We start from the raw sequence: 55,970 nt of genomic DNA, 5'->3' as shown, positions 1-55,970 counted from the left end.
CGGATCATCCGTCAGCCGGATGTCCGGCGCATGGTCCGGGTTCACCGAAAAAACAAAGCTCTGGAACGGCTCACCGGCGCTCAAGAGAGTGACGGCCCCGGTTGTCTCAAGCGTCAGGCGCCGTTCTTCAGGAAGCAGTTTCGCCAGCTCCGGATCGGTGTCTTCGGCGGGTGTTTCCGGCGCAATCACCTTCGGTTCTTCGTCCTCAGCCCCCTTGAAGGTCACGCTGAGGTCCTTGGCCCCCTGGGCCCTGACCACGAAAAGAGAGCCTTCCGGAACGGTGACCGGGGCACCGGGGTCACGCAATTGGGCACTTTCTCCGGTCAGATAGATTGGCGGCTCACCGGTATAGATCGGCGGCGTCACCCAGGCATCCAGCCGGCTTGGCGGTTCAACCGTGTTGAACGGGTTCTGAAAAGCGGATGCCAGCCGCCCCAAATGGTCGCCACTGGACGCTGCAAACCCGATCACGAGCACACAGGCCGCCGCCACCCGCAAGGCAAAGGGGTCTCGGCGAAACGCTTGGGGATTGGGACCCTTGGAGCGGATCGCAGCCACGGTGGCTGCCATCCGGCGCTGGTGCAGCGCCCAGATGGCCCGGGTCGATGGATCGTCAGACCCGGCGGATAGCTCATCTTCCAGCGCTGTTAGCGGCCGGTGGTCAAATCCGGAGGCCTCTTCCACCCGGTGCAGGGCGTCCTCCCGGCTGGGCCACGTGAGATGGAAGAGGTCCCGCGCCGACCAGATGGCGGCCCCGGCGAAGGCAAGCACGCCGAGAGGTCCCGCCCAGGCAGGCAGCACCAGCCAGAGCCCGAGCCAGGACAGGCCGACAAACAGACCGATGACAACAAGCACAGGCAACAGCGCCCGCCAGAGCCGCTCCACAAAGAGCGCCAGCCGGCTGTGCCGCACCAACCGGTCCAGACGGGTCCGGATGAAGCGCTGCCAGCCGGACAGGGTCGGGTCTGTCAGCCGTTCGGGGTCCTGCTTGCTGTCATGCTGGCTCAAAGGCACCTCCGGGTCCTGATCCGGCCGCAGCTTTAAAAAACCACACGGTCAGGATCGTCTCACCATTCTTTAAGGTGAGGCATTGGAGGCCATCGGGCAACAGGGTCGAGCGACTAATTCCGGGTTGATTTCGTCACGAAGCGTTGAACCAGTCCGGCAGGACATCCAGTTCAAGCAGATCCTCATAGGATGGACGGGGCCGGACCACGGCAAATTGGTCAGCATTTACGAGGACTTCGGGGATCAGCAAACGCGAATTATAAGTGCTGGACTGAACTGCTCCATAGGCTCCGGCCGAATAGACCGCCAGAAGGTCGCCACTCACCACTCTCGCCATATCCCGGTTCTGGGCCAGAAAATCGCCGGTTTCACAGACCGGACCGACAATATCAGCCTTGATTCGCTCTGCGCCACTGTCTTCTTCGCGCACCGGCCGCACTTCGTGATGGGCCTCGTAAAGCGTTGGCCGGATCAGGTCATTCATGGCCCCATCCACGATCACGAAGGTCTTGTCCGCACCGTCTTTTACGTAAATCACTTTCGTGACCAGAATGCCCGCATTGCCAGCAATCAGCCGGCCCGGCTCGAACATGACCTTGCAGTCCAGCTCACGCACATGCTTTTTCACCACCTGCGCATAGGCGTCCGGGTGGGGCGGCGGATCATTGTCCGTGACATAAGGAATGCCCAGCCCCCCGCCGAGATCCACATGATCGATGGTGTGGCCCTGGCCGCGCAGGTCCGAAATCAGCTCCCCAAGACGGGCAAAAGCATCATCAAACGGCTTAAGCTCGGTGATCTGGGATCCGATATGCATGTCAATCCCGGTGACTTCGATCCCGGGCAGGCTGGCGGCTTCCGCATAGACCTCGCGGGCCCGCTGCCAGGGAATGCCGAACTTGTTTTCCGCCTTGCCGGTGGCAATTTTCGCGTGGGTCCTGGCATCTACATCCGGATTGATGCGCATGGACACCCGCGCCGTCCGCCCCATGCTGTGCGCCACGCGGGAGAGCTGAAGCAGCTCAGGCTCAGATTCCACATTGAAACACAGGATGTCTTCTTCCAGCGCAAAAGCCTGTTCGGCTTCGGTCTTGCCGACACCGGAAAAGACAATCTTGGAGGCCGGAACGCCAGCTGCCCGTGCGCGCCGCAATTCGCCTTCCGAGACCACATCCATACCGGCCCCCAGCCGGGCCAGCGTGGCCAGAACCGCCTGGTTGGAATTTGCCTTCATGGCATAGCAGACCAGCGAGGGAATATCGTCAAACGCGGACGAGAACACTTCGTAGTGCCGGGTCAGCGTCGCGGTCGAATAGCAGTAAAATGGCGTGCCAACGTCGCGGGCGATTTCTTCAACAGCCACGTCTTCAGCGTGAAGGACGCCATTCTTGTAGTGAAAGTGATGCAAGTCATGCCTCGCAGAACAGGGCCGCGTCAACAGGGACCTTGTCCCGGTTCAGACCTGCGGCCGTCAGTTGATCAGAAAATCGAGAAAAAAGGGCTCGTCTTCGCTCTCGGGCGCCGCCGTGGCTTGCGCATCGGCCGGGTCCGCAGCAGCACCTTGCGGCGCCGCAGACACATCCGGGCCTTCCAGCGCGCCCTTTCGCCCGCACCCTGCCAAAGTCAGTGTCAGGCACAGGCTGATCAGTGCAAGGGTTCTGAACCGGATCGTCATTCGTTAAAGGCCCTTTTCAGTCATCGCGTTTCCGGCCCTTGTCCTCGCATGACAGGGCGCGTTCGGCAAGGCCGCTCGGCACCCTGACACACAATTGCCTAACCTTTGGCCAGATCCTTCAGCCAGCGCCGCGCCTGTTTGCGCACATTGACCGGCGACGTGCCACCATAGCTGGTCCGGCTGCGCACGGATTTGTCGACGGAGAGCACCGAAAAGACGTCCTGGGTGATCTTGGCATCAACCGCCTGCATGTCCTCAAGAGGCACCTTGTGCAGCTCAATCCCCTTTTCAACCGCCAGACCGACAATCCGGCCAGTCACATGGTGGGCATCGCGGAAGGGCATGCCCAGCGCCCGCACCAGCCAGTCCGCCAGATCGGTTGCCGTGGAATAGCCAGACCCGGCAGCCTTTTTCATGGCCTTGGTGACAGGCTCCAGATCGCGCACCATGCCGGTCATGGCTGCAAGGGCCAGAGAGGTGCTGGCCAGCCCGTCAAAAGCCTGTTCCTTGTCTTCCTGCATGTCCTTGGAATAGGCGAGCGGCAAGCCCTTCATCATCACCAGAAGCGCCTGAAGCGAGCCGTAGATCCGTCCGGACTTTGCGCGCACCAGTTCGGCCGCGTCCGGATTTTTCTTCTGTGGCATGATGGACGAACCGGTAGAAAACTTGTCCGACAGTTTGACAAAGCCGAACTGGGCCGAGCACCAGATGACAATCTCTTCCGCCAGACGGGAGAGATGCATGGCGGTGATCGACGCGGCGGCCATAGCTTCAAGAACAAAATCCCGGTCGGACACGGCATCGAGCGAGTTTGCCGAAGGCCGGTCAAAGCCCAGGGCCTCGGCGGTCATCTTCCGGTCGATCGGGAAGGAGGTTCCGGCCAGGGCAGCAGCGCCGAGCGGGCATTCATTCATCCGCTTGCGGGCATCACGGACCCGGCTGCGGTCGCGGGCAAACATTTCCACATAGGCCAGAAGATGGTGCCCGAACGTGACCGGCTGGGCCGATTGCAGGTGGGTAAAGCCCGGCATGACGTCGCCTGCATGGGTTTCCGCCTTTTCCGCAAGCACTTGCATCAATTCGCTCAGCTGGTCATCCAGCGTGTCCAGCGTGTCGCGCACCCACAGGCGGAAATCCAACGCCACCTGATCGTTCCGGGACCGGGCTGTATGAAGACGGCCAGCCGCCGGACCGATCAGATCCGACAGGCGCGCTTCCACATTCATGTGAATGTCTTCCAGCGCACGCGAGAAGGTGAATGTGCCGTTTTCGATTTCTGACAGAATTGTGTCTAGACCCTGGACAATCTTGTCGGCATCGTCCTGCGTAACGATGTCTTTTTCTGCGAGCATGCGCACATGGGCTTTCGAGCCGTCAATGTCTTGCTTATATAGCTTCCGGTCATAGTCGATGGAGGCGTTGATTTCTTCCATGATGGCGTCCGGTCCTTCGGCGAACCGGCCCCCCCACATGCGATTGCTCATGTCCTGTCCTTCAAAAAGGCGCCCCTTGCGAGGTGTGAACGAATGAATAAGCCAACCGACCCGGCGAAAAGCTCCAGACGCGGCATCCTTGCCGCAGGGCTTGCAGGCGTGGTGGCCGCCGTAGCGGCTCTATACGTGATCGCTGACCCAAATGGCAATATCGCCGGTGGCCAAAGCTGCCAGGTGGCCCTATCGGCTGCCGCTTCCGCCAAACCTTTTGCCAAGGGAGAGGTCGCCGCCTTTCTGCCCGCCAGCCATCCCCTTGACCTGACCGGGTTGACCTTCAAAGGCCCTGACGGCGGCCCCGTCACCCTTGAAGACTTCAAGGGCCGCACCATCCTCTTGAACCTTTGGGCAACCTGGTGCGCCCCGTGCCGGAAGGAAATGCCCGCATTGGATCAGCTCCAGGCCGATCTCGGCGATGACACATTCGAAGTGGTCGCAGTGAACCTGGATCGGGGCGGGCCGGACAAGCCCAAGACATTTCTGGATGAGATCGGGGTGTCAAACCTGACCTATTATCAGGACAGCTCAAACGGATTGTTGAAAGACTTGCGCAAGGTCAGCCGCGCCACCGGCCTGCCGACCACGATCCTGGTGGGCCCGGAGGGCTGTGAGATCGGAACCATGTACGGCCCTGCCGAATGGGCCTCCGGCGAAGCAAAAGCGCTTATTGCAGGCGCCCGCACGGGCACCCGCTCGTAAGTCTGGACAGTGACATCTTTGACTTTTGGTCCTGCCCCGCCTTCAGGGCACATCGTGTTTCACCGGATTTGCCTGTCGCTGAAAGGCATCAGACATGCCAGCGCAACCGACAAACCGGGTGATGGCCGGGTGAGCACGTTCCGCTCTAAACCGTGATGTCAACCGCTTCACCGAGGCCGGGAACCTTACGGGACTCGCGGCGGTCTTCTTCCTGGGTTGCTGTTTCCTGGGCTTCTTCCAGGCGCACAGCCACCTGCTGCTCCTGTTCCGCCTGGTTACGCACCGCATTGACAGCAAATTCATTGCGGATACGCGCAACATCATAAGATGCTGAACTGCTGTCTGAGACACTCGCCATTCTCGCACTCCTTTGTGGACAGCTGCTCCTGGATCAGACCGTGATGTCCACGAGACGTCCAAGGCCTTCTTGCGGGCTGCGCGAGGCCGCCCGTTCTGCAAGTCTTTCCGCCTGATCACTCAGGTAGTCGGCCCGGTTCGAACTCTGATCTGCCTGAAGCGACACGGTTTCGGCAGCCGCCTCCGTGCGGCGGGCCTGCACAGTCTCCGCCTGCTCGGCCACCTGCTCCGTGCGCGGTGTCCTGAGGGAGGGCTGAAAAACCTGTGATGCTGTGCCTGCGATCGCGTCTGACATGTGGGTCCAAACTCGGGATAATCTTTCCCTATCAGTTTGCCCGAACATCTGACTTCAAACGTAAATATTCAAATCTTCTCTCAGAATAAGAAAATAGAAATTAAATAGTTTCTGTCTACTTTTCTTAAAAATTTAAATATTTGACTTGAAGCATCTGATTTCAAAGGATCAAGACCGTCACATACGCATGAGCGCGACCCGCCACACCTTCCCACAAACACGGCTTTACCGGATGCAAACACCAGCAATGCCGACGTTATTCAGCAGCGGATCTTAATCTTTGAACGGAGAAAAAGCCTGGATCAGGCGGTCACGTCCACCTGGCCGCCGAGGCCTGAAGGGGGAGCGGCCTGAACAGACTCCAGATTGGCTGCGCCTTCCTGAAGCAGGGCAACCAAGCCAGCATCCTGCTGCGCCATCATCTTCAGCATTTCTGTCTGAAGCGACTGGCTTGTCTGCGCCTGCATGGTCGCGGCGTAGCTGGTGGCAATTCCGGCGCTGTCCATAACAAATCCCCAGGTTGCAGATCAGCCTACCTCCCCTCCCCTTAATCAAGGGTTAACAAAGACTTACTTCTGCATGAGAAAAGTCTGAAGCGGGGGTTATCCGGACTTTAAGGCAGCGCGGCGCACTTTGCCGGAGCCCGTGCGGGGCAGCTGTTCAAGCAGGCGATAGGCTTTCGGGCACTTGTATTCGGCCAAATGACGGGCCGCATGGGCGGCAAGCTCGTCTTGCCGGAAGGTGTCCGGGGACCGGGGCACAACAAAGGCCGTGATCAGGCTGATCCCGGAGGCGGCCGGAACCTCGGTCACGGCCACTTCCTGCACCGCTTCGTGCGCTGCCAGAACGCGCTCCACCTCTTCCGGGGCCACCCGGTAACCGAAGGCATTCATCAGGTCATCCGCCCGGCCCTCATACCAGTAATAGCCGTCCTCATCGGCGCGCATACGGTCACCGGTCAGGAACCAGTCTCCCCGGAAAGCCGCTTCTGTGTCCTGCGGACGGTTCCAGTAACCAAGCATCAGGCCCGGTTCGTCCCGGTGAACGGCCAGCAACCCGGTTTCCCCCGGCGCGACTGGCTGCGGCGTGTCCAGCTCCGCCGCCAGCAAGGCAACCGTCCGGCCCGGTTGCGGCCGGCCAGTCGCCCCCGGCCGGACCGCAAAGCCGGGGCCGCTGGAGAGAAAGGTGGACACCTCACTCATTCCGAAGGCTTCATAGAGTTCCCGGCCGGTCCTGTCCCGCCAATCCCGGTAAATCCCTTCCGCCAGGGCTTCCCCAGCCGAGAGGCCGTGGCGGAGCAGCGGGAACGCTTTTTTGGAAACCTCACCATATTTCAGGATGCGGCGGTAAAGGCTTGGAACGGCGGCAAAGACTGTCGCCCCGGAGGCCGACAGCAGCTGCGGCCAGAGGTCAGGCTCGCGCGGCCCCTGATAGACCACGCTTGTCGCCCCGCAGATCCAGGGATCCATCAGCCCAACCGTAAGCGTATAGCTCCAGTTAAAAGCACCCGCATGCAAAAGCCTGTCATCCGCTTCAAGACCCTGCCAACCGGCATGGGCACAGGCCCGGGCCTCGACAGCCCGGTGCGCATGCAGGACACCCTTTGGGGTTCCGCTTGTACCGGACGTATAAATCAGAAAGGCCGGATCATTGCGATCCGCCTCAAAAAACGATCCCGGTGCACAGGCCTTGAGCTGCGCAAGCGCATCGGGGTCCAGAACCGGAACCTCCAGGCCCTCTGGCAGTGGGCTGCAGCCGTCATGAAGAACCAGCTTTGCCCCGCTATCCGTCAAAAAACCCGCAGTCTCCGGGCCCTTGAGCTGATCGGATGTGGGGACAGGAACAAATCCGCCGGCAATGGCGCCGAAATACATCAGCGGAAAATCACTGCTATGGCCAATGCGCAGAAGAATACGGTCCCCCGGCACCAGCCCGGCCTGCGACAGGCCTGCAGCCACAGACAGAATGGCAGCTTTCAGCGCACCATAGGACCAGCTTTCCTGAATGGCGCCCCCTGGCCCGGCCACTTCCAGCGCGGTCTTGTCCGGATCGGCTCCGGCAGCTGTCAGGCAGTGGCGGGCAAGGTTCATCAGCCCGTCACCGTGTCGGGACGGGGATCTCTCCGCGGTAATCATAGAAGCCGCGCTGGGTCTTGCGGCCAAGCCAGCCGGCCTCGACATATTTTACCAGAAGCGGGCAGGGGCGGTATTTGGTATCCGCCAAGCCCTCATAAAGCACCTGCATGATCGACAGGCAGGTGTCCAGGCCGATGAAATCGGCAAGCTGCAACGGCCCCATTGGGTGGTTCGCCCCCAGCCGCATGGCCTTGTCGATGGATTCAACCGAGCCGACGCCTTCATAGAGCGTATAGATCGCCTCGTTGATCATCGGCAGCAGGATGCGGTTGACCATGAAGGCCGGAAAATCTTCAGCCACGGCAATTTGCTTGCCGAGCTTGTCGCAGAAGACCTTGGACGCTTCGAAGGTTTCGTCTTCCGTTGCAATGCCGCGCACCAGCTCCACCAGTTCCATACGCGGTACCGGGTTCATGAAATGAATGCCGATGAACCGTTCCGGCCTGTCCGTGGTCGCGGCCAGACGGGTGATGGAAATGGACGAGGTGTTGGTGGCCAGAATAGCTTCAGGCTTCAGGATCGGGCACAGCTGGGAAAAGATCTTGCGCTTGATCTGCTCGTTTTCGACAGCGGATTCAATCACAAGATCCGCTTCCGCCAGAAGATCGAGATCCTCGGCGGGCTTGACCCTGTCCAGGGCCGCCTTGCGCTCGTCCTCCGTGATCAGGGACTTGGAGACCTGGCGGGCCATGTTGCCATTGATCGAGGCCAGACCGGATTCGATCCGTTCCATGGAAATATCGCTCAAGCCGACGTCGAAGCCTGCAAGCGCACACACATGTGCGATCCCGCTGCCCATCTGACCTGCGCCAATCACGCCGATTTTTTTGATTTCGACTGCCATCCTGAACTTCCGTCTGTAAGAAACACCGCGCTAAACCGGTCCGCGGTTATTTGTGGCAAGTCTTTTGCCGAACGGCAAGAACCACAGTGCGAAAACGCGCTCCCGCGCTGGAGGTCATGTCCGATTTGCCGCAGATCCTAGTGTGGTGGACTTGAAATACGCCTGATTTGTGCAGCGCGCGCCGAAGCGTATTTCAAATCCGACAACCACATTAGAAACATAAGCCTTCTAGTCACCCTCATGACTCTGAAGTTCGTTCTGAACGCGCTGGAAAAGGAGACGAACTTCAGATGAGGTTGACTAGCTGACCGCCGCCTTCAATTCAGGCAGAACTTCAAACAGATCTGCCACAAGACCGTAATCGGCAACCTGGAAGATCGGAGCCTCTTCGTCCTTGTTGATGGCAACGATCACCTTGGAATCCTTCATGCCGGCCAGGTGCTGGATGGCACCGGAAATGCCGCAGGCAATATAAAGGTCCGGGGCGACCACCTTGCCGGTCTGGCCAACCTGCCAGTCATTGGGGGCATAGCCCGCATCAACGGCCGCGCGGGACGCACCGACAGCCGCGCCAAGGGCATCAGCCACCGGCATGATGACTTCCTGGAACTTCTCTTCAGAGCCCAGCGCCCGGCCACCGGAAATGATGATCTTGGCAGAGGTCAGTTCCGGACGGTCGGACTTGGACAGTTCTTCACCGACGAATTGCGACAGCCCGGCACCTTCGGAGCCGGCAACGATTTCAATCTCCGCAGATCCGCCCGCTTCCGCTGCCGGGAAGGTGGAGGTCCGCACGGTGATCACCTTTTTCGCATCCCCGGACTTCACGGTCTGGATAGCATTGCCCGCATAAATCGGACGTTCGAAAGTGTCCGGATCTACGACAGCTGTGATGTCGGAAATCTGCATCACATCCAGCAGAGCCGCCACACGGGGCAGGGTGTTCTTGCCGTTCGCGGTCGCAGGCGCCAGGATGGCGTCATAGCCAGCGGCGAGACCTGTGATCAGATCGGCCGTCGGCTCGGCCAACTGGTGCTCCAGTGCATCGCTTTCGGCAACCAGCACCTTGGCTGCGCCCGTTAGCTTGGCTGCCTCTTCTGCAACCGCCTGAACCCCTTTGCCTGCCACGAGCACGTGAACGTCGGCGCCAAGCGCAACAGCCGCGCTCAGGGCCTTTGCGGTGGTATCATTCAGGGCGCCAGCGGCATGTTCAGCTACAAGAAGTGTTGTCATGGTCTATCCTCCTGCAACGGCCCTTAAAGGACGCCGGCCTCGTTTTTCAGCTTGTCGACAAGTTCCGTCACAGAACCCACCTTGATGCCCGCTTCGCGTGCCGCCGGTTCGGCGGTTTTCAAAACGGTCAGCCGCGGCGTAATATCGACGCCGAAATCAGCCGGTGTCTTTTCATCAATCGGCTTTTTCTTAGCCTTCATGATATTGGGCAGCGACGCATAGCGCGGCTCATTCAGGCGCAGATCCGTGGTCACGATGGCCGGAAGCTTCAGCTTGACCGTCTGCAGGCCACCATCGACTTCGCGGGTCACATCCACCGTTTCCGCATCCAGATCGACCTTCGAGGCAAACGTGCCCTGGCTCCAGCCGAGCAGCGCGGCAAGCATCTGGCCGGTCTGGTTGCAGTCGTCATCAATTGCCTGTTTGCCGAGGATCACCAGGCCCGGTTCTTCGGCTTCGGCAATCCCTTTCAGGATCTTGGCAACCGCCAGCGGTTCCGTGGTTTCGTCGGTCTTGACCAGAATGCCACGGTCGGCCCCCATGGCAAGGCCCGTGCGCAGGGTCTCGGTAGCCTGCTGCGGTCCGACAGAGACAACAACAACTTCGCTTGCCTTGCCGGCTTCCTTGAGCCGGAGCGCTTCTTCAACGGAGATTTCGTCAAACGGGTTCATGGACATCTTGACGTTGGCAAGATCGACGCCGGAACCATCCGGTTTGACTCGGACTTTCACATTGTAATCGATGACCCGCTTCACGGGCACGAGGATTTTCATTTGGTCTCAACCTCTTCATGGGCGGAATGCACCGCACCGCATACCCCGGCCGACCTACCGGGATGACGCAAGGTCATAAACGGCAGATTCAAGCCAACTGTGGCGCATGGCGGGGGACGGTACTGACCAGCACAGCGGCTGTCAATTGCTGTAAGAGGGGTAAAAGAGCGATTTGCCGGACATTGAAAAACCGGCGTCGCAATGAAGATGCAGCGCAGTGCAGCAAGGAAACGCTGCAATGCAGCAGGCCAGGGCTGGAAATGTTAGGGATCACAAGTCTGTCCGGCTGGCCACAAACGCGCCGCTCAAAAAACCTCGCCCCAGCTTGCAGCCATAGCTTTCCGGGCCAAACGGCCCGGCCGGGCGACGGGAGACAAATCGCCGTCAGATACCGGCTTCGCCTGCGTCAGGGGCAAATTTGTCCGAGACGGGTTCTGCAAACACAGTCGTCCAGGTGCCATTTTCATCCCGGCAGGCGGTGCCTCGAATGGTCAGGGCCCGTTTGCTGAAGGTGGTCTGACGTGTGTATTCGCGGCACCAGTGGCCGCTTTTGCTCTTGTAGGTCCTGACCGGGGTTAGCACATCACTCCAGGCGCCGTCCTGACCGATATAAACCGGCTCCCCGCTGACTTTTGTCTCAAGGGTTTCCTGGATCGTTTTGGCCAACAGCATGCGTTCCGTTTCCATATGGGCCGCCAGTGCAACCATTGCGGTGTCCATTCTGGACTGCATCCAGAATGAGGTCGTCATGAAAGTGCCGGCCATCAGAACCAGCGCAGCGGCAATCTGCACCATCGGACTGGACCAGAAGGGCTGGGCCCGACGCAGATGCTGCGGGCTGCGTTTGTCGAATTCCCGGTCAATGACCTCCAGATACCGGTCCATGCTGCGGCCGGGCACGTCAGCGGGCATCGCGCTGTGCAGCACCGCATCATCATGCGCCAGCGCTCGCATGAGGCGCCCGGACGCCTCCGAATGCTTGACCTCGTTCAAAAGCGCAAGCAACTCGCTGTCATTTCCCTCGCGGTCGAGAAGCCTGCCAGCCTTTTCTGCCGACGTGATCTGCTCGCGTTTCTTGTCAAACGTCATGACACCCCTCCTGGCAGGCTGCGCAGCGCCGCTTCCGGCGCTGCTTCCTTTGCGTCCAGAAATTCCCTTAGTTTCAGTCGGGCGCGGGCCAGACGGCTTGTCACCGTTCCAATCGGCACGCCCAGCTCTGCAGCAACATCCTTGTAACTTTGCCCTTCAACGGCAATTTTCAGAAGAACCTCACGGTTGTCTTCCTCAAGCTGCCCAATAAAGGACTGCACCTTTTGCAGTTCCAGACTGCTGGCGGCGGCTTTTGCACCGTCGTAACTCTCTTCAAAGTCGATCATGGCCAGATCAAACAAGCGCGCCCGGTTGGCCCCGTCCCGGACAGAATTAAAGTAAAAATTCTGCAGAATGCGGAACATCCAGCTGTCAAGCCGGGTCGCAGGGTCAAATTGATCCAGAGAACGGATGGCCCGCTCGCACGTGGTTTGAACCAGGTCATCCGCCTGATCAGGATTCCGGCACAGTCTCAGCGCAAAACTCCTCAGTTTCGGGAGCAAACGGATCATCTCCGCTTTCAGTGTTTCATCAGACAAGGAGTTCTCCGCCAAACCACCCCTAAGGTCACAACCCGCAAAGTGATCATTTAATCCCAGCTTTTTTTGAATTATGATTCGGAAGAAGTCAGACCTTCAAGTGTTATGAATGCGAGGAGCCGTACAGTTCCCGACCGTGACCACAGAATGAGCCAGATGCCGAAAACCCATCACCGAAAGACATGCAAAAGTCAAACGCCGCTGCGAGGCCGGGTTTCAGCTGCTCCGCGCTGTGTAAGCTTTGCCGTAACGGCCGCTCTGACTGTTGCCTTTCTCTGCTTTAACCCCCTGATCGATCTCACGTTTTCAGGGACAGCCCAAGCCCAGTCCGGGGATGGGGGCAGCAGCAGCTCGGGTGGTGGAAAAGGCGGTGGCGGCTCCAACGGTGGGGGCTCGGGCGGCAGCGGCAGTTCAAGCAATGGTGGCAGCGGCTCCGGCGGTGGCGGGTCGTCGGGCGCTGATTCGTCCCGGGACCGGAGCAAGATGACCGACGAGCAAAGGAAAGCTGCCGCAAAATCAGCTCAAAAATCGAGCCAATCTGCCTCACAAAAGTCTACATCTAACGATCTTCTGAACCGCGTCGTCGGTGGCCGCCGTTTTAACGGCGACAGCGAGCCTTCCGGTGGGTCCTTGTCCAGAAGCGAGGAAAGGGAGGCGATCGACAGCGGCTGGAAGTAGATCCAAGAGGCGGGATCGCGTTGGGACTTTTTGAAAATCTGCTCTCTGCAAGAGGTGTGTTTGCAGCTATTTGCGTCACTTTGGCGTCGGCTTGCTCGGTCGTGCCAACACAGGAGACAAGCGAGATACTGGAACCGGCCAAGCCCGAAAAACTTGCCCGGTCCGACAAGACCCTCGCGGATCAAAAACTTCAAACGGCCCTGGAAAAGACGCTCTCCGGCCAATCCACCCGATGGCAAAACCCGCAAAGCGGTGCCAGTGGCAGCGTGACCCCCCTGAAAACCTGGAAGACGTCGAACGGCACCTATTGCCGCTCTTTCAGTGAAAAGATTATTCTGGCCTCCGGCAAAGCCATGAGCCGCCGCGGCGTTGCCTGCCGGTCCGCAAATGCGGTCTGGCAATCCGCCTGAGCCTTGCCCCCAACACTTAATTTCAGACCGCGGCAGGCTGTGGCGTGTCGCGATCATTCGGATTTGTCTTTTGCGTTGAAGTCTCTGATTTCAGGCAGAAGACAAAACAGATTGAAACCATTTTATCGCGAAACGCGGTTTGCTCTTATCTGAAAAGAGGCTGTCAGCTGCCTCAGGCGAGCTCCCTGTCGAACAGGGCAACCCCCGGACGGCGCATGACCACAACAAGCAGGGCCCCGGCAATCAGGCCGCCCACATGGGCACTCCAGGCGACCTGGCTTTCCGTGGAAAAAACCGCATTGACCAGCTGATAGAGAACCCAGGCCCCAAGCAGCCACCGGGCCGTCAGACGCAGCGGAATACGCCCGAAGGCCAACACCCAGACCTTTACCCTTGGATGCAGCATCAAATAAGCGGCCACGACACCGGATACGGCACCCGATGCACCGATCAAGGGCACGGCAGACTGCGTGTCGAGACCAGCATAGCACAGGCCCCCGGCCGCCGCGCACAGAAGATAGAAAACCAGATAGCGGACATGTCCGAGCGCATCTTCCACGTTGTCGCCAAACACCCACAGGAAGAGCATGTTTCCAATCAGATGCATGAAGTTGCCGTGGAGAAACGCATAGGTGACCACCGACATCCAATCCGGCAGCACCTGGACCTGAGGCGCCAGGTCACGGATATCAAACAGGACCACCGGGATCAGGCCATGAGAAACCGAAGAGGCATTGACCGTCTTCACATCTCCAGCCCCCTGCAAAACCAGAAAGATCAGCACATTCGCGGCAATGATTGCCAGGTTCACATAAGGGCGCGGCACATGTTTGAGCCGGTTTTGATCATGCAGCGGAATGAACACAAACAGCGCTCCGGGGAAACGGCGTTAAGACAAGACCGGTCTGGAGGCAGGACGGCAAAACAGACCAGGGAAGGATCAGACCTTAGCGGTTCTGCCCCGGAACCCAAAGAACATCCTGCGCGCCTTTGGCATTGAGATATCTGGAGGCCACAAAGAAATAATCCGAAAGTCGGTTCATGTAGCGCACTGCGGCCGGGTTGACGGTCTCCCGTGCCGCCAGTTCCACCATCAGCCGTTCGGCCCGGCGGGAGACGGTGCGGGCATGGTGCAGATGGGCAGAAGCAGAACTGCCGCCCGGAAGCACGAAGGAGCGCAGCGGCGACAAGTCCGCATTGAGCACATCAATGGCCTCTTCAATGGCGCTCACCTGGCCATCTGTCATCCGCAGAGGCTCATAGCCAAGATCCTCTCCAGTATCCGGAGTGGCCAGATCCGCGCCCAGATCAAACAGATCGTTCTGGATCCGGCCCAGGACCGCGTCGACCTCCTCCACCCGGCTCCCCGTGTGCAGACGCACAAGTCCGACCACCGCATTGGTTTCATCCACCGTGCCATAGGCTTCGATCCTCAGATCGTTTTTCGGCCGCCGCTCGCCCGAGCCTAGGGCCGTTGTGCCGTCATCCCCGGTCTTTGTGTAGATCTTGTTCAGAACAACCATGTCGTCGCATTTCCCCGTGCTGCGCCCAAAAGCGTCTGGCTGTACGTACGGCCCTGCTTACTGGACCAAATCTCCCCCGGATCAGCGTCCGGACCCAAAGTAGTAGAGCCCACCCATCACCAGGACAATGACCAGAAACTGCAATCCCACCCGCCAGCGCATCAGCATTTGAGAGCGGTTTGCAGGTCCGTTGCGGAACATGTTCAAAAGCCCGAGCACCAGCACCAGGGCCACGGCCGCCATGCCGACGGGAATGAGAAAATCGATCACTTGCGCCATAATCTGTCCTTATCGGGTCTTAGCGCGTGTACGGCGCCCCGGATTATTCTTCTGAATCTGCGGCCCTGATACAGGCCGCATCCAGAAGGCCTGTGGGCAGAACCCGTTTTGCCACGGCCATGATCCTGGTTGGAACCGTGACATGGTAACGCGCTTTCGGGCGCTGCGCCTCCAGGGCATGCACCAACCGCTTGACCACCGCCCCTGGCGGCAGCTTGAAGGGCCCCGGCTCGCCCGCTTCCATACGCTTGCGGCGTTTTTCATAGCTCGCCCGGAAGACAGATGCCTTGAGGCCATCCTCGCCAATCCAGCGGTCGAACCCGGCCAAAGCATTTTCGGTAAATCTGGTGTCGATGGGCCCCGGCTCGATCAACGACACATGAATGCCGCTGCCCTTCAGTTCCTGGCGAAGGGTATCGCTATAGGCTTCCACGGCAAATTTGGAGGCTGTGTAGGCGCCGCGATATTTCATCGCAACAAGACCCAGAACTGACGAGCATTGCACAATCCGACCCTGCCTGTTGGCCCGCATGGCCGGGATCAGGCGCCGGGTCAGATCATGCCAGCCGATAAAATTGGCTTCAAACAGGGCCCGCATGGCGTCCACCGGAATGTCTTCCAGGGCCCCCGGCACCGCATAGGCGCCATTGTTGAAGACCGCCGTCAACCGGCCTCCGGTTAGGTCCAGCACATGCCGGGCGGCCGCCTCAATGCTAGCCGGGTCTTCATAGTCAAGCTGGCAGGCTTCGAAGCCCTGCGCGGTCAGCCGCTCCACATCGGCCTTTTTGCGGGCTGCCGGAAACACCCGCCAGTTCCGGCCGCGCAGGATATGGGCCGCTTCCGCGCCAATTCCTGAAGAACACCCCGTAATCAGGATGGAGCAAGGCGCAGACACCCCCTCTGGCAGGTCATTCATTGCGGGCCGATCCAATACAAAAGATCCATAGACAACAGGCACGACGCACCTGGCGCCCGAGTCCTATCAGATCGGGTCGCCGGAAAGCAATTTCGGCACCGGTCCGGCAAACCCTGCAGCCTCCTTGATGAACTGTCCTTTCAGGGACGGCATCCGGTCCACCAGCCCCAGTCCAAAGTCCCGGACGGCCCGCAACACATCATTGTCGTTGGAAAACAGCCGGTTCAGCACGTCAGTGACCACCCCCATCTGGAATGTGTCGAAGCGGCGCCAGCGCTGATAGCGCTCAAGAACATCAAAGCCGCCAATATCCTGGCCAAGACGGCGGGCCTCCACAATAACTTCTGCGAGTGCGGCCACATCCTTGAAGCCGAGATTGAGCCCCTGGCCCGCGATCGGATGAATGCCGTGGGCCGCATCCCCAATGAGGGCAAAGCGCGGTTTCACAAAGTCCCTGGCCAGTTTCAGGCCGAGCGGATAGGCGCGGCGTGGGCCATCCAGCTCCAGCGTCCCCAGATGGTGGCCAAACCGGCGTTCCAGTTCCAGTTCGAAGGTAAAATCATCCGCGCGCACAAGCCGGTCTGCATCTGCCGTCTTTTCGGTCCACACAAGCGATGACCGGTTGCCGGGAAGCGGCAGGATGGCGAAGGGACCGGCGGGCAGAAAATGTTCCTCCGCCCGGCCGCCATGGGGCCGCTCGTGCCGGATGGTTGTGACGATGCCCGACTGGCCATAGTCCCAGTTGACAGTCCGGATGCCGGCCAGGTCCCGCAATTTGGAGCGCACCCCATCGGCAGCCACCAGAAGGCGGCCTTTGAGAACCGTACCATCGTCCAGGATCAACTCGGTGTGATCCGCCTGAGTGCGGAACGTATCGGCCGTCGCCGGGGCATGGAAGGCTACACCCAGCGCCTTGGCCGCCTTGTAAAGCGCCGGCATCATCACCCCGTTCGGCATCATATGGGCAAAGGCTTCCCCGGCCGTTGCCTCGCCGTCAAAGGTCAGGAACACCGGACGCACCGTATCGCGCAGCTTGCTGTCCGTCACGATCATTTCGGTGATCGGCTGGGCCTTGCCCTGAATGGTCTGCCAGATGCCCAGTTGGGTCAGCATGCGTGAGGCTGCAGCGGCAATGGCCGAAGCGCGCGGATCCTTGTGCAGCTGATCCATCGGCTTGGGATCCACCACCGCGCAGGACAAGTCCGGGTCCCCCTGTTTGAGGGCAACGGCCAGCGACAGGCCCACATAGCCGCCACCGGCAATCACCACATCATACATTCCGGCGCTCTTTTTGCTCTTCGCCACTGCTTTTCTCCCGGCCCTCAGCTTCCCAAAGGGCATCTTGACTTCAAGGTGAGGTCCCGCCCAAGAGTGCAGATCAGGGCCGCCCGGTCCGGACACCTCTTGTGCCGCTCTATGTAACAGGGATATCGCCGTTGACCACCGCCATCGACAATCTTCTTCAGATTCTGGATCTGGAACCGCTGGAACACAACCTGTTCCGGGGTCGCAGCCCCCAGGTTGGCTGGCAGCGCGTATTTGGCGGCCAGGTGATTGGCCAGGCGCTTGTGGCGGCGTCCCGTACGGTGGTTGAAGACCGCCATGTCCATTCGCTTCACGGCTATTTCCTGCGTCCGGGCGATCCCCAGGTTCCGATCATCTATGACGTTGACCGTATCCGCGATGGCGGCAGTTTTACCACGCGGCGTGTTGTCGCCATCCAGCATGGGGAAGCCATCTTCTCCATGTCCGCCTCTTTCCAGGTTCAGGAAGACGGCCTGAGCCATCAGGCGGAAATGCCGGATGTGCCCAAACCCGATGACTTGCCGAGCGATCAGGATCTGAAGGACAAGTTCCTGTCCGTTGCCCCTGAAAATGTCCGCCGCTATTGGGAGCGGGAACGGCCGATTGAAATGCGGCCTGTGGAACTGACCCACTATTTCAGCAAGGAACCCCTGCCACCGGCGCAATATGTCTGGGTGCGCGCAACCGGGACCTTGCCGGAGGACAAACGCATTCACCAATGCGTTCTGGCCTATGCCTCGGACCTCACGCTTCTGGACACGTCGCTGTTTCCCCATGGCACCTCGGTTTTCAGCCCGAAGATCCAGGCAGCCAGCCTGGACCATGCCATGTGGTTCCACCGGCCGTTCCGGGCAGACGAATGGCTGCTTTACGCAACCGACAGCACCTCCTCCTCCGGATCACGCGGCATGAACCGGGGCGCCCTTTATGCAATGGACGGTACGCTTGTCGCCTCCACCGCCCAGGAAGGTCTGATCCGGCTGCGCAAGAAGGACTAAATTCTCTTCAAAGCCCCTGGTCTTCTGCAGACCAGCCAGGATCTGCCAGCCTGTCTGCCGGTCCCGGAGACGGTCAGGGGCTGGTGAAGCCCGAAATTGCCAGCGGGTTGTCGGTCATGGCCTTGGGATCGGGCGTATCCGGCAGAAGCGCGCCTGAAAACGCCTCGAACATCTTGCGCACAAAACCTTCCGGCAGATCCTTGGTGATGAACACCATGCGCGTGCGCCGGTCCTTATCCGGCCAGGCCGCGAGCGTCGCGGGGGGATGAAACACGTGCTGAACCCCGTGAATAACGACCGGCCGGTCAGGATCTTCCGCCAGTTGCACAATGCCCTTCACCCGCAACAGTTTCGGCCCATGGGCAGAACGCAACAGGTCCAGGAACATTTCAAGCGCTGAGGCTGAAACAGGCCGGCTGGTGGCCAATGTAAAGGCCCGGATGGTCTCGCTGTGGCGGTTGACGTCATGCGCATGGTCATGCCCGTGAGCATGGGCTCCATGAGCGTGAGAGGGGCTGTGGCTGTGGCCATGGCTGTGAGCGTGTCCGCCATGGTGATGATCATGATGCGCATGGCCGTGATCCGCCGCATAGGCCTCTTCATTCAGCCAGGCCGCCACATCAGCAATCTTGCTGTCCGGATCATAAAGACCGGCATTGAAAAGGGTGACCGGCACAGCCTCGCCCGACTGCACGTCCAGCCGTTTGGCTCCCGGATTAAGCTGGGCCAGGCGCTTGTGCAGGCTGTCAAAATCTGCCTGAGCAGCACCCGGCGTTACAAGATCCGTCTTGGTGAACACAATCCGGTCAGCAACGGCCGCCTGTTTACGCGCCTCCTCATGGGCCGCAAGCGTCGACAGGCCATTGACTGCATCGACAAGCGTGACCACGCTGTCGAGCCGGTAGCGCATGACCAGATAGGGATGCAGCATGATCGTGTGCAGGATCGGAGCCGGGTCCGCAAGACCGGTCGTCTCGATGATCACCCGGCTCAAGCGCTCCGTGCGGCCATTGTCGAGATGACGCAGAAGATTTTCCAGGGTGGTGACCAGATCCCCGCGGATCGTGCAGCACAGGCAGCCGGAGGACAATTCGATAATGCCGTCTCCTGCCTGATCCACAAACAGGTGGTCAAGCCCGATTTCCCCGAATTCGTTGATGATGACGGCCGTGTCCGCCATCTCCGGATCTTTCAGAATGCGGTTGAGCAGCGTGGTTTTGCCCGCACCGAGAAACCCGGTTATGACCGAAAGGGGAATGGGCGGTTTAGGCCCACCGGCCGGCTTGTCTGCATTTTCAGAGGCACCCATGCGCCTGTCTCCCGTCGTATCGCCGCTGAAGATTTTGAAGACGCACGGCTAACACCCTTTCCCCCCAAGCGTCAAAGGGCAGAAAAAAGGCAGACAGATTGGTCTAAGAGGAGAAGGTGACGAGGAAGTGGTTTATCCGGCGTTCAGAACCGGTTCGTCCTCGACCACCTCTTCGGGAGTGCCGCCGGATGCATCGGCTGTTGTCTCTTCTTCCGCCAGATCCATCGGGGTCAGATCCTGAACCAGGCCGGTTTCCCCTGCAGCGCCGTCCTCGTCCATCGAGTCCGTATCCACAACAAGACGAACAGCCTCGGCGGCCTTTCGAAGGGTCGCGACGACCTGATCAACCGAAACGCCATCTTCCAGCTGATCGGCAGACAATTCGGCAAGGCTTGCAAGAGCCCGGATGGTAGCAGTGGATCTCGGTTCAATCATCATGCGATCTCTCGATCTGACGGGTCCCGGCAAGCGCTCTGCAAAAGATGACTTAACGGGCGTCACTGCAAACTGCGCCCAAAGCCTGCCATTTTCGAATAAATGCTTACTCCAGTGTTAAGCATCACTGTAAATAAACAGTTAACCAGCCATCCGGATCAAGCGCTACGGCGCGCGCCAGCCCGTTTGTCACCGGTTATTTGCGCGGACTTGGAGTTGGGACCGGCACGGTGAAATCAAGGCCTTTGCGGAAGATGGACCCGGGCGCTGCCTGGACGGCATCCGTGCCCGCCAAAGAGGCGGCTGCGGCCGTTTGGGGAATAGCCCCGGCACTGCCAATGTCTTCAGAGGCCAGCAGTTTTGAACGGATTTTGGTCTCCGCAAGCCGCACCGGATTGGCAGTGGGCACCGGAACCGCACCTTCCGCCGCAGAACCTGCAGCAGCAGCAGCCTCAACGGACGGTGCTCCCTCCGGATTGCCGAGCCCGACCTGAAGTGGCCGGTAGGCGATGCGGCGCGGGCCAATGGTCCGGTCCAGGATCTTTGCCCAGTCTGCCTTGCCATTGGCCAGCATGAAGCCGCTGTCGTCGATTTTTTTCAGCTGCTTGTCGTCGGCTTTCTTGAAAAACAAAAACCCGCCGCCGGATTTGTTCTGCATGTCGAACCGGGCCATGTAACTTTTGGCCCCCGGGCTTTTGTTGCGCCGGCAATAGCCATCGGCTGGTGGATTGGCGGATGGTCCGGACAAGGCAGTGACCGTTTTGCCGCCTTTGCGCTTCTTGAATCCCTTGTCAAAGAGCTGACGGGCAAACGCCGTACGCTCCAGCCCCGAACTGGCCCCCAGGATCACGGCAATCAAAGTGCGTCCCCGACGGGTGACAGACGCAGCAACATTGTAGCCCGAATTGCAGATATAGCCGGTCTTCATGCCGTTGGCGCCGGGCACCCGCAGCAGAAATTCACGGTTGGCAGACCGCAGAGTCTTCTTGCCGAAACGGATGCCCGGATGATTGTAATACTCCCGCGCCTGCGGAAAATCTTTCCGAAGCGCCATGGCCAGGATGGCCATGTCCCGCGCTGTGGTGACCTGACGGTTGTCGGGCAGCCCGTGCGGATTGGTGAAACGGGTGCTGGTCATGCCGAGACGCTTGGCCTCCGCATTCATCTGGTCAATGAACGCTGCTTCCGATCCGCCCACGGTCTCGCCCAGCGCCACGGCAACATCATTGGCCGACTTGATCAGAATGATCTTCAGCGCCGTATCAACGGTGAACCGGGTCCCCACCTTGAAGCCCATCTTGCTTGGCGGCTCGGAAATGGAATTCTTGGACTGGACGACGGCGGAGTTCAAAGTGATGCGGCCTTCGCGGACCGCCTTGAACGTGACATAGGCTGTCATCATCTTGGTCAGGGACGCCGGATACCATTTCCGTGTGGCGCTCTTTTCTTCAAGAACCGCACCGGACGTAGCGTCAACAAGGATAAAAGCGCCAATATCCGCGCGCGCAGGCCCCATCATCCCGCCGGTCACCGACAGGAGAAGCACATATACAAAGACGGTCAGGCGGCCAATTGAGCTCGCAAACACGTGTATCCCTCTCTGGTCACACTGCTCATGAGAAACGCACACAGGTTAAGGACTGTTTGCCTTTTTGCTGTGTCCCTAAAAAACCGGATTGCACGGGTAAGGGCAACCCCTTGTGAAAAGTCCCAGCGTGGTGTTTTTTTAAGCACAAGACTATTTACCAGGCAGTTTACAAGCCGGGTGTGCGGGGCCATTTGAAAACGCAGCTGCTTTTTGAACTGTTGCATAGGCTCATCGCCGCACAGGAATCTGGCCCGGCTCTTGCTTCATCAGACAGGTTGACGTGCCCCTCCCTGCCATGCCCCTCTCACACAGCATGGCGGGACCCCATTCAAAGTGCAGTGGCGTAACGGGCCTGAAAGGCGGAACAGGATGTATGATGCTGCGGCAGCATCACAATTGAAACCGGAGACGCCGGATCTGCAGCGGGTCAAGGGCGCCGCGCGCGTCCGGTTTGCATGCAGCAACGGCACCACCCGGCTGGCAGACCTTTATCAGAAGGGCTCGGCCAAAGTGCGCCTGCCAAAGGTCTATGACAGCCCGGCGACGGCGGTCCTGATCAACACAGCCGGAGGCCTGACCGGCGGGGATGAACTGTCTTACAAGATCGAGGCTGCGGAAAACACACACGCAATTGTGACCAGCCAGACCGCAGAACGCGCCTATCGCAGCGTGTCCGGCTCCGCAAAAGTAACAGGGTCGCTAACGGTCGGCCCCGGCGCCACCCTGGAATGGCTGCCCCAGGAAACCATCCTGTTCGACCGCTCGTGCCTGTCCCGGACCCTGACAGCAGAGCTTGCCGAAGACGCCAGGCTGATGATGCTGGAAACGGTGATTGTCGGCCGTACAGCCATGAACGAGACGATCGCCACGCTTGCTTTCAAGGACCGCTGGCGCATCCGGCGCGGCGGCAAACTGATCTTTGCCGACGATGTCCGGCTGACCGGCCGGCCAGACAACGTTCTGGCCGGACCGGCAACCACCGCGGGCGGGCATGTGTTTGCCACCTTTGCCGATGTCCACCCGGACGCCGAAGACCGGCTTGCGGGTGCCCGGACCTGCCTTGAAAACGCCCGCATAGCGGCAGCAAGCAACCAGGTCGCAGCGGCGGTCAGCGCCTGGAACGGCTTGCTGACTGCCCGCTTTGTGTCCAATGATAGCCGTGCCCTGCGCAAGGCCCTGATTTCTTTTTTGACCGGTTACCGCGCGGCAGAGCTGCCGCGCGTCTGGTCCTGCTAGTTCGGAGGATTATCGAGTGAACCTGACCCCTCGCGAGAAGGACAAACTGATCGTTTCCATGGCCGCCATGGTGGCCCGCCGCCGGCTGGAACGCGGCGTGAAACTCAATCACCCGGAGGCGGTCGCCCTGATCACCGACTTTGTCGTGGAAGGCGCCCGCGACGGGCGCAGTGTGGCCGATCTGATGGCCGCCGGTGCCAAGGTGCTCACCCGGGACCAGGTCATGGAAGGGGTTGCGGAAATGATCCACGATGTCCAGGTGGAAGCAACGTTTCCGGACGGGACGAAACTGGTGACCGTGCACGAGCCAATCCGCTAAAGCACTATAAAGGGCTCAGACGCCTGCTTGAAGCCTCCAACAGCGGGCCGATCATTTTTTAAATTTACCGCTGAACAACAAGGCAGCATGAAAAGCTGGCTGAACTGAAACTCAAAAGGAAAACGCCATGATCCCTGGAGAAATATTCCCCGCCGATGGCGAGATCGAACTGAACAGCGGGCTGGAAACGGTCGAACTGGACGTCTCCAACACCGGCGACCGGCCGGTTCAGGTCGGCAGCCACTATCACTTTGCCGAAACCAATCCGGGCCTTGCCTTTGACCGGGACAAGGCCAAGGGCATGCGCCTTGATATTCCCGCCGGAACCGCCGTGCGCTTCGAGCCGGGCCAGACCCGCACCGTTACGCTGGTGCCTTACCGGGGCAACCGGACGGTTTACGGCTTCAATCAGAACGTCATGGGCCCGCTTTGATCTTTTGGAGAGTGTTTTGAAGATCCCCCTGATACCCATCTTTCTGGCAATGGTGATGAGCGCTCCGGTTCCTGGCGCCGCCCAGCAAGCCTTGCCGGAGGGGTGCAGTGATGCCCAGACCCAGACGGAACTGAATTTCTGTTCCTTCAAGGCCTACGAAAAAGCCGACAAGGACGTTAAGGCAGCTCTGCAAAAGGCCCTTGCCACGGTAAAAGACTGGTCGCCAGAGTCAGCCAAAAAGCTGCAGGACGCCCAGAAAAGCTGGATCGCCTACCGGGAGCGCGCCTGCGATATCTATGAATATCCAGGCAATGGAACAATCGCACCGCTTTTGATGAACGAATGTCTTTTGAAGATTACCCAGGACCGGACCGCCGATCTTGAAACCCTGGCGGCGGGGCTGGGCAATTGAGATCCTGTGCCCTCGGCCTTGCTGTGCTCACGGCCGCTGTCCTGTCTGCGTCTCAAAGCTTTGCCCAGGAGCGCCCGGCAGAGGCGGCCCTTGATTGCGGCTATCCGCTGAATGACGAGGAGCGCAGTTTTTGCGCGGACAAGGCCTTGAAAGACGCCGAAGACAGCCTGAAGGGCGCCTATGACCAGCTCCATGCCAAGCTGGTGGAGATGGACAGGGCCCGGAGCGGAGCCCAAAAGGGCGGCCCGGCCGCCCTGGAAGATGCGCAGGCCGCCTGGACCACTTTCCGGAACAAGGATTGCAAGGCCTACAGCCTGCCGTTTCGCGGCAGCGCGCGGGGCAACGACCTATTCACAAGCTGCATGATCGTTCTGACCATGCAGCGAACCGATGACCTGAGCGCAACGCTCAACGACTACGACAACTGATCGCCGACAGGAGCAACCATGGCCTACAAGATGCCCCGTGCCGCCTATGCGGACATGTTCGGACCCACCACCGGCGACAGGGTGCGCCTCGCCGATACGGATCTCATCATTGAGGTGGAAAAGGACTACACCACCTATGGCGAGGAAGTGAAATTCGGCGGCGGCAAGGTGATCCGCGACGGCATGGGCCAATCCCAGGCCCCGCGCAGCGCCGGAGCGGTCGACACCGTGATCACGAACGCGTTGATCGTGGACCACTGGGGCATCGTCAAGGCGGATGTCGGTCTGAAGGACGGCCGCATTGTCGGCATAGGCAAGGCGGGCAACCCGGATGTACAGCCCGGTGTCGACATTGTTGTCGGGCCCGGAACGGAAGCGATTGCCGGCGAGGGCAGGATCCTGACCGCCGGAGCCCTGGATGTGCATATTCACTTTATCTGCCCGCAGCAGATCGATGATGCGCTCATGTCCGGCGTCACCACCATGCTGGGCGGCGGCACCGGACCGGCCACGGGCACAAATGCGACGACCTGCACGCCCGGGCCCTGGCACATCACCAGGATGCTGCAGTCGGCAGACAGTTTCCCCATGAACCTGGCCTTTGCCGGCAAGGGCAATGCCTCGCTGCCTGCCGCCCTGGAAGAGCAGATCCTGGCGGGCGCCTCGGCATTGAAGCTGCATGAGGACTGGGGCACGACCCCGGCAGCCATCGACACCTGCCTGTCTGTGGCCGATGAATATGATGTCCAGGTGATGATCCACACGGACACGCTGAACGAATCCGGCTTTGTTGAAAACACCACCGCCGCTTTCAAGGACCGCACCATCCATGCCTTCCACACGGAAGGGGCCGGGGGCGGCCATGCCCCGGACATCATCAAGGTCTGCGGCGAAACCAATGTTCTGCCGTCCTCGACCAACCCGACCCGGCCCTATACGGTCAACACGCTGGAAGAGCATCTGGACATGCTGATGGTCTGTCACCATCTGGACAGCTCCATTCCCGAAGATGTTGCCTTTGCCGAAAGCCGCATCCGCAAGGAAACGATCGCAGCCGAAGACATTCTCCATGACATGGGCGCCTTTTCGATCATCGCCTCCGACAGCCAGGCCATGGGCCGGGTCGGTGAGGTGATCATCCGCACCCTGCAGACCGCCCACAAGATGAAAGTCCAGCGCGGGCGCTTGAGCGAAGAAGCGGGCGAAAACGACAATCTGCGGGTCAAACGCTACATGGCCAAGATCACCATCAACCCGGCCATTGCCCACGGGCTCGACCAGCATGTCGGCTCCGTGGAAATCGGCAAACTGGCGGATCTGGTGCTCTGGGACCCGAAATTCTTCGGCGTGAAGCCGGACATGGTGCTGAAGCTCGGCACGATTGCAGCCGCGCCCATGGGCGATCCGAATGCCTCCATTCCAACCCCGCAGCCGGTCCATTACCGGCCGATGTTCGGCGCATTTGGCAAGGCCATGACCCAGAGCCGCGTCACGTTCGTCTCCCAGGCGGCCTATGATGCGGATGTGAAGGCAACCGCCGGTCTCGACAGCCTGGTCCTGCCGGTCAAGAACGTGCGCGGCGGCATTTCCAAGAAATCCATGGTGCTGAACGACGCCACGCCGCAAATCGAGGTGCACCCGGAGACCTATGAAGTGCGCGCCGATGGCGAGCTGCTGACCTGCGAACCGGCCGAGGTGCTGCCGATGGCGCAGCGCTACTTCCTGTTTTAAGGTGCAGACAGCACGGTCAGGGAGGCAAAAATGTATACAGTTGTGGGATTTCCCCGCACCCGCGCAATGCGCGTCATCTGGCTTCTGGAGGAGCTGGGACTGGCCTATGAGCTCATTCCGGCGCTGCCGCAATCGGACGAAGCCCGGGCTGCCAATCAGGGCGGCAAAGTGCCGGTCCTGCTTGAGGACGGCACTGCGATCACCGAGTCCGTTGCGATCTGCACCTATCTGGCCGACAAGCATGACGGTTGTACCTTTCCCGCAGGCACGCTGGACCGCGCCCGGCAGGACAGCATCACCCAGTTTGCAGTCGACGTGCTGGAGGGCGCCCTTTGGACCGCCGCCAAAAACACGTTCATCCTGCCGGAAGACCTGCGTCTTCCTGCGATCAAGGACGTGTGCCGGTACGAATTCGCCAAGGGGCTGGACACGCTTGCGCGCTGGCTGGGCGAGGGGCCCTATGTGATGGGCGAGACCTTCACCATTGCCGACATCATCCTGGGCCATTGTTCCGGATGGGCCGTGGTTGCCAAATTCGACCTGCCCAAGGACGGCCCGGTCCATGCCTATTTCAAACGCCTGCGGGACCGGCCGGCCTATCAGGCCACCAAAGCAAGGATCGACGCCGCACAATGATCCGGGTACAGAAAATTTACCGTGCTGCAGAGTGGCAAGGCACCCCGGCCGACCGGGTCACCCTCGATCTGGACGAGCGCTACCGGCGCCGGGCGGTGCTAACCGGAGCAGGGGGACTGACCTTCCTACTGGACGAACCCCTGGCCGTACATCTGCACCATGGCGACGCGCTGGAGCTGGAAGATGGCCGTGTCGTGGAAGTTCTGGCCGAACCGGAAGACCTGGTGGAAATCGAAGCCGACAATACGGCCCATCTGGTGCGGATTGCCTGGCACCTGGGCAACCGGCACCTGCCCACCCAGCTGATGGGGACAACCCTGCGCATCCGGCGGGACCACGTGATTGAGGACATGGTGCACCAGCTTGGCGGACGGATAACGGTCCTGTCCGCCCCCTTCGATCCGGAAGGCGGCGCCTATGGCCATGGCCGCACCCACGGACATGGGCTTGGACATGACCATTCCCATGACCACACGCATGATCACAGCCACACGCATGGTCACAGCCATGGCTGATCCGGTCCCATCCTCCGCGCTCTACCGGCTGATGACGTTCCTGTCGCCAGCCTTTCCCGTGGGCGCCTTCACCTATAGTCACGGCCTGGAACAGGCGGTCGAGGACGGCACAGTGACGTGCCGCACGGACCTGGAAGCCTGGCTTGGCGATATCCTGCACTTTGGCGCCGGGCGCAACGATGCGATCCTGCTGACCCAGGCCTTGCGGGCCGCCCGGGCAGGAGACAGCCAGGCCGTTCAGGACCTGCGCGCGCTTGGCCTTGCGCTTCAGCCCAGCAGTGAGCGGTATCTGGAAACCAGCGCCCAGGGAACGGCCCTGTTTGACGCGATTGCGAAAAGCTGGCTGCCGGACGCAGGAACACCGGCGGCTGATCTTCTGCGTGGTCTTGCGGTCCAAACGGACCGGGCCTCCTGGCCCTATCCGGCCGCGCTCGGTCTCGTCTGCGCGGCCCACGGCATTCCGGAAGACACCGCGGTGACCAGTTTCCTGAACGCCTTTGCCGCCAATCTGGTCTCCGCCGCCATCCGCACTGTGCCCCTTGGCCAGACCGATGGCCAGACGGTGATTGCCCTTCTGGAGCCCACCGTCTTTGCCGTTGCCAGTGAGGCGGCCAGCGCCGGGCTGGATGACCTGGGCAGCGCCGCCTTTCTCGCAGATATCGCCTCCATGGCACATGAAACCCAGTATTCGAGGCTGTTCCGATCATGACATCCCCAAACGGTCCGTTGCGTGTTGGCATTGGCGGCCCGGTGGGCGCCGGCAAGACCACCCTGACCGACCGCCTGTGCAAGGCCATGCGCGCGCGCTATTCGCTCGCCGTGATCACCAATGACATCTACACAAGCGAAGACGCTGACGCGCTGGTCCGTTCCCAGGCGCTCACCAGCGACCGGATTCGCGGTGTGGAGACCGGCGGCTGCCCCCATACGGCCATCCGCGAAGACGCCTCCATCAATCTGGCGGCGGTGGAAGATCTGACCCGCACCATTCCGGATCTCGACCTGATCCTGATCGAATCGGGCGGCGACAATCTGGCAGCCACCTTTTCTCCGGATCTGGCGGATCTGACGCTCTATGTCATTGATGTTGCCGCAGGCGAGGAAATTCCCCGCAAGGGCGGGCCGGGCATTACCCGCTCTGACCTTCTGATCATCAACAAGACCGACCTTGCTCCATATGTGGGCGCAGATCTTGAGGTGATGGACCGGGATGCAAAACATATGCGCAAGGCCCGGCCGTTTGTCTTTGCCAACACAAAGGCCGGAAAAGGGCTGGAGCCCATCGTCGATTTCATCATTCAAAAGGGCGGTCTCGCCGCTTGATCTTTGCCCCGTTTCCTTTCACCTTTCCGGCCAGAGCTATGGAGTTCACACGGTGTGCTCCAGACAGGGAGTATGGTGAGATGATGTTTGACGGGATCAATCTGGTGGCGGTCGCCGCCGCCGCGATAGCCTCCTTCCTATTCGGCTCGATCTGGTATGGCGTTCTTGGCAAAGCCTGGATGCGGGCCGCCAGTTTGAGCGAGGACCAAACCAAGCCCAGCCTGCTGACCCTGGCTCTCGCCTTTGTCTGCCAGTGCGTTATGGCGTTCATCTTTGCCGGGATCATCTACCACACCGGTGACACCACCCCCCGCACGGGCCTGATCTCCGCCTTTATGGTCTGGACGGGCATTGTCATGACAACACAGATCGTCAATCACCGGTTTTAGGGCCAGCCCTGGAGCCTGACCCTGATTGACGGTGGCCATTGGCTTGGGGTTCTTGTGCTTCAGGGCTGTGTGATTGGCTGGCTGAGTTGAATTTGCCTTTGTCCCTACGTATTTGAACTCATGTACCAACGACTCGCCGACTAAAGGACTATCCTTTGGTTCTGGACGCTTCCGGGGGCCATAAGCATAATGGCGCCCGGAAAAAAAGCCGGTGCCAGGGACATAACGTCCAACACCGGCCATTATCGGTTCCGGGAGGTTTTCAAATGTCTGACTCTGTTTTTCCCGTTCCAGCGGAGGTTGCCGCGCGGGCGCATGTCGACAATGCCAAATATCTTGAAATGTACCAGCGCTCGGTGGAGGACCCGGACGGTTTTTGGGGAGAACATGGCAAGCGCGTTGACTGGATCAAGCCCTACACCAAGGTGAAAAACACCTCCTACGACTACCACAATGTTTCCATCAAGTGGTTCGAGGACGGCACCTTGAACGTCGCGGCCAATTGCGTGGACCGGCATCTTGAAACGCGCGGCGATCAGCCGGCCATCATCTGGGAAGGAGATGACCCCGGCGAACACAAGGTCATCACCTACAAGGAACTCTCCCGGGAGGTGAACAAATTCGCCAATGTCCTGCATGGCCAGGGCGTGAAGAAGGGCGACCGGGTGACCATCTATCTGCCGATGATCCCGGAAGCCGCCTATGCCATGCTGGCCTGCGCCCGCATCGGCGCGATCCATTCCATTGTCTTTGGCGGCTTTTCCCCGGACAGCCTTGCGCAGCGCATCGAGGACTGCCAATCGGAATGTGTCATCACCGCCGATGAGGGTCTGCGTGGCGGCCGCAAGGTTCCACTGAAAGCCAATGTGGACAAGGCAGCAGAAAAAGCGCCGGTCAGAAGCGTGATCGTGGTCAAGCGCACCGGTGGCGACATCCGCATGCAGACCGGGCGCGACGTCTGGTATCATGACGAAGCCTCGCGGGTGTCCGACCAGTGCGAACCGGCCGAAATGAACGCCGAAGACCCGCTATTCATTCTCTATACGTCGGGCTCAACCGGCAAGCCGAAGGGCGTGATGCACACGACCGGCGGCTATCTGGTCTATGCCTCCATGACCCATGAATATGTCTTCGACTACCATGAAGGCGATGTCTATTGGTGCACGGCAGATGTGGGCTGGGTGACCGGCCACAGCTATATTGTCTATGGGCCGCTGGCCAATGGCGCGACCACGCTGATGTTTGAAGGCGTGCCGACCTATCCGGGCCCGGGCCGTTTCTGGGAAGTGTGTGACAAGCACAATGTCAACATCTTCTACACGGCCCCGACTGCGATCCGCGCGCTGATGGGCGCTGGTGATGAGCACGTCACCGCAACTTCACGCAAGTCCTTGCGCCTGCTGGGCTCCGTCGGCGAACCGATCAACCCGGAAGCCTGGAGCTGGTATCACAACGTGGTTGGCGAAGGGCGTTGTCCGATTGTCGACACCTGGTGGCAGACGGAAACCGGCGGCATTCTGATCACCCCGCTGCCGGGCGCCACCGCCTTGAAACCCGGATCGGCCACCCGGCCATTCTTCGGCGTCCAGCCCGCGGTAGTCGACGCCGAAGGCAAGTTCCTGGACGGGGCAACGGAAGGCAATCTAGTCATCAAGGACAGCTGGCCCGGCCAGATGCGTACGGTCTATGGCGACCATGAGCGCTTCGTCCAGACCTATTTCGCCACCTATAAGGGCCTATATTTCACCGGAGACGGCTGCCGCAGGGACGAAGACGGCTATTACTGGATCACCGGCCGCGTGGATGACGTCATCAACGTGTCCGGCCACCGGATGGGCACCGCGGAAGTGGAAAGCGCGCTGGTTGCCCATACCAAAGTGTCGGAGGCTGCCGTTGTCGGCTATCCCCACGACATCAAGGGGCAGGGCATTTATGCCTATGTCACCTTGATGGAAGGGGAAGAACCAACGGATGACCTCAAGAAAGAACTGGTCAAGCATGTCCGGGCTGAAATCGGCCCGATTGCCTCTCCGGACCTGATCCAGTTTGCTTCCGGTCTGCCCAAGACCCGCTCCGGCAAGATCATGCGCCGTATCCTGCGCAAGATCGCTGAAGACAGTTTCGACAGCCTGGGGGACACCTCGACCCTGGCCGATCCGGCCGTGGTCGATGATCTGATCGACAACCGTCAAAACCGGGCCTGAAGAAGCCGCTGCGCTTCGACAGGATCCGATTGACCTTTTTCGAAAATACCCGAAAAGTCAAAAAGGCCCGCCAGTAGGCGGGCCCTTTCAATGAAATTCCCTGAAAATCACTTATTTCGACAGGTAGATCTGCTGGATTTTCTTGGCGATGTTGGAAAAGGCACCGATAAGTTCGTCCGAGGACGTCGCCATATAATAATTCCCGGTGTCCGCACAATCCTGCATCACTCTGGCCCCGCTCGATGACGACGAACTGCCGAAATACACCGTAAAGATTTCAATACCGGAACTTTTCATCGCGTCGCAAAGCGACATGCCACGCTTCGACGATGCTCCGCTAAATCCACCACTGGTTTGCTCGACCCAATAGTCATTGGTCCCACTTAGACAGGTACCACCATAGCTTTTCTTTTTGTATTTGTACTTTTTGCATTGTTTTTTAGTCCAGGTTTTCTTCTCATACTGGGTGTTGAAAGCACCATCCGTCATGATCAGAGCGAATTTGAGGACATCGTCATCATCATAGGCGGCCGGAGCAGAACTGGATGGCCAAAGGTCGGACCATTTTGGAGACAGAGTATACCACCCAATCCCGATCCCCGTATGCCCCGCCGTATAGCCATTTGTTTCCAGATCATTGATAGCAGACGTCAGAGTCGACCGGTCATCAGACAGTGGTTGAAGCACAGAATCCGAGCAAGCAGATCCTCGATAGGTTCCCGAGCCATTGCCAAGAGGCTCAACCGTATAACTCGCGTCTGTATATTCTTCGTCTCCTGTGCGCTCTGTCGCACATCTGCTGCTATAATTATTCGTCGCGGTCGCAGCATAGCTGTCCATATTTACGCCAACACTATAAGGGACGAGAGAGATCTTGACTTTGCTGTCTTCTGTGCCGTCCGGGATCAGAATATCCACGACCGATTGCGCGGCATCTTTCAAATCGTCTATCGCCCAGCCCATGGATCCTGTCACGTCGACCACCATCGCCAATTCAACGTCAAAGCGGGAATAGGCGACCTGGGCTTCTGTGCCGAACGTGAAAGCCTTCGGACCGAAGGCATCAATCCCGTAGCCGCCGAGATTGATGAAAAGATTGTTCATCGTGGCCGAGGTGCTCACCGTGACGTTGCCTTCATCACTGTTCACCGTGAAGGTCATGTTCTCGATCGCTTCGTCGAGGAAGTCCGCCGTTGCCAGGTTGGCTTTGAATGAATCTGAGATAATTTCCGTCACCTCATCATCGCTCAGCACCGACGTGGACAGTTTTGTCGCCGCAGCCAGAGCTGCCGCATCAAGGGCATAGGACAGTTTTTCACGGGCGTTCACCGCCCGGGAGACATCCATGGACGCTCCTGCCACAACGATGATGAAAACAAGCATGATCCCGAAGAGCGGGAGAATGGATCCATGCCGGTCAGTTTGGAACCGGACAGCAAGATGCCTTAAGAAGGAAATAGGTGCTTTGATCATGACGGCCTCACAGCTTTCATGATACAGTTATTACAGAAAGGTGCCTAAAGTCTTAAATGAAGATTACAAAGCAGGTTAAATAAGGCTTAATATCACTAAATAAAATTGCGAATTACACGATAGAGCTCTGGTCTTATTTTAGCACAGCGCTCGAGGCACCGCTATTTTACTGCAATCAGAACACACTTATTGACGGCTGTCTCAACCAGTCCAACCAGCTTGAACATGGCTGCACAGACCGGAAAGGGGGATCTTTGGAGCCATATCCTATGGCTCCAGCTCCGTATCCCAGTACAGGAAATCCAGCCAGCTATCGTGAAGATAATTGGGTGGGAACGCGCGGCCATTGTTGTGCAGATCCTGAATGGTCGGCTGAAAGGGCATGTGCATGGGCCACATGTTCAGCTGCTGGCAGGACTTGTTGGACTTGCGCAGATTGCAGGGGGAGCAGGCAGTAATCACATTGTCCCAGGTGGTCAAACCACCCTTGGAGCGGGGAATGAGATGATCAAAGGTCAATTCTTCTTTCGAGCCGCAATACTGACACTGAAATTTGTCGCGGAGAAAGACGTTGAAACGGGTAAAGGCAGGATAACGGCTGGGTTTCACAAAGGTCTTGAGCGAGACAACGCTCGGTAATCGGAACTCGAAGCTCGGACTTCGGACCGCCGCATCATATTCTGCAACGATATTGACCCGATCCAGAAACACCGCCTTGATCGTGTCCTGCCACGACCACAAAGACAAGGGATAGTAACTCAAAGGCCGGTAATCCGCATTGAGCACCAACGCCGGATGGGCTCCCGACGAGACCGCTATCGTCACCTTCCGCTCCTCACACCTACTCAGATCGTCCGGTGCCCGGTCAAACGGACAGCGGAACTTGTCCTTTTGTGACGGGAGTATTGTAGTGCCGAGGTGACAGTCTTGTGAAGCCCGTCAAATTCATTTCTGAAGGGGTATGTTGACAGGTGTTCACCGGCAAAGGATTTTCCCTAAATCTATGAATCATTTGCCAAAACTGAATAACATCTGGACGGCTGCGGCAATTTTGCACAGCGCAAGAAAAAAGGGCGCCTTTATAGCGCCCTTCATTTGACCGGGATCTGTCACCAGATCCCAAATCGAATCAGTTCGCGGTCCAGTCGCGAATGTCAACAAAATGACCGGCAATGGCAGCCGCTGCGGCCATGGCCGGTGAAACCAGATGCGTGCGGCCCTTGTGTCCCTGGCGGCCTTCAAAGTTCCGGTTCGACGTCGACGCGCAGCGCTCGCCCGGCTTCAGCTTGTCCGCATTCATGGCAAGGCACATGGAACAGCCCGGCTCGCGCCATTCGAACCCGGCCTCCTTGAAGATCAGATCCAGGCCTTCTTCCTCGGCCTGTTCCTTCACGAGACCCGAGCCCGGCACGACCATCGCGCTCACGTGCTCAGCCACCTTGTGATTGCCGATGACAGCGGCTGCGGCCCGCAGATCTTCGATCCGGCCATTGGTACAAGAGCCGATAAAAGCCCGATCGATCTTGATATCGGTGATCTTCGTGCCCGGTTCCAGACCCATATAGTCCAGAGCGCGCTTCTTGGATTCACGCCGGTTTTCGTCGTCGATCTCCTGCGGATTGGGCACAACGCCTTCCACGGAGACGACATCTTCCGGAGAAGATCCCCAGGAAACGATTGGCGGCAGATTGGCCGCATCCAGCTCGATCACCTTGTCGAAATAGGCGTCCGCATCGGAGTGCAGCGTGCGCCAATAGGCCTGCGCCATCTCCCAGGCTTCGCCTTTCGGAGCTTTCGGACGGCCCTGCACATAGTTGAATGTGGTTTCGTCCGGGGCAATCAGACCAGCACGCGCACCGGCTTCAATGGACATGTTGCACACGGTCATGCGGCCTTCCATGGTCAAGGACCGGATCGCATCCCCTGCATATTCAATCACATAGCCCGTACCGCCGGCGGTGCCGATCTTGCCGATGATCGCCAGGACAATGTCCTTCGCAGTCACCCCTTCAGGCACCTCGCCATTGACCTTGACCAGCATGTTCTTGGCTTTTTTCTGGATCAACGTCTGGGTGGCCAGAACGTGCTCCACTTCGGATGTACCAATGCCGTGGGCGAGCGAACCGAAAGCCCCGTGGGTGGAGGTATGACTGTCGCCGCAGACAATCGTCATGCCCGGCAGGGTAAAGCCCTGTTCCGGTCCGACGATATGAACCACACCCTGGCGCATATCCAGTTCCGAATAATATTCGACACCGAACTCGGCCGCATTCTTGGCCAGTGTTTCCACCTGAAGCGCCGATTCCGGATCGTCAATCCCGTCGCGGCGGTCCGTGGTCGGCACATTATGGTCCACCACTGCGAGTGTCTTTTGCGGCTGGCGGACCTTGCGGCCATTCATACGCAGACCCTCAAAAGCCTGCGGACTGGTCACTTCATGGACCAGATGCCGGTCAATATAAAGCAGGCCCGTGCCGTCGGGCTGCATGTCGACGACGTGGTCGTCCCAAATCTTGTCATAAAGCGTGCGCGGCTTTGCCATGGGTCTCTCCTCATTCCGGCCGTCGGTCCGGCAGCGCCTGCGTCCCGGCGCGCCTCCGGCCTCCTTGTCCTATTCTGCACAAAACAGCCTGGACATCTGCGAATGCCGCCCGGAGCCTGCCGGAGGGTCCAGCAGACCGTGTTTCTAGGGGGCCATATTGGTTGTTTTTCCGGACAGCGCGCCTGCGTCAGACACCTGTCCCTCATGGTATGTGAATGACCCAGCTCCGGCGGAAGGTCAAGCTCCAGCCGGTTGAGCTGAATTCAACTGAGATTGACCAGCGCCCGTCACATCAGGCCTGACAGCAAAAAGGCGGCCCCGGCAGGACCGCCTTTCAAAATGAAACTCTTCAGTCACCTGAACCGGCTTATTCAGCGGCGGTTTCCGCAGCTTCCTGCTCAGCCTTTTTGGCTTCGGCCTTGGCAGCCTTGGCAGCAGCAGCTGCCGCGCGGGCTTCCTCGTTGAGGCGCTTGGAGCGGACGTTGGTGTTTTCGGTGATACGGGCGGACTTACCACGACGGTCACGCAGGTAGTAAAGCTTCGCACGGCGCACTTTACCGCGCCGGACCACTTCCACACCTTCCAGCATCGGGGAATAGACCGGGAAGACACGTTCGACGCCTTCACCATAGGAGATCTTACGAACAGTGAAACTTTCGTTGATGCCGCCACCGGAGCGGGCAATGCAGACACCTTCATAAGCCTGCGTACGGGTCCGGTTGCCTTCCGTCACCTTAACGTTGACGCGCACCGTGTCACCGGGAGAAAATTCAGGCAGCTTGCGCTGTGCCTCGATTTTCGCCATTTCTTCAGCGTTGAGCTGCTCGATGATATTCATGGCATTTTTCCCTTTTCAATTACAAGGCGGTCAGAGCGTTGTCCGTCACAGGCGGAAACGGGTTCACCAGCCTTGGGCCATGTTGCATATCGGCCAGGCTTTCCAGAGGACATCTGCCCCTTGCGGCAGACCCCTGGAGAAAGACTTCAATAGTTTTGAGACATCTTCGCCCAGCTTTCGCGGGCGTATACAGCATATTCACCGGCTTGTCATGCGGATTCTTCGACCGGCACACAGCCCCTCACGCGCAGCCTGTGATCAAGTGCGTCCTCGCCCTGATGAACCTTGCAAAAGCAGCGGCACAAGTGCCGCTGCCAATGTCTAGCATTGCCTAAAGTAATTTATTTTTAGCCTCGTCAGATCTTTACAACCTGCGAGCCTTTTTTAGTTGTAATAGTGGCTGATTAACATAAAAATAAGGATTTGTCACGATGACAGTTACGGCATTTAGATTATAAAATTCCTTACCAATCAATAAGAGCAATAGAGATATTTCAAGATTGAACCAAATGGCCCCAGATCATTCCAGCTTACTGACAAAACTCTATACATCTGCTTTATTCGATGGCGGGCTCACCAGCGTCCTGTCCGATCTAGCCTCTTGCTATCCTGATCTGCCGATTTCCTACCAGGCCCAGTGTGTCTACGAGAACAAGTTCTATGACTGCGCCATATTCAACCATGGCCGCGACGCTGAACGGCGGCTCAGAACGTGTAGCTCCCGCAATCCTTTTCCACCGATCGCCCTAAAATGCGACGTCTCCGACGTGGTCTTCACCGGAGATCATATTTCGCCGGAAGACGTTGAAAAATTGGATTTTTTTGATGAATTCCTGAAAGACCATCGAGAAATCAACCGGGCTTTCGGGGTGATCTTGCATCGGCAGGGCGATGATTCTGCCTTTGTTGCAGCCAATCTGCCCCGCACCATGGCTGAGCGGGAAGAAGAGCATGTCCGCCAGTTGTTCGGATTCTTGAGACCGCACCTGCAAGGAGCATTTGGCCTGCTCTTGGAAACCGCCAAACGACAGACAGAGCCCGCAAATCCGGCATTCTGGCTCGACCAGATCCCCACCTCTGCGCTGATTGTCGCGCCGGACGGCAAAGTCAAACATCTCAACCGGCAGGCAGAGCGCAAATTAAGTGGCCGCAGTCTCCTGCAAATCGACAAGATGGTGCGCCTGACCGCCTGCACTCCCCACGGACGCGCCGCTTTGACACATGCCCTGGACAAGGCCGCGCAAACCGCGTTGCCTGTTGGACCCGTCCCACTGTCGGACAAGAACCGGGGCGGCGCCTTCGTTTTTGTCCTGCCCCTGGACAAGCGGGACCGCATCCATCCGGGACTGGCGCCTTTCATTGTTCCCGGTCTACCCTTGCTGGTCACCTGGTTCGACCCGGAGGACGCCCCGGCGCAATCTTCAAAAATTCTGTCGACAGCCTTTGGGCTGACCGGCCGCGAGGGTCTTCTGGTTCAGGAACTCATTCTTGGCTCATCCTTGAAGGAAGCCGCTGAAAACCTGGACATTTCCTACAACACCGCCCGCAATCACCTGGCCAATATCACCTCAAAGACGGGATCCCGTTCTCAAGGAGACGTGATCCGGCGGGGATCACCGATTCTGGCCCGTCTGGGTGAAGGCACCTCCCGCCTCTGATACCAGCCTTATAACAAGCGCAGTTGCTCATGACCTATTTGACCGCGCTTGGTATTCCCAAATAAAACCCTATTGGATGATTTTTCAGGGTCAGCCCCCTAGTCATCCTGCAGATAGGCTGTCCATAGATCCGGGCGGCGCTCCCGAGTGAGGCGTTCTGCTTCCTGCTGACGCCATGCATCGATTTTGCCGTGATTTCCCGAGGTCAACACCTGCGGGATGGCACGGCCCTCAAAATCAGCTGGACGGGTATAGTGCGGGTGCTCCAGTAGACCGGTCTCAAAACTCTCCGTATCCGCACTTTCCATATTCCCCATCACCCCGGGGAGCAGCCGGATCACCGCATCCAGAAGCGTGATCGCACCGATTTCACCGCCGGACAGGATGTAATCACCGATCGACACCTCTTCCAGATCCCGCGCCTCGATCACCCGCTGATCAACGCCCTCGAACCGGCCGCAGATGATGACAGCCCCCGGTCCTTCGGCCAATTCGTGGGCGCGCGCCTGGGTCAGCGGCGTGCCCCGCGGGCTCATGAGCAATCTGGGGCGCGGGTCGCCGGCCGGCGCTGCCGCATCGATTGCCTTGGCCAGAATGTCAGCCCTGAGCACCATGCCCGCCCCGCCCCCGGCCGGCGTGTCATCCACACTGCGGTGCTTGTCGGTTGCAAAGTCCCGGATCTGACAGGTTTCGAACTGCCACAACGCCTTTTCCAGCGCCCGTCCCGACAGGCTATGACCCAGAGGTCCTGGAAACATGTCCGGGTAAAGTGTCAGGATGGTTGCTTTGAAAGACATCTGAAGATCTTCTAAAGGTTTACAGCGTAAAAGAGCTGGGGCAGCGGGCTGGAAGTGGTCAACCCCCTTCAGAGAACAGAAAGAGAAGAATCCTCTTCTTTCTCAAAAGAGAACATTAACCCTGAAACTCGAAATCTTTCCCTATCCACCAGTCAATTCCGACATGGCAAGAACTGATTAAGGCTCACCGGTCATTCTGACAAGAGAGTTTTCAATAGGTTGTTCCGCCGTGATCCACTTTCCAGTTCTACGTTTGAAACTTCCGGCTTTCGTCCAAAAACGGGTCGACCAGCATTATCTTGACGTGTCCCTGAGCCGCGTCCTGCCGCTGGCGGTTCTGATGACGTTCGGCATTCTGGTGGGCCTGGTCTTCAACACAGGGGTCGGCCACCCTTATGACAAGGTAATCCATATCGGCTTTTATGCCTTGCTGACCCTGTCTATTCACGCCCTGTTCTGCTGCCGGCTGCGCATTTCTGCCGTGGTTGCCTTCGGCATGGGTGTGGCCGGGGAACTGGCCCAGGGCTTTCTGCCCCACCACGAAATGTCGCTCCCTGACACGGTCGCAAATGGCATCGGCGTGGCGCTGGTTGTCGCCCTGATCGCCTTGTTGCGCTCGGAAGTCACGCAGGCGGTGCGGGACGCAGAGGAAGACCTTAATCTGAACCAGATGGGTCTGGAACCGATCCCGATCCGCTATTTTTCCGGAGACACGCCCTCAGAGGGATCTGGAGCCTCTTCGGAGAAATAATCCTCCGGCAGGTCCACTTTCACCAGCCCTTCGCTCAAGGAAACCTCCGGAACGAAGTCCCGGGTGAACGGAATATAGAAGGTTCTGCCCCGGCTCGGGCGGATCTCCAGAAGATCCCCGGCACCAAAATCCTGAACGGCAACGATCTTGCCGAGCGGTTCTCCAGCCGGATCGACAACCGTCAGACCCGTCAGATCGGAATAATAGAATTCGTCTTCTTCAGGCTCCGGCAACTGATCCCGGCCGATAAAGAGCTCGAGCCCGTTCAATTCTTCAGCCTGGTTCCGGTCGCTCACCCCCTTGAATTTGGTGATGACAACCGTTTTCTGCACCCGCGCCTTCTCAACCTCGAAGCTCCGGGTCCCGTCCTTCGTGGTCAAAACACCATAATCGGCAAAGGAGAGCGGGTCGCCGCCAAACGGCTTGACCCGCACGTCCCCGCGAATGCCATGCGCGGCACCAATCCTGGCCATCAGGACTTTCTGACTGTCCGGTGAACCCATGTCAGGAGCCCTTTTGAAAAGACACGTGCCGCGTCAGCAAGCAGCTTATTCCGCTGCAGCTTCTTCACCGGCCCCTGCATTGGCAGCTTCAGCTGCAGCAGCGGCGGCTTCTTCTTCAGCCTGACGCTTGGCTTCAAGGCGTTCTTTCGCCTTGGCGCCCAGTTCCGCCTTTTTCGGGTTGTTGCGCGGCTCGCGCTTCAACAGGCCAGCTGCATCCAGGAAACGGTGCACGCGGTCGGTCGGCTTGGCGCCGGTGCCGAGCCAGTACTGAACGCGCTCAACGTCCAACTTCACGCGGTCTTCGGAATCCTTCGGCAGCATCGGGTCATAAGAACCGATCTTCTCGATGAAGCGGCCATCGCGCGGCGAGCGGATGTCAGCAACAACAATGCGGTAATACGGGCGTTTCTTGGAACCGCCACGTGCCAGGCGAATTTTCGTAGCCATTTTTAATCTCCAGTTTTTCAGTTGCCGGCTTTGGCGGCAATGGCTTCATGGTGCCGGATCACTTCCCGAACGATTAAGTTCAGAAAGGTCTCGGCAAAGTCAGGATCGAGATTGGCGTCGCTTGCAAGCTGGCGCAGTCTTTCGATCTGAAGTTTTTCCCGCGCCGGATCGGCCGGCGGCAGGTCATTGGTCGCTTTCAAGACACCCACTTTCTGGGTGCATTTGAACCGTTCAGCGAGCATGTGAATAAGCGCCGCATCGATATTGTCGATCGAGGCCCTGAGGACCTTGAGTTCGGCCAAAGCCGCGCTTTCGCCCAGACGGGTCTCCGCATCGCTCATCGTTTTTTCCCTTTGCCCATGCCCGGAAGGCCGGGCAGCTTCGGTCCGCCAAGGCCCGGAAGACCGGGCATGCCGGGCGGCAGACCAGCCCCGCCCAAACCACCGGGCAATCCGCCCGGCAGGCCCTTGGGCAGATCCATGCCCCCCGGCAGCTGGCCGGACTTGGCCATTTCTTCCAGTTGCTTGGGATCGACATCGGGCATACCGCCCCCCAGGCCGCCCATCAGCTTGCCCAGCATGCCTTTGCCCTTGCCCATCTTTTTCATCATGTCCGCCATCTGGCGGTGCATCTTCAAAAGCTTGTTGACCTCGGCCACCTGCACACCGGACCCGGCCGCGATCCGCTTCTTGCGGCTGGCTTTCAAAAGATCCGGCTTCTTGCGCTCGGTCGGGGTCATGGACTGGATGATGGCGATCTGGCGCTTGAACATCTTGTCATCGATATTCGCCGCCTCGATCTGCTTCTTCATCTTGCCCACACCGGGAAGCATGCCCATCATGCCGGACATGCCGCCAAGCTTTTCCATCTGGCGCAGCTGCTCGGCGAGATCTTCCAGGTCGAAGTGACCCTTCTGCATCTTCTTCGCCATCCTGGCGGCCTGTTCCGCGTCGATGGCCTCTGCAGCCTTTTCCACCAGGGAGACGATATCGCCCATGCCGAGAATACGGTCGGCGATCCGCTTGGGGTGGAAGTCTTCCAGAGCGTCGGATTTTTCACCCGTGCCGATCAGCTTCACCGGTTTACCCGTGACCGCCTGCATGGACAGGGCCGCACCGCCGCGGCCATCCCCATCCATACGGGTCAGGACGATACCGCTGATACCGACCCTCTCATCAAAACTCTTGGCCAGATTGACCGCATCCTGACCGGTCAGGGAATCGGCCACCAGCAGGATTTCATGGGGCTCGGCAGCGGTTTTGACCTCCGCCATTTCCACCATCAGCGGCTCGTCGATGTGAATACGGCCCGCCGTATCCAGCAGCACCACATCAAAACCGCCAAGCCTGGCCGCAGACATGGCCCGCTTGGCAATGTCGACCGGCCCCTGCCCTTCAATAATCGGCAGGGTGTCAATATCGTTCTGCTCGCCCAGCACCTTCAGCTGCTCCTGGGCCGCCGGACGGCGGGTGTCGAGCGAGGCCATCAGAACTTTCAGCTTGTCGCGGTGGCTGAGGCGCCGCGCCAGCTTGGCCGTGGTTGTCGTCTTACCGGACCCCTGCAGGCCAACCATCATGATGGCCACCGGCGCCGGGGCATTCAGATCCACCGGCTGGGCTTCGGCCCCCAGCATCTCGACCAGCTGGTCATGGACAATCTTGACGACCATCTGGCCCGGGGTTACGGATTTGACCACCTCGGCCCCGACCGCCCGGTTGCGCACCTTGTCAGTGAAGGACCGCACGATCGGAAGGGCCACGTCCGCCTCGATCAGCGCCCGGCGGATTTCCCGCAGCGCTTCATTGACGTCGTTTTCCGACAGCGCACCACGGCCAGTGAGCTTGTCGAAAATTCCGCTTAGGCGATCGGACAGGCTTTCAAACATCAAAGGGTCCTTAGGTCATCATGTTCGGGAGTACTCCCGAACCATATGGGCGCCCGCGTCTCTGATCCAACCGCTTTGAGACACACAAAGCAGTTTGGCACCCGAGGGCGCATCGCGCTGTCGGGTGGTGACCTCCGGGCGCTCTTTATACCTGTGCGGGTCCCGGTCGGCGGATCAGATTGTCAGTCACTCATATGGAGTTCGCGGGTCTATGCCTGAAACAAGCCCAAGAGTCAAGGAAAGGGACGGTCTTAATCCTCCTGTCCAGCCCCGAACGGCTCACACATCCCGCCTGGACGTCTCATAGCGGGAAGACAGATCATAATACTCATCAAATCCGATCCGCTGGCGCAGCTCGGCGAAGTTCATCAGATCCCCGCCCCTTGGCCGATCGTCTTTCAACTGCTGAAGCGTTGTGACCATGGCCTTCATGGCGCTGGCCATCAGGGTCAGCGGATAGGCGGCAATCGAAAACCCGATGTCCCGCAGCTCGGCATGGGACAGATCCGGCGTCTCCCCGCCTTCAACGATATTGGCCATTTTCGGACCCGGCAGCTCCCGGCACACGGTTTCCATTTCCGCAACCGTCCTGGGCGCTTCGACAAAGAGAATGTCGGCGCCCAGCTCCTTGAAACGCGCGGCCCGGTCGATGGCCTCGGACAGCCCATGTTCGTGGCGGGCGTCGGTGCGGGCCAGGATCAGGATATCAGCGCCCGCGTCCCTGGCATCCTGCGCGGCCTTGATCCGGTCAAACGCTTCCTCCCGGGACACCACCGCCTTTCCGGGCGTGTGCCCGCATCTCTTCGGCGCAACCTGATCCTCGATCATGACGGCGGCGGCCCCGGCCCGGGCAAAGCCTGCCACGGTGCGGCGCACATTCATGGCATTGCCATAGCCCGTGTCCCCATCGCCAATCACCGGCAGGGACACGGCTTCCGTGATATTTGCCAGCTGGTTCAGAACCTCGCCATAGGACATCAGGCCGAGATCCGGCTGGCCAATGCGGGAGGCAGATGTGGCAAAGCCGGACATGAAGGTCAGGCCAAAGCCCGCCTGGTCAATCAACTTGGCCGACAGGGCATCAAAACAGCAAGGCATCACATGCAGCTTATCCTGGGCAAGCAGGGTTCTGAGTTTGTCGGCCTGAGACGGCATGATCACCTCTGAAATCATAAGAAACCTAGAATTTGAAGGGCAGATAGAGCGCCAGATCCGTCCACATATAAAGGATCGCGACCGACAGCAGCATCAGGGCCAGAAAGGGCAGAACTCCACGCGACACATCAGACAGTTTCGCTTTGGCGACCGATTGGATTACGTAAAGATTGAGCCCGACCGGCGGCGTGATCAGCGCACATTCCACCATCACCACCATATAGACCCCGAACCAGACCGGATCGAAGCCCAGCGCCATGGCAGCCGGCAAGAGCACCGGCGTCATGATCAGAACCATCGACAGGGCCTCAAACACCAGCCCCATGATCAGCAGCACCAGGGAAACCACCAGAATAAAGGCCAGGGGGGTGTCGATGTTCTGGCCGATGAACATGGAGATGTCCTGGGGGATCCGGTAGAGCGTGATCGCCTTGCCGAAGACCTTTGCCCCCGCCACGATCAGGAGGATTGCAACAGTTGTGACCATGGAATCATAGGCAGCTTCCTTCAGACCCTGCCAGGTGAGTGTGCGCAGCCCAACCCCGGTGATCACGAGGGCAACGGCAAAACCGATAGCGGCCGCCTCCGTGGGGGTGGCGACGCCCGTATAGATCACACCGATCACAAAACCGGCCAGGATCATGGACGGCAAGGCCCGCAGGGTTGCCCGCAGCCGTTCTTGCCCGCTCGCAGCCGGTTCCGGCTTGTAGCCGCCGAACCAGCGGGCATAGACCATGGCAAAGGCAATGAAAAAGACAATCAGCAGCAGGCCCGGCCCGACCCCGGCCAGAAACAGCGCGATCACCGATTGTTCGGTCACGAAGCCATAGACAATCATCGGAATGGACGGAGGAATGAGAATGCCGAGCGTGCCGCCTGCGGCCAGAAGGCCGTAGACAAAGCGGCGCTCATAGCCACGGCTGATCATTTCGGGAATGGCAACAGTGCCGATGGTGGCCGCTGTCGCGACCGACGAGCCGGAAATCGCGGCGAAGATCCCGCAGGACAGGATGGTGGCGACCGCCAGCCCGCCGGGCCAATGCCCCACCCAGGCATGCACGGCGGCAAACAGATCCCGGCCAACCCCGCCTTTCAGCAGGATGTTGGACATGAGCAGAAACAGCGGCACAGCCAGGAGAATGAACCCGTCCAGGGTAGAGAGAACCGCCTGGGGCGCCATCAAGGGCGAGAACCCGCCAAAAACCAGCAGCGCCAGGCCAAGCCCGCCCAGGGTGAAGGCCACCGGCACCCGGATGAGCAAAAGTGTGAACAGGGCGGCCAGAATCAAAAGCGTGGTCATGAAGACGCTCCTTCATGATCCCGCGCTGTCGGCACACCGGCCAGGAATCCGGCCACGGCCTGCACGGCCAGCAGCGCAAATCCGATGGGAATGGCAAGCTCGGACATCCATGTCGGCAGGTCCAGCATGGACCCGGTGGTCCGCCCCCTGAGGAAAGAGTCCAGAAATATTTCCCAGCCTTTGAAGGCCACAAACCCGCCGAAAAGCGCAATCACGGTCATGGACAGCGCCTGGCACACCCGTTTTGCCCCGGCTCCCAATCGGTCGGTCACGGCATCAACGGCAATATGCTGGTTGGTTTTCAAAAGCCAGGGCATGCCCAGCATGCTGCCCCAGATCAGGCAAAGCTGAGACAGCTCTGCCGCCCAGATAGTGGGGGCCACGAACAGGTACCGGGCCCCGACCTCATAGGTCAGCATACATCCGGCCAGAGCGAACAGGACCGCCGCAACCCAGGCAAGCGCCTGAAGAACAAGATGAAACGCTTTCATCACCGCACCGAAAAATTAAAACCCGGACAGACCTGGAGCCGTGGCGCACGGCACAGGTCAGCGTGGTTCGGGAAAGGGCCAGAGCAGACAGGACACGCTCTGGAAAAGGAAATACGGCCGGCGGAATCCGCCGGCCGGGGGGCAAGAACCCACAGCCCTTAAAGGCCTTTGGCGGCATCCATGACTTTTTTGCCCAGATCGCCAGCCTTTTCGGCGTAGGTATCATAGACCGGCTGGCTCACTGCCTTCCAGGCTTCGATTTCCTCCACCGTCGGCTTGTAGACCGTCATGCCGTTTTCTTCTGCTGCAGCATAGGCCGCCGCTTCAATATCGGACATCCGGTCACGGACATTTGCTTCCGCCTTCAGGGCGGCCGCCTGAATGAGCGCTCGGTGTTCTTCGGGCAAGCCATTCCAGAAGTCGGTGTTCACCACAACAATGAACTCGATATCCGCATGGTTGGTCACGGTGATCGTGTCCATAACCTCCCAGAGCTTTCTGGACCGGACCCCGGACACGCCGGTCATACCGATGTCAACCGTGCCACGCTGATAGGCCAGATATTGCTCCGACCCCGAGATCAGTGTCGGTGCGCCTCCGGCCGCCTTGACGAAGTCTCCCAAAGTCTTGCCGAAAACGCGGACCTTCTTGCCTTTCATATCCTCAGGAGTCTTCAGCGGACCACCATTGGACAGCATGATCGCTCCGCCATAGGCCTGCCACCACAGCACTGTTGATCCGGTATCCTTGATGGCCTCATCCAGCGGGCCACGCACAGGAGAGCCCGGGGCAACAGCCGTGCGCACTTTGGCTTCCGTGTCAAACAGGAACGGCTGATAGAAAATGTCCACGGCCGGAATATCCCCCACATAACGCGTGAGAGAGGCGACCCCCATTTCAATGGCGCCGGAGCCAACGGCTGCGGGCACTTCCTTGTCTTTGTAAAGCTGTGCGGAATCGTAGATTTCAACGGCGATGTCGCCGTTTGACGTCTTTTCGACCTCTTCCTTGAACAGAGCAAGGTTCTGCCCCAGGTGACTCTTCAGCGGCAGCTGCAGAGAAATACGCAAGGTTGTATCAGCAGCGGCGGCAACACCAGTGGTGAGGCCGAGTGCGACAGCAGCGCCCAGAGCCCAGGCAAGTGATTTCATGTTATCCTCCCAAATTTAGGCCGCCACTTTTGCAAAGGACGGCTCAAGCGTCAACACGTGCTGCCTTGATCAGATACGAAAAACGTATTGCCAGCGGAGACTTAGTAGAAAGTGAGCCTTTGCGGAGAGGGCACGGCCTGTAAGAGCGGACGGCACCGTTGCAGCGCAGCGCTTGCATTCTGGCAGCACTCGCAGGTAAAAAAACAGCTCAATTTATCGACTGGCTTGTGACAGGCGACCGTCCCGGATGTTCAATCCATGAATTTTCGCGCCATTGCGTTGCCGATCGGACGTCTGCTCATCCTCATTTCCATGATGATGACCATTCCGGCAATCGTCGACATGGTCTCTTCCGATATCGACTGGCAAGTCTTTCTGGTGTCTTCCCTCTTGCTCGGCACGACGGGTGTGCTGATTATCCTTGCCTTTCGCGGCCAGGAGCCTCCGGGCAAGTTCCGCGAGGCGATTGTCTTCGTCAACGCCGCCTGGTTCGCGTTTTCCTTCGCCGGTGCAGTACCATTCTATTTCAGCGACTTGCAGATCAGCTTTACCGACGCGTTTTTTGAAACCGCCTCCGGCCTGACCACCACGGGGTCCACGGTCTTGACCGGCCTGGACGACATGCCCCCCGGGATTTTGATGTGGCGGGCTTTGCTGCAATGGATCGGCGGCATCGGCGTGGTCGCGATTGGTATCTGGCTTCTGCCGGGCTTGCGCGTCGGCGGCAGCCAGCTGTTTGCGCTGGAAACGTCGGAGACAACAGTGAAGCCCTATGGCCGCAACTGGCCCTTTGTCTACCGGCTGCTAACCCTTTACGGCGGGCTGACCGCTGCCTGCATCACACTCTATCTTCTGTGCGGCATGAGCTTCTTCAATGCAGTTGTCCATGCCATGACGACCGTTTCCACCGGCGGCTTTTCAACATCCGACCAGTCTTTCGGACAGTTTCCGGGAACCGCCGCCTATTGGGTTGCGATCCTGTTCATGCTGCTGTCGAGCTTTCCGTTTCTCTATCTGATCCGCTCTATTGAAGGCTGGCGGTTCGAAAAGGATGTCCAGATCGGCATTCTGCTCCTTCTGGTTCTGTGTGCCTCCTTCGGTGTCTTCTATTTCGAACGTTACATTGTTCACGACTCACCATTTCACATGTTCACGCTGGCAGTCTTCAACGTGGTCTCGGTAGTCAGCACCACCGGATATGCGGCCAATGACTATCTGCAATTCGGCCCTGCCGTAATTGCGATTTTCTTTATGCTGACGTTTTTCGGCGGCTGCAGCGGCTCAACCGCCGGCGGCTTCAAGATGTTCCGGATCGCCATCCTGGTGAACATGATCGTCAATGTTTTTCGCAATCTGGTCCGGCCGCACCGGATCATGCGGCTGCGCTATCAGGGACATCCGGTCTCCAACGGGGTTCTGGAAGGCGTGTTCGTTTTTGCAGTGCTCTATACGGGCACCTATGCAGGCTTTGCCATTATCTATCTGTTCCTTGGCATGGATCTGCAGACCGCCTTGAGCGCGTCCATCACCGCCCTTGCCAATGTAGGCCCCGGGGTTGGAGACACAATCGGCCCGTCCGGAACCTTTCAATCCCTGCCTGACCTCGCCAAATGGCTGCTGGCCATCGAGATGATCCTGGGCCGGCTGGAAATTCTGGCGGGCGTTCTTCTGGTGACGGCGGATTTCTGGCGCGACTGATACCAAGCTCAACACACAAGACCCGATCGGATGGGTTTTTCAGGTGGGCCGGCAAGCGAAGGCGCGCACGCCAGCCTGGTTGGGCCGGGCAAGCGGCGTGACGCAGCCCGGCAGGCCTGAAAAAGCCACCGAAGTCCCCGAGATGAGAGCGTTCAGAAAGGCGCATCTCGCAGGACCCGATTTTGGTTCGGTAGATGGTGGAATGCGAGGTTTTGTTTTCCGGCTAAGAGGGGCAAATTCACACTATTGAACAAGCCCCCCCGGTTGCTCTGCGCGCTTGTGGGTATCTTCAAGCGCAGCTTCCAGGTCAGAGACCCTTTCAAGCAGACGCACGTTTTGAGCGGCAAGAGTAGCAAGTGCTTTTTCCATCTTGGCATTTTGCGCTCTCAATTCCAGCAGCAGATCAGCCGTCCGGCTGGTCTGCTCGCCGATCAAAACCACTTCCGGCCTGAGCCCGGCCGTTTCTTTGGTGAGAGCTCCAATCTGAACGCTGAGGCTTTTGGTACTGTCTTCAACCGCATCATACCGGTTGCCAAGAGGCAGGACGCTGAACTCCCAGACGGCCAACAGGCCAATTCCCACGGAAATCACTCCGCCCACAAGTGCAAAGACCAGCCGGGTCACTGCGGCCCGCGCCCCTACCGACAGAGCCGATTTCACCAAGGAGGGCTTCGGTTTCGCTTCAGGACCTGTTTGTGTTCCGCTCTCCATTTGACCCTCGCATAAAGCGTATCGGCCGCGCGTTAGTACCCACTGTCTTGGGCTCTATCAACGCTCCGATGCTGAAACACAGCCGGTCCAACATCCGTTGACCGCACCGCCTGCCCTGTTCCTTACCGGCCCGGCCTTGACAGAAAGTGAACCAACAACGGCCCAAGCCCCCGTCAAACCCGCTGAATGCCGTCTGTCCAAATCCTTGTGATGTTCGCCTTGGTAGCGCCGTAGAGAATTTTTCCAATAGCCAGACGGGTATGTCGTCCGGGCTAGAGCATCGAATTTCTGACCCGGCTCGAAGGCCCCTGTTTCCAATCCTGCCGCCAAAGCCTCTCCCCGAGTTGCTAGATGGAAAGCCGTAGCTACATCAATCCGGGCAGGTCCTGCACCGCGCTCTGCTGCCGGTTTACGGGGGGCTACGCCACCCTCCAACATCTGCGAGGTCGCAATATTCATTCGTGCCGCCTCCCAAACAGTCCCGATTGGGCCACCAGAGATATTTGTCACGATCCCGGCCCGCAGACCTCGATTCAAAGCTTCCTTTAAGGGGAATATCGCGCCGGCAAAATAAGCATTGGACCAGGGACAATGAGCGATGCCGCCTCCTCTCGTCTGTATCATGTCCATATCGTCGTCCGACAAAGCTTGAATGGAGTCAATGATATGACTCGTGCCAGACCCCGCGCTTTGCGCGGATGTGTCCCGACAATAAGTCGGGACAGGTCTCCGGATGCTCCAGTGCAGAGCCCATATGTAGGAATTGTGGGGCGTGCACACGAAGGTCCACAAGGCCCGGCAGCAGATACCTGCCTTCAGACAAATGACGGGCGTCTTCCGGTGCATGCGTGCCAACTGACAGGATCCGCCCGTCACCGTCCACTGAGGCTGCAGCCTTGGCCTGAAATTCAATCCGGTCTTTGCTTGGCGCAAGAAAGATGTCAGCGACGATTGTCGCATTGGTCAGGCGAGCATTTGTTTCTCTCATTTCCGGTCATTCCATACACTTCGCTTCCCAGCGAGGTGCGTCAATTGCTGCTGACCTTCGGGGGCTGGCCTTGCCTATTGGAGTGTTGGTAATCAGTTGGAGCTTTGCGCCAGATTCCGGCAGGCTCGAACCGTCAGAGCCATGAGCGTAAGTGTGGTGCCCACCGTCCCGGCCGTTGGGAAGGCGGCAGCATCGGTCACTAGAACATTCTGAGCGTCCCAAATCTGGTTCAAATCATTGAGGACAGAGACCTCCGGGGTAGTGCCCATCCGTGCGCCCCCGCTCTCATGGATCGCAGAACCCATAACCATGGTTTTCGGGAACCAAGTGCGAAACAGGAACCGGCTGAACGGATCAACGTCGGGAAAGGCCCCGCGCCCCATTTCAGTCAAGCCCAATGGGGAACCAATAAAGGCAATATCCGCTCCGGCATCTGTAAGCATGGTAGCCGCGAGATCCTGGTGTTGTTGAAGGGCCTGAATATCAGCCTGTCCCATCTTGCATCGGATATGTGGCACCGGGCGTCCCGTTTTGTCCTTGCGGCGCGGATGAAGCGTGACGGTGTTGTTCTTGTCCGGCCGCATGGCCCCGAACCCAAAGAAAGACAGGGACGCCGCGGCCCCGTCCGGGACCACATAACGCCCGATACTTCCCTGGAACATGAAGTCGTTCTTGTCTTGCCCCTCAAATCTGGGAATGAGCAACCCGCCGGACGTATTGTAGAATGGATCTGGCGGTGCGCTTTGATCTACGCCCCAACCGGGACCATCCGGGTATGACCCCATGACCAAAATCGGCAACTGGTCCATGAAATACCTGCCGAGCTGGTCAGTGTTATTGCCCAGGCCGTTCGCATGCTTCGGCCCTTTTGAATTCAGCAACAGGCGTATGGATTCAATTGGCGACCCGCAAACAAGCACATAGCCTGCCTTAGCTTGATGGACCCTTCCGGACACCCGGTCAAACATCTCAACACCGGTCGCAAGCCCCGTAGCCGGATCCGTGTTGATCCGCCTGGCCACCGCATTGTTGCAAATGGTCAGGCGGCCGGTCGCAAGTGCTGCCCTTATAGGAGCCGGCACACGCATTGGATCGGGAGCGATATAGCGCCAGCTGACCAATTTGGTACCGGGCCGCTTTTTCTCAAAACGGGCCTTGAACTCGTCCTCTTGAGGCATCAGCGCAGCAGGGTTCATGCATTGACCGTCTGGCATGGCCTCCACGCCGTCGCGATTGCCATAAAGATCCAGATGCTCTTCAACTTCCGAATAAAAAGGGGCGAGATCTGCGTAAGAAATAGGCCAATCTGCGCCCTCTCCTGTCCGGCTCTTCATCTTGAAGTCGTCATCGGTCCAGCGCAACAAAACTCGGCCAAAACTGTGCAACCGGCCCCCAGTCTGCTGCCCGCGGATCCAGAGATAGGGCGCGTCCCGGTCCGTTGTGTAGGGATCGCGAATATCATTGACGTAGAAATGGCTGAATTGTTCTGAAAAGAAGGCTGCCCGGGACTGCAGCCATTGCCCCCGCATCATCGCCCGGAGCCGTTCCCAGTAATTGATAGTCTTGCCCGAAGCCTTGTGTTTGACCGGATCAAAGTCTTCATCTGAAATTGCCCGACCGGCTTCAAGGAGCAAAACCTCCATGCCTTGTTCGGTCAATTCTTTGGCAGCAAAAGAGCCGGCAGCGCCGGACCCAACGACGATTGCGTCATAGGTCTTGGAAAACACGCAGATACTTCCTTTAGAAAATTCAGAGCCAGGTCACTTGAGGCCGGTTACAGTCGCTTGCCATCAGCACCAAAGAGCGAAACCTTGGAGGGATCCAGACGAACGGCGACTGCGGTATCGGGAGCCAACTCAGCCTCCCCCAGAGCCTTGATTGAGAGACTTTGATCTTGCCAGTCGAACCACAGTATCGTTTCCGGCCCCATAGGCTCTGCAACCGAGATCGTGCCATGAAGCACTGGATCATCCTCAGATAGCGCTGCCTTGTCACAGACGGTCAGATGCTCCGGACGGATGCACAACGTTGCCGGGCCAGAGGCCGGAGATTCAGTGAAGTCATAGGCATGGAGCGCCAAGGTAAGTTCACCCGAGTTAAACACCGCACCATTTTGGTCTGATTGGATTTTGCCTTCGAGCCTGTTGATGGCCGGAGACCCAATAAACCCGGCGACAAACAGGTTGCTGGGTCGATTGTAAACTTCAGACGGGCGGCCAAGCTGCTGAATGACCCCGTCGCGCATGATGGCAATCCGATCTGCAAGTGTCATAGCTTCGACTTGATCATGGGTCACATAAACCATTGTGTTTCCAAGTGCTTGGTGAAGCTTTTTGATCTCGACCCGCAGCTCATTGCGCAGTTTGGCATCCAGGTTCGACAAAGGTTCGTCGAACAGGAATACATCCACATTTCGCATTAGCGCCCGACCGATCGCGACGCGCTGCCGTTGGCCACCAGACAGTTGAGCCGGTTTCCGGTCCAGCAGCGGCTCAAGGTGCAGGAGTTTTGCCGTCTTGGCTGTCAACTCTTCGATTTCTGGTTTCGGATGCCCTGCCACCCGCAAGCCGAAGGAGAGATTTCTGCGCACGCTCATATGCGGATAAAGCGCATAGGACTGAAACACCATGCCAATGCCCCGGTTCTTCGGCTCGGCATCCGTAACATCTTTCCCAGATATCGACAGGCGCCCGCTCGAAACCGGATTAAAGCCCGCGATGGTGTTCAAAAGGGTGGACTTACCGCAACCGGAAGGCCCGAGCAGGACCAGAAACTCCCCCTCAGGAATATCGAGCGACAGCCCATCAATAACGGTGTGATGATCGTAGCGGATCGTCAGCTCGTTCAACGAGATGGAAGATTGCATCGATTTATCCTTTGACTGAGCCAGTCGTGATGCCGCGCACGAACAGACGCCCGGAGAAGAAGAAGATGAAAAGAGGCACAAGAGCGGTCAGGATTGTCGCAGCCATGTTCACATTGTAGGCGCGCTCCCCCATTGTAGAATTGACGATATTGTTCAACTCTACAGTCATTGGAAGGTTGTCCCGGCCAGCAAACACAAGCCCGAAAAGGAAATCATTCCAGATACTTGTAAACTGAATGATCGACGCAACTGCGATCATCGGCATGGAGAGCGGCAGCATGATTTCTGTAAAGATGCGCCAGAATCCTGCCCCTTCAATTCTCGCTGCGCGGGCAAGTTCATCCGGGACCCCGCGATAATAATTCCGGAAGAGCAGCGTTACGAGCGGCAGGCCAAAAACCACATGCACGACCACAATCCCGCCAAGGGAGTTATAGAGGTTTAGCCGCGCGAGAAGGAGGACCATCGGATATAGGAAGATCTGGAAAGGCATCAGGCCGCCAACCATCAAAAGGGCGAACAGAAGGTCCGAACTCTTGCTTCGCCAAAAGGTCAGGGCATAGCCATTCAGTGCGCCAATCAACACTGAAAGCACCACTGAGGGGATTGTGATCTTTACCGAATTCCAGAACCCCGCCTGAATACCTGTGCAATCCCCGCCGATACAAGCACCAGACCAAGCGGTCGACCATGCCGACAGATCAAACCCGAGCGGCAGTGCAAATATCTGCCCCAACCGGATCTCATCCATAGTCTTCAAGGACGTTACAATCATCACGTAGAGCGGCAGAAGAAAATAAAGCGCGGCGAAAAACAGGAAAGCGTAGAGACCAAGGTGTCCAGGGGCAAACGCCCGGCGTGTAGAGAGTTTCACTGGGCACCTCGTAACTGCGCGCGGACGTGAGCCGCATAGCGGAACGGCACCATGATACAGACGACACTCAAGACGAGAATGGTTGCTGCGGCAGCGGCCAACCCGAGGTCCTGACGCTCGAACATGTTGTCGATGATAAATTTAGCTGGCACTTCCGTCGCCCGCCCGGGGCCGCCATTGGTCATTGCAACTATCAGGTCGTAGGTCTTGATAACCCCCATCGCCAACAGCAAACCGGCAGCAGCCAGTTCTGCGGTCAATTGCGGAATGATGATCGAAACATAGGTGCGCCAGACAGGGATACCTTCGATCTGTGCCGCGCGCCATTGCTCCACACTGATGGAGCGCATGCCTGACAAAACGATGATCATGACAAGGCCTGCCCCCTGCCACAGCGCGGCCAGCGCGACCGCGTAAAGTGCGGTGTCCCGGTGCGCGATCCAATCAAAGGTGAAGCTTTCCCAGCCGAAACTTCTGACACTGGCTTGTATTCCACGCGTCGGGTTCATCATCCACTGCCAGACCAATCCGGTCACAACAAAGGACATCGCGTAAGGATAAAGAAAAATTGTCCGCCAAAAATTCTCGAACCGGACCTTTCGGTCCAGGCACGCGGCCAGAAGCGTACCAAGCGCCAGACAGCCAAAGACATAAAGGCAACCGAGGATGGCAATATTCGATAAAGACGCATTCCACTTCTTGTTGGAGAACAGACGGGCATATTGGTCAAACCCGACAAGTGTGTTGGAAGGAAACAACTCTGAGTCGGTAAAAGACAGATAGACGGTCCAGATCATCGTACCGATATAGACCAAGATGACCGCCGCCCAGGTTGGCGACAGTGCCAAAGCGGATGGCCGTCCCCATCTGCCTAGAACGCTCATGCAAGTCTCCTTGAAAAAAGCCGTCCGCTGTAAGTCCAGTGGACGGCCCCCACTGTTAGCCAGCTATCAGTCGAAGATTTCGTAAAATGTCTCTGCAGCCTCGTCGATATCCATCGACGGGGTGTTCCAGAATTCATCGATGAAATCCCCCAAGGCACCGATTACCTTTGGCGCAGCAATGATCGCCAGGTCCGGCGAAATATCCCCGCTCTTCATGTATTTGAGACCTTCCTGCGCACATACATCTAGCGAAGAAGTATCGATGTCGGTACGGACCGGAATAGAGCCTTTCAAAACGCTAAACTTGGCCTGGACGTCCGGGCTCATGACAATTTCAGCCAGCAATTTCTGCGCTGCTTTTTCATTCGGGTCTTCTCTGACCGGGAAGCTGAAGGCATCTGCGATGTAGAGCAGACTGGTGGATTCCGGTGCCAGCGAACAACCATAGTCTGTGCCAGCGGTCATGCCCGCATGCGTGAATTCACCCTTGGCCCAATCGCCTTGGAACACCACGCCGGCCTTACCGGTAATAACCATGGCAACGGCTTCGTTCCAGGCCCGGCCAGTGGACCCTTCGCCAACGTATTTGCGCAGATTTCCAAACAGCTTTAACGCTTTGCGCACGGCGGCCTTGGAAGCATCACTGTCATCTTCATTTACAAAAATATCGGTGAACCCCTTCGGGCCCAGTTCGCTCAGCAGAATGGAGGAAAATACCTTGACTTCCCCCCAAGCCCGGCCATGCTAGGCGATTGGCGTGTAACCGGCAGCTTCCAGCTTTTCCATGTCGGCAAAGAAAGCATCCCAGGTTGCCGGAGTTTCTGTGATGCCGGCTTTCTTGAAGGCTTCGGTGGAATAAAACATCCAATTGCTGCCATGGGCACCGGTTGGTGCCAGATAAGTATCTTCGCCATAGGAAATATAATCTTCCACCAGCTTCGGGATTTTACCGTGCCAGCCCTGAGCGGCCGCCACATCTGAAATCGTATCCAGCACACCCTGATCGACGAACGCCTGGTTTGCGCGGCCAACGACAGCCTGCTTCACCGTCGGTGGATCACCAGCAACAATCCGGTTCTGAAAAGCCGCGTCTGCCGCACCAAAGCCAGCAATAGAGGAGTCGATCCACTCTGCTCCCTTAGCCTCAAAAGCATTCTTGATGACATTCAACGCAGCCACTTCGCCGCCTGAGGTCCAAGAGGTAAGCACTTCAGCCTTTGGCGCTTCCTGTGCCGAAGCGGCTGATGCAGCAATCAACATAGCCGTGCTGACGGTATAGAGAAGGAATTGTTTCATCGAGATTCTCACTGCTGTTCCTGGGGTGATTTTTGAACGAAGTGTCGATTTACGCGGGTGAAAAAAGAGCCTCGAAATAGGCGCGGCCATTCCGAATATCGGTGACCGGGTCGGCGGACGCATCGAGCTCCAGAATGGCCCAGTCCTGAAGATGGTTCCGGCGTTCCAGCAAAGATGTCCAAGCCTGCCAGTCGACAACGCCCTTGCCGAAATCACAAAAATAGTCCTGGTGACGGTCGTGAATACCGTGGTCAATCGGTGTGTCCAGTGGCATGGCACCCGTAGCATCTTTCCAGTGGCACAACGCGATCCGCTCAAAATGGCGTTCGCATAGCTGGACCGGATCAGTGTGGATCGGCATGCAAGATTGACCCCCATCTTGGGGTAATCGGCATGCAAAAGTGACCCCCTGATAATTTTGATCAGAAGCTTCCTCAAAAATGTGAGGGAGCAGTCAG

60 protein-coding genes and 1 pseudogene (1 of these 61 running past the window's edge) are annotated in these 55,970 nt (G+C 58.6%); 19 read left to right on the top strand and 42 right to left on the bottom strand.

Going from position 1 to position 55,970, the window contains the following annotated elements:
• From ACXAH0_RS06555 to argH, 4 genes are all read right to left on the bottom strand, one after another.
• Nucleotides 1-1,014, bottom strand: the 5' end (the start) of a protein-coding gene (locus ACXAH0_RS06555; RefSeq protein WP_475189834.1) for a TIGR02302 family protein. It extends 1,578 nt beyond the left edge of the window; the window shows 1,014 of its 2,592 coding nt (coding positions 1-1,014); it begins with the start codon at nt 1,012-1,014; its stop codon lies off the left edge, out of view.
• A 127-nt stretch (nt 1,015-1,141) separates the two neighbouring features.
• Nucleotides 1,142-2,416, bottom strand: coding sequence for a diaminopimelate decarboxylase (lysA, locus tag ACXAH0_RS06550; RefSeq protein ID WP_475189832.1), 1,275 nt, complete (start codon nt 2,414-2,416; stop codon nt 1,142-1,144).
• A 63-nt stretch (nt 2,417-2,479) separates the two neighbouring features.
• Nucleotides 2,480-2,683, bottom strand: coding sequence for an LPS translocon maturation chaperone LptM (gene lptM / locus ACXAH0_RS06545; protein ID WP_475189830.1), 204 nt, complete (start codon nt 2,681-2,683; stop codon nt 2,480-2,482).
• A gap of 98 nt (nt 2,684-2,781) precedes the next feature.
• Entirely contained in the window at nt 2,782-4,167 is a 1,386-nt protein-coding gene (gene argH, locus ACXAH0_RS06540; RefSeq protein WP_475180909.1) for an argininosuccinate lyase, read from the bottom strand.
• A gap of 42 nt (nt 4,168-4,209) precedes the next feature.
• On the opposite strand from argH, the gene tlpA reads away from it, so the two are divergent.
• Complete coding sequence (gene tlpA / locus ACXAH0_RS06535; protein WP_475180906.1) at nt 4,210-4,872, top strand: thiol:disulfide interchange protein TlpA; 663 nt, start codon at nt 4,210-4,212, stop codon at nt 4,870-4,872.
• Nucleotides 4,873-5,017: 145 nt separating this feature from the next.
• Here tlpA and ACXAH0_RS06530 read toward each other — a convergent pair whose 3' ends face one another.
• The 9 genes from ACXAH0_RS06530 to ACXAH0_RS06490 form a co-directional block, all read right to left on the bottom strand.
• Nucleotides 5,018-5,230, bottom strand: coding sequence for a hypothetical protein (locus ACXAH0_RS06530; protein ID WP_475189828.1), 213 nt, complete (start codon nt 5,228-5,230; stop codon nt 5,018-5,020).
• 33 nt (nt 5,231-5,263) lie between these two features.
• Nucleotides 5,264-5,524: a hypothetical protein gene (locus ACXAH0_RS06525; RefSeq protein ID WP_475180898.1), complete on the bottom strand. Its 261-nt coding sequence runs from the start codon at nt 5,522-5,524 to the stop codon at nt 5,264-5,266.
• Between the two features lie 302 nt (nt 5,525-5,826).
• On the bottom strand, nt 5,827-6,030 hold the full coding sequence (locus ACXAH0_RS06520) for a hypothetical protein (RefSeq protein WP_475180893.1): 204 nt from the start codon (nt 6,028-6,030) through the stop codon (nt 5,827-5,829).
• A gap of 96 nt (nt 6,031-6,126) precedes the next feature.
• Nucleotides 6,127-7,614, bottom strand: a complete 1,488-nt coding sequence (locus tag ACXAH0_RS06515; RefSeq protein ID WP_475189826.1) for a class I adenylate-forming enzyme family protein — start codon at nt 7,612-7,614, stop codon at nt 6,127-6,129.
• A 7-nt stretch (nt 7,615-7,621) separates the two neighbouring features.
• Nucleotides 7,622-8,503, bottom strand: coding sequence for a 3-hydroxybutyryl-CoA dehydrogenase (locus ACXAH0_RS06510; RefSeq protein WP_475180886.1), 882 nt, complete (start codon nt 8,501-8,503; stop codon nt 7,622-7,624).
• Nucleotides 8,504-8,803: 300 nt separating this feature from the next.
• Nucleotides 8,804-9,736: an electron transfer flavoprotein subunit alpha/FixB family protein gene (locus ACXAH0_RS06505; RefSeq protein ID WP_475180881.1), complete on the bottom strand. Its 933-nt coding sequence runs from the start codon at nt 9,734-9,736 to the stop codon at nt 8,804-8,806.
• 23 nt (nt 9,737-9,759) lie between these two features.
• Nucleotides 9,760-10,509 (bottom strand): electron transfer flavoprotein subunit beta/FixA family protein, encoded by a 750-nt coding sequence (locus ACXAH0_RS06500; RefSeq protein WP_475180876.1) that lies wholly within the window; start codon nt 10,507-10,509, stop codon nt 9,760-9,762.
• A gap of 384 nt (nt 10,510-10,893) precedes the next feature.
• Nucleotides 10,894-11,598 (bottom strand): hypothetical protein, encoded by a 705-nt coding sequence (locus ACXAH0_RS06495; RefSeq protein ID WP_475189824.1) that lies wholly within the window; start codon nt 11,596-11,598, stop codon nt 10,894-10,896.
• The gene (locus tag ACXAH0_RS06490; RefSeq protein WP_475180869.1) at nt 11,595-12,137 is read right to left on the bottom strand and encodes an RNA polymerase sigma factor; all 543 of its coding nucleotides are present in this window, start codon (nt 12,135-12,137) and stop codon (nt 11,595-11,597) included. The genes ACXAH0_RS06495 and ACXAH0_RS06490 overlap by 4 nt, the downstream gene beginning before the upstream one ends.
• A 483-nt stretch (nt 12,138-12,620) precedes the next feature.
• On the opposite strand from ACXAH0_RS06490, the gene ACXAH0_RS06485 reads away from it, so the two are divergent.
• Nucleotides 12,621-12,815 (top strand): hypothetical protein, encoded by a 195-nt coding sequence (locus tag ACXAH0_RS06485; RefSeq protein ID WP_475180864.1) that lies wholly within the window; start codon nt 12,621-12,623, stop codon nt 12,813-12,815.
• 101 nt (nt 12,816-12,916) lie between these two features.
• The gene (locus ACXAH0_RS06480) at nt 12,917-13,225 is read left to right on the top strand and encodes an RT0821/Lpp0805 family surface protein (protein ID WP_475180856.1); all 309 of its coding nucleotides are present in this window, start codon (nt 12,917-12,919) and stop codon (nt 13,223-13,225) included.
• 172 nt (nt 13,226-13,397) lie between these two features.
• Here the strand turns inward: ACXAH0_RS06480 and ACXAH0_RS06475 are convergent, their stop codons facing one another.
• From ACXAH0_RS06475 to ACXAH0_RS06455, 5 genes are all read right to left on the bottom strand, one after another.
• Nucleotides 13,398-14,090 carry a rhomboid family intramembrane serine protease gene (locus tag ACXAH0_RS06475; RefSeq protein WP_475180850.1) on the bottom strand — a complete coding sequence of 231 codons (693 nt, stop codon included), beginning with the start codon at nt 14,088-14,090 and terminating at the stop codon, nt 13,398-13,400.
• A gap of 82 nt (nt 14,091-14,172) precedes the next feature.
• Nucleotides 14,173-14,748 (bottom strand): cob(I)yrinic acid a,c-diamide adenosyltransferase, encoded by a 576-nt coding sequence (locus tag ACXAH0_RS06470; RefSeq protein WP_475189822.1) that lies wholly within the window; start codon nt 14,746-14,748, stop codon nt 14,173-14,175.
• A gap of 81 nt (nt 14,749-14,829) precedes the next feature.
• Nucleotides 14,830-15,027: a twin transmembrane helix small protein gene (locus ACXAH0_RS06465; RefSeq protein ID WP_475189820.1), complete on the bottom strand. Its 198-nt coding sequence runs from the start codon at nt 15,025-15,027 to the stop codon at nt 14,830-14,832.
• A gap of 43 nt (nt 15,028-15,070) precedes the next feature.
• Entirely contained in the window at nt 15,071-15,943 is an 873-nt protein-coding gene (locus ACXAH0_RS06460; RefSeq protein WP_475180835.1) for an SDR family oxidoreductase, read from the bottom strand.
• A gap of 66 nt (nt 15,944-16,009) precedes the next feature.
• Nucleotides 16,010-17,221 (bottom strand): ubiquinone biosynthesis hydroxylase, encoded by a 1,212-nt coding sequence (locus ACXAH0_RS06455; RefSeq protein ID WP_475190032.1) that lies wholly within the window; start codon nt 17,219-17,221, stop codon nt 16,010-16,012.
• Between the two features lie 158 nt (nt 17,222-17,379).
• Between ACXAH0_RS06455 and tesB the strand changes: the two genes are divergently transcribed.
• Nucleotides 17,380-18,246, top strand: coding sequence for an acyl-CoA thioesterase II (gene tesB, locus ACXAH0_RS06450; RefSeq protein WP_475180832.1), 867 nt, complete (start codon nt 17,380-17,382; stop codon nt 18,244-18,246).
• Nucleotides 18,247-18,319: 73 nt separating this feature from the next.
• On the opposite strand, the gene ACXAH0_RS06445 is transcribed toward tesB, so the two are convergent.
• From ACXAH0_RS06445 to ACXAH0_RS06435, 3 genes are all read right to left on the bottom strand, one after another.
• Nucleotides 18,320-19,555: a CobW family GTP-binding protein gene (locus ACXAH0_RS06445; RefSeq protein ID WP_475189818.1), complete on the bottom strand. Its 1,236-nt coding sequence runs from the start codon at nt 19,553-19,555 to the stop codon at nt 18,320-18,322.
• A 132-nt stretch (nt 19,556-19,687) separates the two neighbouring features.
• Entirely contained in the window at nt 19,688-19,993 is a 306-nt protein-coding gene (locus ACXAH0_RS06440) for a hypothetical protein (protein ID WP_475180822.1), read from the bottom strand.
• 193 nt (nt 19,994-20,186) lie between these two features.
• Nucleotides 20,187-21,578 (bottom strand): D-alanyl-D-alanine carboxypeptidase family protein, encoded by a 1,392-nt coding sequence (locus ACXAH0_RS06435; RefSeq protein ID WP_475189817.1) that lies wholly within the window; start codon nt 21,576-21,578, stop codon nt 20,187-20,189.
• 369 nt (nt 21,579-21,947) lie between these two features.
• Here ACXAH0_RS06435 and ACXAH0_RS06430 point away from each other — a divergent pair, with 369 nt between their 5' ends.
• From ACXAH0_RS06430 to acs, 12 genes are all read left to right on the top strand, one after another.
• Nucleotides 21,948-22,814, top strand: coding sequence for an urease accessory protein UreD (locus ACXAH0_RS06430; protein WP_475189815.1), 867 nt, complete (start codon nt 21,948-21,950; stop codon nt 22,812-22,814).
• Between the two features lie 16 nt (nt 22,815-22,830).
• On the top strand, nt 22,831-23,133 hold the full coding sequence (locus tag ACXAH0_RS06425; protein ID WP_475189813.1) for an urease subunit gamma: 303 nt from the start codon (nt 22,831-22,833) through the stop codon (nt 23,131-23,133).
• A gap of 127 nt (nt 23,134-23,260) precedes the next feature.
• Entirely contained in the window at nt 23,261-23,566 is a 306-nt protein-coding gene (locus tag ACXAH0_RS06420) for an urease subunit beta (RefSeq protein WP_475180800.1), read from the top strand.
• Nucleotides 23,567-23,582: 16 nt separating this feature from the next.
• Entirely contained in the window at nt 23,583-23,978 is a 396-nt protein-coding gene (locus tag ACXAH0_RS06415; RefSeq protein WP_475180793.1) for a lysozyme inhibitor LprI family protein, read from the top strand.
• Entirely contained in the window at nt 23,975-24,406 is a 432-nt protein-coding gene (locus ACXAH0_RS06410) for a lysozyme inhibitor LprI family protein (protein WP_475180787.1), read from the top strand. The genes ACXAH0_RS06415 and ACXAH0_RS06410 overlap by 4 nt, the downstream gene beginning before the upstream one ends.
• Nucleotides 24,407-24,424: 18 nt before the next feature.
• Entirely contained in the window at nt 24,425-26,137 is a 1,713-nt protein-coding gene (ureC, locus tag ACXAH0_RS06405) for an urease subunit alpha (protein WP_475189812.1), read from the top strand.
• Nucleotides 26,138-26,167: 30 nt separating this feature from the next.
• On the top strand, nt 26,168-26,773 hold the full coding sequence (locus tag ACXAH0_RS06400) for a glutathione S-transferase family protein (protein ID WP_475180777.1): 606 nt from the start codon (nt 26,168-26,170) through the stop codon (nt 26,771-26,773).
• Nucleotides 26,770-27,288, top strand: a complete 519-nt coding sequence (locus ACXAH0_RS06395; protein WP_475189811.1) for an urease accessory protein UreE — start codon at nt 26,770-26,772, stop codon at nt 27,286-27,288. The genes ACXAH0_RS06400 and ACXAH0_RS06395 overlap by 4 nt, the downstream gene beginning before the upstream one ends.
• A complete protein-coding gene (locus ACXAH0_RS06390) occupies nt 27,239-27,997 on the top strand; it encodes an urease accessory protein UreF (protein ID WP_475189808.1) in 759 nt (252 codons plus the stop codon). Before ACXAH0_RS06395 ends, ACXAH0_RS06390 begins: the two co-directional genes overlap by 50 nt.
• A complete protein-coding gene (gene ureG, locus ACXAH0_RS06385; protein ID WP_475180764.1) occupies nt 27,994-28,611 on the top strand; it encodes an urease accessory protein UreG in 618 nt (205 codons plus the stop codon). Before ACXAH0_RS06390 ends, ureG begins: the two co-directional genes overlap by 4 nt.
• A gap of 80 nt (nt 28,612-28,691) precedes the next feature.
• Entirely contained in the window at nt 28,692-29,000 is a 309-nt protein-coding gene (locus ACXAH0_RS06380; RefSeq protein ID WP_475189807.1) for a DUF1761 domain-containing protein, read from the top strand.
• A gap of 266 nt (nt 29,001-29,266) precedes the next feature.
• Nucleotides 29,267-31,204, top strand: coding sequence for an acetate--CoA ligase (gene acs, locus ACXAH0_RS06375; RefSeq protein WP_475189805.1), 1,938 nt, complete (start codon nt 29,267-29,269; stop codon nt 31,202-31,204).
• 111 nt (nt 31,205-31,315) lie between these two features.
• Here the strand turns inward: acs and ACXAH0_RS06370 are convergent, their stop codons facing one another.
• From ACXAH0_RS06370 to rplS, 4 genes are all read right to left on the bottom strand, one after another.
• Nucleotides 31,316-32,677, bottom strand: coding sequence for a pilus assembly protein TadG-related protein (locus ACXAH0_RS06370; RefSeq protein WP_475180752.1), 1,362 nt, complete (start codon nt 32,675-32,677; stop codon nt 31,316-31,318).
• A 267-nt stretch (nt 32,678-32,944) separates the two neighbouring features.
• Nucleotides 32,945-33,502, bottom strand: coding sequence for an HNH endonuclease (locus ACXAH0_RS06365; RefSeq protein ID WP_475180747.1), 558 nt, complete (start codon nt 33,500-33,502; stop codon nt 32,945-32,947).
• 304 nt (nt 33,503-33,806) lie between these two features.
• On the bottom strand, nt 33,807-35,219 hold the full coding sequence (gene leuC, locus ACXAH0_RS06360; protein WP_475180743.1) for a 3-isopropylmalate dehydratase large subunit: 1,413 nt from the start codon (nt 35,217-35,219) through the stop codon (nt 33,807-33,809).
• A gap of 367 nt (nt 35,220-35,586) precedes the next feature.
• A complete protein-coding gene (gene rplS, locus ACXAH0_RS06355; RefSeq protein WP_475180740.1) occupies nt 35,587-36,057 on the bottom strand; it encodes a 50S ribosomal protein L19 in 471 nt (156 codons plus the stop codon).
• Nucleotides 36,058-36,566: 509 nt separating this feature from the next.
• Here rplS and ACXAH0_RS06350 point away from each other — a divergent pair.
• The gene (locus ACXAH0_RS06350; RefSeq protein ID WP_475189803.1) at nt 36,567-37,715 is read left to right on the top strand and encodes a helix-turn-helix transcriptional regulator; all 1,149 of its coding nucleotides are present in this window, start codon (nt 36,567-36,569) and stop codon (nt 37,713-37,715) included.
• 98 nt (nt 37,716-37,813) lie between these two features.
• On the opposite strand, the gene trmD is transcribed toward ACXAH0_RS06350, so the two are convergent.
• A complete protein-coding gene (gene trmD / locus ACXAH0_RS06345; RefSeq protein ID WP_475180734.1) occupies nt 37,814-38,512 on the bottom strand; it encodes a tRNA (guanosine(37)-N1)-methyltransferase TrmD in 699 nt (232 codons plus the stop codon).
• Nucleotides 38,513-38,741: 229 nt separating this feature from the next.
• Here trmD and ACXAH0_RS06340 point away from each other — a divergent pair, with 229 nt between their 5' ends.
• Nucleotides 38,742-39,263, top strand: coding sequence for a VanZ family protein (locus tag ACXAH0_RS06340; protein ID WP_475189801.1), 522 nt, complete (start codon nt 38,742-38,744; stop codon nt 39,261-39,263).
• Here ACXAH0_RS06340 and rimM read toward each other — a convergent pair.
• The 8 genes from rimM to ACXAH0_RS06300 all read right to left on the bottom strand — a co-directional run bounded on the left by rimM (nt 39,209) and on the right by ACXAH0_RS06300 (nt 46,195).
• Nucleotides 39,209-39,736, bottom strand: coding sequence for a ribosome maturation factor RimM (rimM, locus tag ACXAH0_RS06335; RefSeq protein ID WP_475189799.1), 528 nt, complete (start codon nt 39,734-39,736; stop codon nt 39,209-39,211). The two genes, ACXAH0_RS06340 and rimM, sit on opposite strands and share 55 nt — an antisense overlap.
• A 75-nt stretch (nt 39,737-39,811) precedes the next feature.
• The gene (gene rpsP / locus ACXAH0_RS06330; RefSeq protein ID WP_475180721.1) at nt 39,812-40,213 is read right to left on the bottom strand and encodes a 30S ribosomal protein S16; all 402 of its coding nucleotides are present in this window, start codon (nt 40,211-40,213) and stop codon (nt 39,812-39,814) included.
• Nucleotides 40,214-40,230: 17 nt separating this feature from the next.
• Nucleotides 40,231-40,554, bottom strand: coding sequence for a chorismate mutase (locus ACXAH0_RS06325; protein WP_475189797.1), 324 nt, complete (start codon nt 40,552-40,554; stop codon nt 40,231-40,233).
• Nucleotides 40,551-42,098, bottom strand: a complete 1,548-nt coding sequence (ffh, locus tag ACXAH0_RS06320; RefSeq protein WP_475189794.1) for a signal recognition particle protein — start codon at nt 42,096-42,098, stop codon at nt 40,551-40,553. The genes ACXAH0_RS06325 and ffh overlap by 4 nt, the downstream gene beginning before the upstream one ends.
• 279 nt (nt 42,099-42,377) lie before the next feature.
• The gene (locus ACXAH0_RS06315; RefSeq protein ID WP_475189792.1) at nt 42,378-43,253 is read right to left on the bottom strand and encodes an isocitrate lyase/PEP mutase family protein; all 876 of its coding nucleotides are present in this window, start codon (nt 43,251-43,253) and stop codon (nt 42,378-42,380) included.
• Nucleotides 43,254-43,278: 25 nt separating this feature from the next.
• Nucleotides 43,279-44,553 (bottom strand): TRAP transporter large permease, encoded by a 1,275-nt coding sequence (locus ACXAH0_RS06310; protein ID WP_475189791.1) that lies wholly within the window; start codon nt 44,551-44,553, stop codon nt 43,279-43,281.
• Entirely contained in the window at nt 44,550-45,044 is a 495-nt protein-coding gene (locus tag ACXAH0_RS06305) for a TRAP transporter small permease (protein ID WP_475189789.1), read from the bottom strand. The genes ACXAH0_RS06310 and ACXAH0_RS06305 overlap by 4 nt, the downstream gene beginning before the upstream one ends.
• 158 nt (nt 45,045-45,202) lie before the next feature.
• Nucleotides 45,203-46,195 (bottom strand): TRAP transporter substrate-binding protein, encoded by a 993-nt coding sequence (locus ACXAH0_RS06300; protein ID WP_475180699.1) that lies wholly within the window; start codon nt 46,193-46,195, stop codon nt 45,203-45,205.
• 258 nt (nt 46,196-46,453) lie between these two features.
• Between ACXAH0_RS06300 and ACXAH0_RS06295 the strand changes: the two genes are divergently transcribed.
• Nucleotides 46,454-47,893, top strand: a complete 1,440-nt coding sequence (locus ACXAH0_RS06295) for a TrkH family potassium uptake protein (protein ID WP_475189787.1) — start codon at nt 46,454-46,456, stop codon at nt 47,891-47,893.
• Nucleotides 47,894-48,136: 243 nt separating this feature from the next.
• Here ACXAH0_RS06295 and ACXAH0_RS06290 read toward each other — a convergent pair whose 3' ends face one another.
• The 8 genes and pseudogenes from ACXAH0_RS06290 to ACXAH0_RS06255 all read right to left on the bottom strand — a co-directional run bounded on the left by ACXAH0_RS06290 (nt 48,137) and on the right by ACXAH0_RS06255 (nt 55,873).
• On the bottom strand, nt 48,137-48,556 hold the full coding sequence (locus ACXAH0_RS06290; RefSeq protein WP_475189786.1) for a hypothetical protein: 420 nt from the start codon (nt 48,554-48,556) through the stop codon (nt 48,137-48,139).
• Between the two features lie 105 nt (nt 48,557-48,661).
• Complete coding sequence (locus tag ACXAH0_RS06285) at nt 48,662-49,450, bottom strand: amidohydrolase family protein (protein ID WP_475190030.1); 789 nt, start codon at nt 49,448-49,450, stop codon at nt 48,662-48,664.
• Between the two features lie 234 nt (nt 49,451-49,684).
• Entirely contained in the window at nt 49,685-51,319 is a 1,635-nt protein-coding gene (locus ACXAH0_RS06280; protein WP_475189784.1) for a GMC oxidoreductase, read from the bottom strand.
• A gap of 47 nt (nt 51,320-51,366) precedes the next feature.
• On the bottom strand, nt 51,367-52,458 hold the full coding sequence (locus ACXAH0_RS06275) for an ABC transporter ATP-binding protein (protein ID WP_475189781.1): 1,092 nt from the start codon (nt 52,456-52,458) through the stop codon (nt 51,367-51,369).
• 4 nt (nt 52,459-52,462) lie between these two features.
• On the bottom strand, nt 52,463-53,332 hold the full coding sequence (locus ACXAH0_RS06270) for a carbohydrate ABC transporter permease (protein WP_475189779.1): 870 nt from the start codon (nt 53,330-53,332) through the stop codon (nt 52,463-52,465).
• Complete coding sequence (locus ACXAH0_RS06265) at nt 53,329-54,216, bottom strand: carbohydrate ABC transporter permease (RefSeq protein WP_475189776.1); 888 nt, start codon at nt 54,214-54,216, stop codon at nt 53,329-53,331. Before ACXAH0_RS06265 ends, ACXAH0_RS06270 begins: the two co-directional genes overlap by 4 nt.
• A 66-nt stretch (nt 54,217-54,282) precedes the next feature.
• A pseudogene (locus tag ACXAH0_RS06260) lies at nt 54,283-55,512 on the bottom strand (ABC transporter substrate-binding protein).
• Between the two features lie 49 nt (nt 55,513-55,561).
• Nucleotides 55,562-55,873: a hypothetical protein gene (locus ACXAH0_RS06255; protein ID WP_475189775.1), complete on the bottom strand. Its 312-nt coding sequence runs from the start codon at nt 55,871-55,873 to the stop codon at nt 55,562-55,564.
• Between the last annotated feature and the right edge of the window lie 97 nt (nt 55,874-55,970).

The organism is Roseibium sp. AWQ4_290, from assembly GCF_056160985.1.
This window is presented reverse-complemented; position numbering and strand designations above follow the sequence as displayed.

What these genes read in the sequence shown, in the direction of transcription:
- trmD (WP_475180734.1), bottom strand. Translation starts at nt 38,512, where the DNA reads ATGTCTTTCAAAGCAACCATCCTGACACTTTACCCGGACATGTTTCCA.
- ACXAH0_RS06530 (WP_475189828.1), bottom strand. Translation starts at nt 5,230, where the DNA reads ATGGCGAGTGTCTCAGACAGCAGTTCAGCATCTTATGATGTTGCGCGT.
- ACXAH0_RS06310 (WP_475189791.1), bottom strand. Translation starts at nt 44,553, where the DNA reads ATGACCACGCTTTTGATTCTGGCCGCCCTGTTCACACTTTTGCTCATC.
- argH (WP_475180909.1), bottom strand. Translation starts at nt 4,167, where the DNA reads ATGAGCAATCGCATGTGGGGGGGCCGGTTCGCCGAAGGACCGGACGCC.
- ACXAH0_RS06400 (WP_475180777.1), top strand. Translation starts at nt 26,168, where the DNA reads ATGTATACAGTTGTGGGATTTCCCCGCACCCGCGCAATGCGCGTCATC.
- ACXAH0_RS06255 (WP_475189775.1), bottom strand. Translation starts at nt 55,873, where the DNA reads ATGCCGATCCACACTGATCCGGTCCAGCTATGCGAACGCCATTTTGAG.
- ACXAH0_RS06325 (WP_475189797.1), bottom strand. Translation starts at nt 40,554, where the DNA reads ATGAGCGATGCGGAGACCCGTCTGGGCGAAAGCGCGGCTTTGGCCGAA.
- lptM (WP_475189830.1), bottom strand. Translation starts at nt 2,683, where the DNA reads ATGACGATCCGGTTCAGAACCCTTGCACTGATCAGCCTGTGCCTGACA.
- ACXAH0_RS06420 (WP_475180800.1), top strand. Translation starts at nt 23,261, where the DNA reads ATGATCCCTGGAGAAATATTCCCCGCCGATGGCGAGATCGAACTGAAC.
- ACXAH0_RS06440 (WP_475180822.1), bottom strand. Translation starts at nt 19,993, where the DNA reads ATGATGATTGAACCGAGATCCACTGCTACCATCCGGGCTCTTGCAAGC.
- ACXAH0_RS06305 (WP_475189789.1), bottom strand. Translation starts at nt 45,044, where the DNA reads ATGAAAGCGTTTCATCTTGTTCTTCAGGCGCTTGCCTGGGTTGCGGCG.
- tlpA (WP_475180906.1), top strand. Translation starts at nt 4,210, where the DNA reads ATGAATAAGCCAACCGACCCGGCGAAAAGCTCCAGACGCGGCATCCTT.
- ACXAH0_RS06470 (WP_475189822.1), bottom strand. Translation starts at nt 14,748, where the DNA reads ATGGTTGTTCTGAACAAGATCTACACAAAGACCGGGGATGACGGCACA.
- ACXAH0_RS06495 (WP_475189824.1), bottom strand. Translation starts at nt 11,598, where the DNA reads ATGACGTTTGACAAGAAACGCGAGCAGATCACGTCGGCAGAAAAGGCT.
- ACXAH0_RS06370 (WP_475180752.1), bottom strand. Translation starts at nt 32,677, where the DNA reads ATGATCAAAGCACCTATTTCCTTCTTAAGGCATCTTGCTGTCCGGTTC.
- ACXAH0_RS06300 (WP_475180699.1), bottom strand. Translation starts at nt 46,195, where the DNA reads ATGAAATCACTTGCCTGGGCTCTGGGCGCTGCTGTCGCACTCGGCCTC.
- ACXAH0_RS06275 (WP_475189781.1), bottom strand. Translation starts at nt 52,458, where the DNA reads ATGCAATCTTCCATCTCGTTGAACGAGCTGACGATCCGCTACGATCAT.
- ACXAH0_RS06455 (WP_475190032.1), bottom strand. Translation starts at nt 17,221, where the DNA reads ATGTATGATGTGGTGATTGCCGGTGGCGGCTATGTGGGCCTGTCGCTG.
- ACXAH0_RS06380 (WP_475189807.1), top strand. Translation starts at nt 28,692, where the DNA reads ATGATGTTTGACGGGATCAATCTGGTGGCGGTCGCCGCCGCCGCGATA.
- ACXAH0_RS06395 (WP_475189811.1), top strand. Translation starts at nt 26,770, where the DNA reads ATGATCCGGGTACAGAAAATTTACCGTGCTGCAGAGTGGCAAGGCACC.
- leuC (WP_475180743.1), bottom strand. Translation starts at nt 35,219, where the DNA reads ATGGCAAAGCCGCGCACGCTTTATGACAAGATTTGGGACGACCACGTC.
- rplS (WP_475180740.1), bottom strand. Translation starts at nt 36,057, where the DNA reads ATGAATATCATCGAGCAGCTCAACGCTGAAGAAATGGCGAAAATCGAG.
- ACXAH0_RS06460 (WP_475180835.1), bottom strand. Translation starts at nt 15,943, where the DNA reads ATGAATGACCTGCCAGAGGGGGTGTCTGCGCCTTGCTCCATCCTGATT.
- ureC (WP_475189812.1), top strand. Translation starts at nt 24,425, where the DNA reads ATGGCCTACAAGATGCCCCGTGCCGCCTATGCGGACATGTTCGGACCC.
- ACXAH0_RS06430 (WP_475189815.1), top strand. Translation starts at nt 21,948, where the DNA reads ATGTATGATGCTGCGGCAGCATCACAATTGAAACCGGAGACGCCGGAT.
- ACXAH0_RS06350 (WP_475189803.1), top strand. Translation starts at nt 36,567, where the DNA reads ATGGCCCCAGATCATTCCAGCTTACTGACAAAACTCTATACATCTGCT.
- rimM (WP_475189799.1), bottom strand. Translation starts at nt 39,736, where the DNA reads ATGGCCAGGATTGGTGCCGCGCATGGCATTCGCGGGGACGTGCGGGTC.
- rpsP (WP_475180721.1), bottom strand. Translation starts at nt 40,213, where the DNA reads ATGGCTACGAAAATTCGCCTGGCACGTGGCGGTTCCAAGAAACGCCCG.
- ACXAH0_RS06510 (WP_475180886.1), bottom strand. Translation starts at nt 8,503, where the DNA reads ATGGCAGTCGAAATCAAAAAAATCGGCGTGATTGGCGCAGGTCAGATG.
- ACXAH0_RS06505 (WP_475180881.1), bottom strand. Translation starts at nt 9,736, where the DNA reads ATGACAACACTTCTTGTAGCTGAACATGCCGCTGGCGCCCTGAATGAT.
- ACXAH0_RS06295 (WP_475189787.1), top strand. Translation starts at nt 46,454, where the DNA reads ATGAATTTTCGCGCCATTGCGTTGCCGATCGGACGTCTGCTCATCCTC.
- ACXAH0_RS06285 (WP_475190030.1), bottom strand. Translation starts at nt 49,450, where the DNA reads ATGCACCGGAAGACGCCCGTCATTTGTCTGAAGGCAGGTATCTGCTGC.
- ACXAH0_RS06515 (WP_475189826.1), bottom strand. Translation starts at nt 7,614, where the DNA reads ATGAACCTTGCCCGCCACTGCCTGACAGCTGCCGGAGCCGATCCGGAC.
- ACXAH0_RS06265 (WP_475189776.1), bottom strand. Translation starts at nt 54,216, where the DNA reads ATGAGCGTTCTAGGCAGATGGGGACGGCCATCCGCTTTGGCACTGTCG.
- ACXAH0_RS06465 (WP_475189820.1), bottom strand. Translation starts at nt 15,027, where the DNA reads ATGGCGCAAGTGATCGATTTTCTCATTCCCGTCGGCATGGCGGCCGTG.
- ureG (WP_475180764.1), top strand. Translation starts at nt 27,994, where the DNA reads ATGACATCCCCAAACGGTCCGTTGCGTGTTGGCATTGGCGGCCCGGTG.
- ACXAH0_RS06445 (WP_475189818.1), bottom strand. Translation starts at nt 19,555, where the DNA reads ATGGGTGCCTCTGAAAATGCAGACAAGCCGGCCGGTGGGCCTAAACCG.
- ACXAH0_RS06485 (WP_475180864.1), top strand. Translation starts at nt 12,621, where the DNA reads ATGACCGACGAGCAAAGGAAAGCTGCCGCAAAATCAGCTCAAAAATCG.
- acs (WP_475189805.1), top strand. Translation starts at nt 29,267, where the DNA reads ATGTCTGACTCTGTTTTTCCCGTTCCAGCGGAGGTTGCCGCGCGGGCG.
- ACXAH0_RS06520 (WP_475180893.1), bottom strand. Translation starts at nt 6,030, where the DNA reads ATGGACAGCGCCGGAATTGCCACCAGCTACGCCGCGACCATGCAGGCG.
- ACXAH0_RS06390 (WP_475189808.1), top strand. Translation starts at nt 27,239, where the DNA reads ATGACCACACGCATGATCACAGCCACACGCATGGTCACAGCCATGGCT.
- ffh (WP_475189794.1), bottom strand. Translation starts at nt 42,098, where the DNA reads ATGTTTGAAAGCCTGTCCGATCGCCTAAGCGGAATTTTCGACAAGCTC.
- ACXAH0_RS06500 (WP_475180876.1), bottom strand. Translation starts at nt 10,509, where the DNA reads ATGAAAATCCTCGTGCCCGTGAAGCGGGTCATCGATTACAATGTGAAA.
- ACXAH0_RS06525 (WP_475180898.1), bottom strand. Translation starts at nt 5,524, where the DNA reads ATGTCAGACGCGATCGCAGGCACAGCATCACAGGTTTTTCAGCCCTCC.
- ACXAH0_RS06315 (WP_475189792.1), bottom strand. Translation starts at nt 43,253, where the DNA reads ATGCCGTCTCAGGCCGACAAACTCAGAACCCTGCTTGCCCAGGATAAG.